This is a genomic window from Dietzia sp. Die43 (assembly GCF_024519835.1).
In the GTDB taxonomy this organism is placed as follows: Bacteria; Actinomycetota; Actinomycetes; order Mycobacteriales; family Mycobacteriaceae; genus Dietzia; species Dietzia kunjamensis.
In genome coordinates this window covers 1-56,475 of sequence record NZ_JALJRF010000021.1, presented here as the reverse complement: position 1 = coordinate 56,475, position 56,475 = coordinate 1, and the positions used below count along the sequence as shown (strand labels likewise).

The 56,475-nt window shown below is 71.2% G+C and carries 54 protein-coding genes and 1 tRNA gene (1 of these 55 only partly in view); 24 read left to right on the top strand and 31 right to left on the bottom strand.

The features are described from left to right. Together NR111_RS16250 and NR111_RS16245 are read right to left on the bottom strand one after the other, a co-directional pair. Positions 1 to 1,600 carry the 5' portion of a nitrite/sulfite reductase gene (locus NR111_RS16250; protein ID WP_256821408.1) on the bottom strand. 95 nt of this gene lie to the left of the window's left edge, so only the first 1,600 of its 1,695 coding nucleotides appear in the window; the start codon lies at positions 1,598 to 1,600; the stop codon falls past the left edge of the window. Positions 1,601 to 1,692: 92 nt separating this feature from the next. Further along, entirely contained in the window at positions 1,693 to 1,872 is a 180-nt protein-coding gene (locus tag NR111_RS16245) for a hypothetical protein (protein ID WP_256821407.1), read from the bottom strand. A gap of 237 nt (positions 1,873 to 2,109) precedes the next feature. Between NR111_RS16245 and NR111_RS16240 the strand changes: the two genes are divergently transcribed. After that, a complete protein-coding gene (locus NR111_RS16240) occupies positions 2,110 to 2,262 on the top strand; it encodes a hypothetical protein (RefSeq protein WP_256821405.1) in 153 nt (50 codons plus the stop codon). Between the two features lie 57 nt (positions 2,263 to 2,319). Here NR111_RS16240 and NR111_RS16235 read toward each other — a convergent pair whose 3' ends face one another. After that, positions 2,320 to 3,210 (bottom strand): patatin family protein, encoded by an 891-nt coding sequence (locus tag NR111_RS16235; RefSeq protein ID WP_244294182.1) that lies wholly within the window; start codon positions 3,208 to 3,210, stop codon positions 2,320 to 2,322. A 55-nt stretch (positions 3,211 to 3,265) separates the two neighbouring features. On the opposite strand from NR111_RS16235, the gene NR111_RS16230 reads away from it, so the two are divergent. Next, positions 3,266 to 4,735, top strand: a complete 1,470-nt coding sequence (locus NR111_RS16230; protein ID WP_206474470.1) for an alanine/glycine:cation symporter family protein — start codon at positions 3,266 to 3,268, stop codon at positions 4,733 to 4,735. Further along, positions 4,732 to 5,724 (top strand): adenosine deaminase, encoded by a 993-nt coding sequence (add, locus tag NR111_RS16225; RefSeq protein WP_256821404.1) that lies wholly within the window; start codon positions 4,732 to 4,734, stop codon positions 5,722 to 5,724. The genes NR111_RS16230 and add overlap by 4 nt, the downstream gene beginning before the upstream one ends. Positions 5,725 to 5,767: 43 nt before the next feature. On the opposite strand, the gene NR111_RS16220 is transcribed toward add, so the two are convergent. Genes NR111_RS16220 through NR111_RS16210 form a run of 3 tightly spaced genes read right to left on the bottom strand, consistent with a single transcriptional unit; the run spans position 5,768 to position 8,864 of the window. Beyond that, positions 5,768 to 6,151, bottom strand: a complete 384-nt coding sequence (locus tag NR111_RS16220) for a hypothetical protein (protein ID WP_206474472.1) — start codon at positions 6,149 to 6,151, stop codon at positions 5,768 to 5,770. Positions 6,152 to 6,181: 30 nt separating this feature from the next. Next, on the bottom strand, positions 6,182 to 7,192 hold the full coding sequence (locus tag NR111_RS16215) for an LLM class flavin-dependent oxidoreductase (protein ID WP_206474473.1): 1,011 nt from the start codon (positions 7,190 to 7,192) through the stop codon (positions 6,182 to 6,184). Between the two features lie 13 nt (positions 7,193 to 7,205). Then, positions 7,206 to 8,864 carry an AMP-binding protein gene (locus tag NR111_RS16210; RefSeq protein WP_256821403.1) on the bottom strand — a complete coding sequence of 553 codons (1,659 nt, stop codon included), beginning with the start codon at positions 8,862 to 8,864 and terminating at the stop codon, positions 7,206 to 7,208. A 192-nt stretch (positions 8,865 to 9,056) separates the two neighbouring features. Between NR111_RS16210 and NR111_RS16205 the strand changes: the two genes are divergently transcribed. Next, positions 9,057 to 10,115, top strand: coding sequence for an NAD(P)-dependent alcohol dehydrogenase (locus NR111_RS16205; RefSeq protein WP_206474475.1), 1,059 nt, complete (start codon positions 9,057 to 9,059; stop codon positions 10,113 to 10,115). A 9-nt stretch (positions 10,116 to 10,124) separates the two neighbouring features. Here the strand turns inward: NR111_RS16205 and NR111_RS16200 are convergent, their stop codons facing one another. The 3 genes from NR111_RS16200 to NR111_RS16190 are packed head-to-tail and all read right to left on the bottom strand — an operon-like array spanning position 10,125 to position 11,642. Continuing rightward, positions 10,125 to 10,352, bottom strand: coding sequence for a hypothetical protein (locus tag NR111_RS16200; protein ID WP_007626596.1), 228 nt, complete (start codon positions 10,350 to 10,352; stop codon positions 10,125 to 10,127). 7 nt (positions 10,353 to 10,359) lie between these two features. Next, positions 10,360 to 11,337, bottom strand: a complete 978-nt coding sequence (locus NR111_RS16195) for a WXG100 family type VII secretion target (protein WP_256821402.1) — start codon at positions 11,335 to 11,337, stop codon at positions 10,360 to 10,362. Then, positions 11,334 to 11,642, bottom strand: a complete 309-nt coding sequence (locus tag NR111_RS16190; RefSeq protein WP_206474476.1) for a hypothetical protein — start codon at positions 11,640 to 11,642, stop codon at positions 11,334 to 11,336. Before NR111_RS16190 ends, NR111_RS16195 begins: the two co-directional genes overlap by 4 nt. 211 nt (positions 11,643 to 11,853) lie before the next feature. Between NR111_RS16190 and NR111_RS16185 the strand changes: the two genes are divergently transcribed. Together NR111_RS16185 and NR111_RS16180 are read left to right on the top strand one after the other, a co-directional pair. Next, positions 11,854 to 12,444, top strand: a complete 591-nt coding sequence (locus tag NR111_RS16185; protein WP_206474503.1) for an HD domain-containing protein — start codon at positions 11,854 to 11,856, stop codon at positions 12,442 to 12,444. 4 nt (positions 12,445 to 12,448) lie between these two features. After that, positions 12,449 to 13,306 (top strand): hypothetical protein, encoded by an 858-nt coding sequence (locus NR111_RS16180; RefSeq protein WP_256821401.1) that lies wholly within the window; start codon positions 12,449 to 12,451, stop codon positions 13,304 to 13,306. Positions 13,307 to 13,363: 57 nt separating this feature from the next. On the opposite strand, the gene NR111_RS16175 is transcribed toward NR111_RS16180, so the two are convergent. Both NR111_RS16175 and NR111_RS16170 read right to left on the bottom strand, forming a co-directional pair. After that, positions 13,364 to 13,437: transfer RNA gene (locus NR111_RS16175), tRNA-Asp, on the bottom strand. Between the two features lie 60 nt (positions 13,438 to 13,497). Next, positions 13,498 to 14,070: a hypothetical protein gene (locus tag NR111_RS16170; RefSeq protein ID WP_240341205.1), complete on the bottom strand. Its 573-nt coding sequence runs from the start codon at positions 14,068 to 14,070 to the stop codon at positions 13,498 to 13,500. Positions 14,071 to 14,305: 235 nt separating this feature from the next. Here NR111_RS16170 and NR111_RS16165 point away from each other — a divergent pair, with 235 nt between their 5' ends. Continuing rightward, complete coding sequence (locus NR111_RS16165; protein WP_256821400.1) at positions 14,306 to 17,230, top strand: PD-(D/E)XK nuclease family protein; 2,925 nt, start codon at positions 14,306 to 14,308, stop codon at positions 17,228 to 17,230. After that, positions 17,227 to 20,667 carry an exodeoxyribonuclease V subunit beta gene (locus NR111_RS16160; protein ID WP_256821399.1) on the top strand — a complete coding sequence of 1,147 codons (3,441 nt, stop codon included), beginning with the start codon at positions 17,227 to 17,229 and terminating at the stop codon, positions 20,665 to 20,667. The genes NR111_RS16165 and NR111_RS16160 overlap by 4 nt, the downstream gene beginning before the upstream one ends. 50 nt (positions 20,668 to 20,717) lie before the next feature. Here the strand turns inward: NR111_RS16160 and NR111_RS16155 are convergent, their stop codons facing one another. Further along, positions 20,718 to 21,860 carry a DNA gyrase subunit A gene (locus NR111_RS16155; RefSeq protein ID WP_206474480.1) on the bottom strand — a complete coding sequence of 381 codons (1,143 nt, stop codon included), beginning with the start codon at positions 21,858 to 21,860 and terminating at the stop codon, positions 20,718 to 20,720. Positions 21,861 to 22,145: 285 nt separating this feature from the next. On the opposite strand from NR111_RS16155, the gene NR111_RS16150 reads away from it, so the two are divergent. Further along, positions 22,146 to 22,529, top strand: coding sequence for a hypothetical protein (locus tag NR111_RS16150; protein ID WP_256821397.1), 384 nt, complete (start codon positions 22,146 to 22,148; stop codon positions 22,527 to 22,529). Between the two features lie 61 nt (positions 22,530 to 22,590). Here NR111_RS16150 and NR111_RS16145 read toward each other — a convergent pair whose 3' ends face one another. Beyond that, the gene (locus NR111_RS16145; protein WP_206474482.1) at positions 22,591 to 23,445 is read right to left on the bottom strand and encodes a tyrosine-protein phosphatase; all 855 of its coding nucleotides are present in this window, start codon (positions 23,443 to 23,445) and stop codon (positions 22,591 to 22,593) included. Between the two features lie 175 nt (positions 23,446 to 23,620). Here NR111_RS16145 and NR111_RS16140 point away from each other — a divergent pair, with 175 nt between their 5' ends. Further along, positions 23,621 to 25,348, top strand: coding sequence for an AMP-binding protein (locus NR111_RS16140; protein ID WP_256821396.1), 1,728 nt, complete (start codon positions 23,621 to 23,623; stop codon positions 25,346 to 25,348). 43 nt (positions 25,349 to 25,391) lie between these two features. Here the strand turns inward: NR111_RS16140 and NR111_RS16135 are convergent, their stop codons facing one another. Then, positions 25,392 to 25,841, bottom strand: coding sequence for a DUF4870 domain-containing protein (locus NR111_RS16135; protein WP_096906314.1), 450 nt, complete (start codon positions 25,839 to 25,841; stop codon positions 25,392 to 25,394). A 126-nt stretch (positions 25,842 to 25,967) separates the two neighbouring features. On the opposite strand from NR111_RS16135, the gene ppc reads away from it, so the two are divergent. Next, positions 25,968 to 28,829, top strand: a complete 2,862-nt coding sequence (ppc, locus tag NR111_RS16130) for a phosphoenolpyruvate carboxylase (protein WP_256821395.1) — start codon at positions 25,968 to 25,970, stop codon at positions 28,827 to 28,829. A gap of 15 nt (positions 28,830 to 28,844) precedes the next feature. Here the strand turns inward: ppc and NR111_RS16125 are convergent, their stop codons facing one another. From NR111_RS16125 to NR111_RS16110, 4 genes are all read right to left on the bottom strand, one after another. Further along, on the bottom strand, positions 28,845 to 30,026 hold the full coding sequence (locus NR111_RS16125) for an MFS transporter (protein WP_119192719.1): 1,182 nt from the start codon (positions 30,024 to 30,026) through the stop codon (positions 28,845 to 28,847). A 26-nt stretch (positions 30,027 to 30,052) separates the two neighbouring features. Beyond that, positions 30,053 to 30,781, bottom strand: coding sequence for a LysE family translocator (locus NR111_RS16120; protein ID WP_256821394.1), 729 nt, complete (start codon positions 30,779 to 30,781; stop codon positions 30,053 to 30,055). Next, positions 30,778 to 31,401, bottom strand: a complete 624-nt coding sequence (locus tag NR111_RS16115) for a methylated-DNA--[protein]-cysteine S-methyltransferase (RefSeq protein ID WP_374210749.1) — start codon at positions 31,399 to 31,401, stop codon at positions 30,778 to 30,780. Before NR111_RS16115 ends, NR111_RS16120 begins: the two co-directional genes overlap by 4 nt. Positions 31,402 to 31,469: 68 nt before the next feature. Then, complete coding sequence (locus NR111_RS16110) at positions 31,470 to 32,081, bottom strand: RNA polymerase sigma factor (protein WP_256821392.1); 612 nt, start codon at positions 32,079 to 32,081, stop codon at positions 31,470 to 31,472. A 291-nt stretch (positions 32,082 to 32,372) separates the two neighbouring features. Between NR111_RS16110 and NR111_RS16105 the strand changes: the two genes are divergently transcribed. Beyond that, entirely contained in the window at positions 32,373 to 33,308 is a 936-nt protein-coding gene (locus NR111_RS16105; protein ID WP_256821391.1) for an alpha/beta fold hydrolase, read from the top strand. A gap of 45 nt (positions 33,309 to 33,353) precedes the next feature. On the opposite strand, the gene NR111_RS16100 is transcribed toward NR111_RS16105, so the two are convergent. The 5 genes from NR111_RS16100 to NR111_RS16080 form a co-directional block, all read right to left on the bottom strand. Then, on the bottom strand, positions 33,354 to 33,782 hold the full coding sequence (locus NR111_RS16100; RefSeq protein WP_067715451.1) for a hypothetical protein: 429 nt from the start codon (positions 33,780 to 33,782) through the stop codon (positions 33,354 to 33,356). Then, positions 33,779 to 34,114 carry an MTH1187 family thiamine-binding protein gene (locus NR111_RS16095; RefSeq protein ID WP_067715531.1) on the bottom strand — a complete coding sequence of 112 codons (336 nt, stop codon included), beginning with the start codon at positions 34,112 to 34,114 and terminating at the stop codon, positions 33,779 to 33,781. The genes NR111_RS16100 and NR111_RS16095 overlap by 4 nt, the downstream gene beginning before the upstream one ends. An 88-nt stretch (positions 34,115 to 34,202) precedes the next feature. Continuing rightward, on the bottom strand, positions 34,203 to 35,408 hold the full coding sequence (locus NR111_RS16090; RefSeq protein ID WP_067715453.1) for an LLM class flavin-dependent oxidoreductase: 1,206 nt from the start codon (positions 35,406 to 35,408) through the stop codon (positions 34,203 to 34,205). A gap of 25 nt (positions 35,409 to 35,433) precedes the next feature. After that, complete coding sequence (locus NR111_RS16085) at positions 35,434 to 36,330, bottom strand: SDR family oxidoreductase (protein ID WP_253701987.1); 897 nt, start codon at positions 36,328 to 36,330, stop codon at positions 35,434 to 35,436. Beyond that, the gene (locus NR111_RS16080) at positions 36,327 to 37,082 is read right to left on the bottom strand and encodes an SDR family oxidoreductase (RefSeq protein ID WP_256821417.1); all 756 of its coding nucleotides are present in this window, start codon (positions 37,080 to 37,082) and stop codon (positions 36,327 to 36,329) included. The genes NR111_RS16085 and NR111_RS16080 overlap by 4 nt, the downstream gene beginning before the upstream one ends. A gap of 220 nt (positions 37,083 to 37,302) precedes the next feature. Here NR111_RS16080 and NR111_RS16075 point away from each other — a divergent pair, with 220 nt between their 5' ends. From NR111_RS16075 to NR111_RS16060, 4 genes are all read left to right on the top strand, one after another. Beyond that, positions 37,303 to 38,709, top strand: coding sequence for an NAD(P)/FAD-dependent oxidoreductase (locus tag NR111_RS16075; protein WP_256821388.1), 1,407 nt, complete (start codon positions 37,303 to 37,305; stop codon positions 38,707 to 38,709). Further along, the gene (locus NR111_RS16070) at positions 38,706 to 39,359 is read left to right on the top strand and encodes a TetR/AcrR family transcriptional regulator (RefSeq protein WP_256821386.1); all 654 of its coding nucleotides are present in this window, start codon (positions 38,706 to 38,708) and stop codon (positions 39,357 to 39,359) included. Before NR111_RS16075 ends, NR111_RS16070 begins: the two co-directional genes overlap by 4 nt. After that, positions 39,356 to 40,297, top strand: coding sequence for an alpha/beta hydrolase (locus NR111_RS16065; protein ID WP_256821385.1), 942 nt, complete (start codon positions 39,356 to 39,358; stop codon positions 40,295 to 40,297). The genes NR111_RS16070 and NR111_RS16065 overlap by 4 nt, the downstream gene beginning before the upstream one ends. 156 nt (positions 40,298 to 40,453) lie before the next feature. Then, a complete protein-coding gene (locus tag NR111_RS16060; protein WP_067715464.1) occupies positions 40,454 to 41,005 on the top strand; it encodes a YceI family protein in 552 nt (183 codons plus the stop codon). Positions 41,006 to 41,142: 137 nt separating this feature from the next. Here NR111_RS16060 and NR111_RS16055 read toward each other — a convergent pair whose 3' ends face one another. Further along, complete coding sequence (locus tag NR111_RS16055; RefSeq protein ID WP_067715466.1) at positions 41,143 to 41,739, bottom strand: hypothetical protein; 597 nt, start codon at positions 41,737 to 41,739, stop codon at positions 41,143 to 41,145. A gap of 230 nt (positions 41,740 to 41,969) precedes the next feature. Between NR111_RS16055 and NR111_RS16050 the strand changes: the two genes are divergently transcribed. Continuing rightward, complete coding sequence (locus NR111_RS16050) at positions 41,970 to 42,452, top strand: hypothetical protein (RefSeq protein ID WP_206473872.1); 483 nt, start codon at positions 41,970 to 41,972, stop codon at positions 42,450 to 42,452. A gap of 109 nt (positions 42,453 to 42,561) precedes the next feature. Here NR111_RS16050 and NR111_RS16045 read toward each other — a convergent pair whose 3' ends face one another. The 5 genes from NR111_RS16045 to NR111_RS16025 all read right to left on the bottom strand — a co-directional run bounded on the left by NR111_RS16045 (position 42,562) and on the right by NR111_RS16025 (position 47,711). Then, positions 42,562 to 43,488: an alpha/beta fold hydrolase gene (locus NR111_RS16045; protein ID WP_067715471.1), complete on the bottom strand. Its 927-nt coding sequence runs from the start codon at positions 43,486 to 43,488 to the stop codon at positions 42,562 to 42,564. Between the two features lie 101 nt (positions 43,489 to 43,589). Next, entirely contained in the window at positions 43,590 to 44,093 is a 504-nt protein-coding gene (locus NR111_RS16040; RefSeq protein ID WP_256821383.1) for a hypothetical protein, read from the bottom strand. After that, positions 44,080 to 45,330, bottom strand: coding sequence for an AI-2E family transporter (locus NR111_RS16035; RefSeq protein ID WP_256821382.1), 1,251 nt, complete (start codon positions 45,328 to 45,330; stop codon positions 44,080 to 44,082). The genes NR111_RS16040 and NR111_RS16035 overlap by 14 nt, the downstream gene beginning before the upstream one ends. Before the next feature lie 41 nt (positions 45,331 to 45,371). Further along, entirely contained in the window at positions 45,372 to 46,478 is a 1,107-nt protein-coding gene (locus NR111_RS16030; RefSeq protein WP_256821381.1) for a hypothetical protein, read from the bottom strand. Positions 46,479 to 46,583: 105 nt separating this feature from the next. Further along, a complete protein-coding gene (locus NR111_RS16025; RefSeq protein ID WP_241261318.1) occupies positions 46,584 to 47,711 on the bottom strand; it encodes a phosphotransferase family protein in 1,128 nt (375 codons plus the stop codon). A gap of 158 nt (positions 47,712 to 47,869) precedes the next feature. Between NR111_RS16025 and NR111_RS16020 the strand changes: the two genes are divergently transcribed. The 5 genes from NR111_RS16020 to NR111_RS16000 all read left to right on the top strand — a co-directional run bounded on the left by NR111_RS16020 (position 47,870) and on the right by NR111_RS16000 (position 52,753). Further along, positions 47,870 to 48,508, top strand: coding sequence for a TetR/AcrR family transcriptional regulator (locus NR111_RS16020; protein ID WP_120286513.1), 639 nt, complete (start codon positions 47,870 to 47,872; stop codon positions 48,506 to 48,508). Between the two features lie 167 nt (positions 48,509 to 48,675). After that, the gene (locus tag NR111_RS16015) at positions 48,676 to 50,940 is read left to right on the top strand and encodes a catalase (RefSeq protein ID WP_256821378.1); all 2,265 of its coding nucleotides are present in this window, start codon (positions 48,676 to 48,678) and stop codon (positions 50,938 to 50,940) included. A gap of 88 nt (positions 50,941 to 51,028) precedes the next feature. Continuing rightward, positions 51,029 to 51,589 (top strand): polyketide cyclase, encoded by a 561-nt coding sequence (locus tag NR111_RS16010; RefSeq protein WP_067715481.1) that lies wholly within the window; start codon positions 51,029 to 51,031, stop codon positions 51,587 to 51,589. Beyond that, positions 51,576 to 52,463, top strand: a complete 888-nt coding sequence (locus NR111_RS16005; RefSeq protein WP_067715485.1) for an alpha/beta fold hydrolase — start codon at positions 51,576 to 51,578, stop codon at positions 52,461 to 52,463. Before NR111_RS16010 ends, NR111_RS16005 begins: the two co-directional genes overlap by 14 nt. Before the next feature lie 50 nt (positions 52,464 to 52,513). Beyond that, positions 52,514 to 52,753 carry a zinc-ribbon domain-containing protein gene (locus tag NR111_RS16000; RefSeq protein ID WP_067715487.1) on the top strand — a complete coding sequence of 80 codons (240 nt, stop codon included), beginning with the start codon at positions 52,514 to 52,516 and terminating at the stop codon, positions 52,751 to 52,753. A gap of 9 nt (positions 52,754 to 52,762) precedes the next feature. On the opposite strand, the gene NR111_RS15995 is transcribed toward NR111_RS16000, so the two are convergent. Then, entirely contained in the window at positions 52,763 to 54,217 is a 1,455-nt protein-coding gene (locus NR111_RS15995; RefSeq protein WP_163375190.1) for an MFS transporter, read from the bottom strand. Between the two features lie 172 nt (positions 54,218 to 54,389). Between NR111_RS15995 and NR111_RS15990 the strand changes: the two genes are divergently transcribed. Both NR111_RS15990 and NR111_RS15985 read left to right on the top strand, forming a co-directional pair. Further along, on the top strand, positions 54,390 to 54,917 hold the full coding sequence (locus tag NR111_RS15990) for a hypothetical protein (RefSeq protein WP_067715492.1): 528 nt from the start codon (positions 54,390 to 54,392) through the stop codon (positions 54,915 to 54,917). Between the two features lie 218 nt (positions 54,918 to 55,135). Next, positions 55,136 to 55,402 (top strand): hypothetical protein, encoded by a 267-nt coding sequence (locus tag NR111_RS15985; RefSeq protein ID WP_067715495.1) that lies wholly within the window; start codon positions 55,136 to 55,138, stop codon positions 55,400 to 55,402. Positions 55,403 to 55,444: 42 nt separating this feature from the next. Here the strand turns inward: NR111_RS15985 and NR111_RS15980 are convergent, their stop codons facing one another. Next, entirely contained in the window at positions 55,445 to 56,473 is a 1,029-nt protein-coding gene (locus NR111_RS15980) for a cell wall metabolism sensor histidine kinase WalK (RefSeq protein WP_256821374.1), read from the bottom strand. Between the last annotated feature and the right edge of the window lie 2 nt (positions 56,474 to 56,475).

Sequence of the window (56,475 nt, the reverse complement as noted above, 5' to 3'; positions counted from 1 at the left end):
CGTAGTTGGGCAGCTCTGCCGACGGCACGCGGAGGCCGCGGACCGTGCGCCCGAGCCCACCCGACTCCTGGTCCTGCGAGGCCAGCCCGCCACCCAGGTGGACCTGGAATCCGGGGGTGTCACCGTCGAGCAGTTGGCCCTTGAGCCCGATGTCGGCGGTCTGGATCCGGGCGCAGCTGTTGGGGCAGCCGTTGAGGTGGATCGACAGCGGCGTGCGCAGGGGCGCGTCGTCGGCGAAGCGCCGCTCCAGCTCGTCGACCAGCGCGGTGGCCGTGTCCTTGGTGTCGACGAAGGCGAGCTTGCAGAACTCGATGCCGGTGCACGCCATGGTGGCGCGGCGGAACGAGCTCGGGCGGGCGTACATGCCGATCTCGGCCAGTCCGTCGACCAGCTGGTCGACCTTGTCCGGCTCGACGTCCAGCACGAGCAGCTTCTGGTGCGGGGTGAAGCGGACGCGCTTGGATCCCGCGGCCTCGGCGAGGTCGGCGACCCGCGCCAGCTTCTCGCCGCCCACGCGGCCGACGGTCGGGGCGGCGCCCACGTAGTAGCGGCCGTCCTTCTGCTCGAAGACGCCCACGTGGTCACCCGAGCCGACACCGCGGCGGGGTGCCGGGCCGTCCGGCAGCTCGCGGCCCAGGTACTCGTCCTGCATGACCTGGCGGAACTTATCGGCGCCCCAGTCCTTGATGAGGAACTTGAGCCGGGCGCGCGTGCGCATGCGGCGGTAGCCGTAGTCGCGGAAGATGCCCACGACGGCGGCCCACACCTCGGCGGCCTCCTCCTGGCGGACGAACACGCCGATGCGGGTCGCGAGCTGCGGGTTCGTGGACAGGCCGCCGCCCACCCACAGGTCGTAACCGGGACCGAGCTCGGGATGCTCGACGCCCACCAGCGAGATGTCGTTGATCTCGTGGACCACGTCCAGGCTGGGGTGGCCGGTGATGGCGGACTTGAACTTGCGCGGCAGGTTCGAGAACTCGGGCGTGCCGATGTACTTGGCCTTGATCTCGGCGATCACCGGGGTGGGGTCGAGGATCTCGTTCTCGGCGACGCCCGCCACCGGGCTGCCGAGGATGACGCGCGGGCAGTCGCCGCAGGCCTCGACGGTGTCGATCCCCACGTCCTCGAGCCGCCGCCAGACGGTGGGGACGTCCTCGATCGCGATCCAGTGGTACTGGATGTTCTGCCGGTCGGAGATGTCGGCGGTGCCGCGGGCGAAGTCGGTCGAGATCCCCGCGAGCACGCGGAGCTGGTCGGTGGTGACCGCGCCGCCGTCGGTACGGACGCGCATCATGAAGTATTCGTCCTGCAGCTCGTCGGCCTCCAGCTTGGAGGTGCGGGAGCCGTCGAGACCCTGCCTACGCTGGGTGTACAGGCCCCACCAGCGCATACGGCCGGAGAGGTCGTCCGACGGGATCGAGCCGAAGCCCTCCTTGGAGTACGTGTCCAGGATCCGCTGGCGCACGTTGAGCGCGTCGTCGGTGAGCTTGAACTCCTCGTTGTGGTTCAGCGTCAGCTTGCCGTCGATCTTCCACTGCCCCTGCGGCTTGGGCGCCCGCGCGGGACGAGCAGGGCGGGGGGCGGCTGCAGTATCGGTCATGCCCGCGACAATAGTCAGGACAGACTGGTCTGTCTATCCAGGGTGACCTAACCGACCCCCGCCCGCCCGTCGTCACTCAGGTGACGTCGAGTTCACGCCCCCGGCAAGGTCGAGCCGAGATCCCCGGCGATGCCGAAGAGGGTCCCCCAGAGGATCTGGACGATGTGGAACGGGAGGAACGTGGCTGAATCAACGAGCGTCGAGCCCGAATCCTGGACGAGACTGCCGGCCGCCGCCATCGACGACCCGGCGAGCTCTACGAGGCTTCCCATGATGCACTCCTTCCGGAGCTGATCTGACGATCCATCCCTGTGGTGGATCCGCACCCCAGACGCCCCGCCGTCAGCCTAGGCATTTCCTCATAAAGTGGGAACCATGCAGCATAACGGTTAGGCAATTAGTTAAGGAGCGGAAAGGTCACGATTCGGCGGTGGCGTCGGCCCCGCGGCCGGCCGTACCGTGTGAGACATGGCCCACATTCCGTGGCGCCGCTGTCGAAAGGAAACACTATGGGTCCCTTCTCTACTTTTTGGAGCAACCTCTCCACCGCTTCCGCCGGCCTCGCCCCCTCGACCGGCTCGGACGCCGTCGATGGCCTGCTGGGGCTCCCGGCCTACATCCTGTCGACCCTCGCCGGCGGAGCCGCGCTGTTCGGTTCCTGATCTGACTCGACACGCCCCGGTGGTTCGCCACCGGGGCGTTTCGCGATTTCGGACGTTTTACATCCCGCAGAAGTCGAGCCAGGTGTCGACCTCGCGCCTCGCCTGCTCCCGCCCGAGGACATACGCCTCGGCGAGGCGGTCCACGCGCCGCTCATAACTGCGGATCATCACCCGGTGCGGCCGGAAGACCAGCGCGTCACCGGATTCCTCCAGCGCCTCGATCTCGTCGAGGGTCTCGTTGTAGAGGGCCCAGCGGTGCATCAGCGCCTCCCCCACCGCCGGGAACCGGCGGAAGTAGGAGCGGTAGAACGGCGTCAGCCGTCGTGGCGGGATCTTCCGATACCCGTGCGGCTGGGTCAGCACCACCAGGAATTTGTCGTACCCCGCGTCGCGAGCCGCCGACAGCGGTATCCCGCCGTCGTGACCCAGCGCCCCGTCGACGTAGTACTCGCCGTCGATGAGCACGGGCGGCATCCACACCGGCATCGTCGACGACGACCGGACCATCCTCATGAGGTCGCTCATCGACGTGATGTCGTCCTCGCCCCAGAAGACGGTCTCTCCGTCGGAGCAGCGGAACGTTCCTATCCGTGCCTCGGTACCGCTGGCGTCGAACGTCTCGAAGTCGTACGGGAGCACCTCGTCAGGCAGTCCGGCCTGCTCGTAGATGTACTCGGCGTTGAACAGACCCTTGCCGCGGGCGAAGCTGCGCCAGTCGCCGAAGTTCGGGTCCGCGGCCATCTCCACGAAACTCTTGCGGGCCCGGACCGCGTCGCGCGACACGTAGTTCGCCAGGTGGGAGGCACCCGCCGAGATCCCCGCGACCAACCCGGTGTGGATGCCCGCCTCGATCAACGTCTCCACGACTCCGGCGGTGTGCACCGCCCGCATACCGCCGCCCTCGAAGAGCAGGGCGACGTCCGGGGCAGTCGGTGCGAAGTCGGTCACGACTCCCAGGGTAGGTCGGATCGCCTCCGCGGCCGTGATCCGATACCGTCACCGTGTGAGCGCTGTCACCGACTTCATCGTGTCCATCAACGACGTCTACTGGTACGCGGTGATCGCGCTACTCGTCGTCGCCGGTCTCTACTTCTCCGTCACCACCCTCATCGTCCAGATCCGGATGTTCCCGGAGATGATCAGGGCGATCTTCGAGAAGCCGTCGGACATCGAGGAGAACAAGAAGGGCATCTCCGCCTTCCGGGCCTTCACCATCTCCGCCGCCTCCCGCGTGGGTACCGGGAACGTCGCCGGCGTCGCGATCGCGATCACGGTCGGCGGGCCGGGCGCGGTGTTCTGGATGTGGCTGCTCGCGATCATCGGCGGCGCCACCGCGTTCGTCGAGTCCACCCTGGCGCAGCTGTACAAGGTCAAGGGCAAGGACTCCTACGTGGGCGGGCCGGCCTACTACATCCGCGACGGGCTGGGCTGGAAGCCGCTGGCCATCGCCTTCGCCGTGATCATCACCGTCACCTACGGGTTCGTGTTCAACGCCGTCCAGGCCAACTCGATCGCCCAGTCCGTCCGCAACCAGTTCTCCCTCGAGGGCTTCACCCCGGGCCTGATCATCGGCATCGCCCTGGCCCTCGTCGTGGGCGCCGTCATCTTCGGTGGCGTCCGCCGGTTGTCCGCGGTCACCGAGATCCTGGTCCCCGTGATGGCGGTGGCGTACATCGTCGTCGCCCTCTTCGTCGTCGCGATCAACATCACCGAGGTCCCGGCGATGATCTCCCTCATCGTCGGCCACGCGCTCGGGCTCCGCGAGGTCGCCGGCGCCGCCGTCGGCGCGGCCATCATGCAGGGCATGCGCCGAGGACTGTTCTCCAACGAGGCCGGCATGGGCTCCGTGCCCAACGCCGCCGCCACCGCATCGGTCTCCCACCCGGTCAAGCAGGGCCTCGTCCAGGCGCTCGGTGTCTACTTCGACACCATCATCGTGTGTTCGGCCACCGCATTCATCATCCTTCTGGCCAACCCGGAGTTCGGCGGTGACCGCGAGGGCATCACGCTCACCCAGGACTCGCTGGCCGCCTCGGTCGGCGACTGGGGCGTGCCCTTCCTCATGGTGGTCATCTTCTTCCTCGCGTTCTCCTCCATCCTGGGCAACTCGTACTACGGCGAGGCCAACATCACCTTCCTGCGCGGCAACCCCGCCGCACTGCGGACCTTCCGCATCCTCGTGGTGCTCGCCGTCCTCGGTGGCAGCCTGGGCTCGGTCGACCTCATCTGGAACCTCGCCGACCTGTTCATGGGCGTCATGGCCACCATCAACCTCATCGCGATCATCCCGCTCGGCGGTCTCGCGGTGGCGCTCCTGCAGCACTACCTGAAGCAGCGGGCCAAGGGCCACAACCCGGTGTTCCACCGCGACGACCTGCCCAAGGCGCGGAACGTCTCCTCGTGGGACGGCACCGACCCCATGACCCACCAGCACGTCGCCGACGAGGCCCGCGAGGTCAAGGCCGAGGAATGACCCCCCGCACGAGCGCCCACGACCGCTTCACCGCGCTGCCCAAGGCGCACCTGCACGTGCACCTCGAGGCAGCGATGCGAGAGGCCACCCTGAGGCAGTGGTGCGCGGAGGACGGCATCGAGGTCCCGCCCCTCGTGGAGTATGCGGACTTCACCGCGTTCCTCGGCGCGTACGGCCTGCTCATCGACCTGCTGCACACCCCGGAGCGGGTCGGGCGGCTACTGGACGAGGTGGTCGCCGACGCCGCCGCGCAGGGTGTGGTGGCGCTGGAGTTCGCGTCGATCCCCGAGAAGGCGGTCGCGTTCGGCTCGGCGGAGGAGGCGCTCGAGTTCATCCTCCCGGCCGTGGCCGACGCCGGGCGCCGTCACGGCGTGTGGACCGGGTCCATCGTGAGCATCGACCGCGGCGCCGGGCCCGAGCACGCACTGGAGGCCGCCCGGCTGGCCGCGCGGTTCGCCGACCGCGGCGTGGTCGCGGTGGGTCTGGTCGCGGACGAGCGCGGCAACCCCGTGGCCGACGCGGCCGGGGCGTTCGCGATCGCCCGCGACGCCGGGCTCGGGGTGGTGCCCCATGCCGGCGAACTGGCCGGCCCGGACGAGGTGCGCTCCGCGATCGAGCTGGGCGTGGACCGGATCCAGCACGGCGTCCGCGCGGTGGAGGACCCCCGGGTGCTGGAGCTGCTGGCCGAGCGCGGGACCTGCCTCGACGTGTGCCCCACCTCGAACGTCGTGCTGGACGTGTACCCCTCGCTGGAGAAGCACCCGCTGCCGCGGCTGCTCGAGGCCGGGGTGCGCTGCTCTCTGGGTGCCGACGACCCACTGCTGTTCGGTGTGGATGTCGTGGACGAGTACGTGGCCGCCCACGAACGGATGGGCGTGTCGGTGGCGCGGCTGGTCGGGGTGGCGCGGGCGTCGATCGAGTCGTCGTTCGCGCCGAACGACGTCAAGCGGGACGCGCTCGCCCGGATCGAGGCCTGGCGCCTCGACTGAGCGCGGGGCGCGCCCCGGGTGGGGTCAGGCACCCGCCTCGGGGTCAGGCGCCGCGGCGGATGCTGTCGGCGGCGAGGATCATCGGCACCTGGAGCGGGAGCCGGCCCCACGCGATCACCTGATACGGCCACACGGGCTTGCGACGCCAGGCGCGGACCATCTGCAGGTTTCCCGGGAAGACGCCGATGAACAGTGCGGTCGCGACCGCGCCGCCCAGCCTCCGGGTGGCGGGCGCGGCCAGCAGCCCGGCGACCGCCACCTCCACGACGCCCGAGCCGTAGGTCCACGCGCGCCGACTGCCCGGCAGCTCCGGCGGGACGAGTCCGTCGAACGGCCGGGGCGCCACGAAGTGCAGCGCCCCCATCGTGCCGAGGGCGGCGGGCATGGCCCAGTAGCGGACGGTGCCGCGGGTGGTCGCGTTGCTCATTCGCCCGAGACTACGGGGGCGGCGGGCCCCTCACCGGACCTCGGGTAGGACCCGCTCGCCGAGCAGGCGGAGCGACTCCCAGCCCGCCTCGACCGGGATCCCGCCACACAGTGGGTGGTTGGTGATGAGCCCCAGGTCGCCGGCACGCACGAGTCGTACCAGCTGGTCGGGGGTCGCCACCACGTAGACACCCTCGTCGCGCAGGTCGTCGACCGTGCGGGCATCGGAGTGCACGAAGGAGTTGCGGGTGCCGCCGGCGTCGCCGGCGCCGGTCTGCCAGGCGCGGTACCCGAGGGCGTCGGCGAGGAGGTGGTGGCCGTACCGCGCCCAGAACTGGTCGGGGTCCTCGGCGCAGAACACCGTCGCGGGGCCGGGAACGGGTTCGACGACGAGGCCGGGCCGATGCCCGTGGGCGAGGCATTCCGCCCGGTACAGCGCGGTGAGCTCGGGATCGTCGACCTGCGGCTGGAAGTGCATGCCGAGTCGCCCGGCCCGCCGGGCGGCCGCCCTGCCACCGCCGAGGAAGATGAGGGGGTGGGGGTCGGAGAACGGCCTCGGCGTGGGCGAGGACCGCGGGGAGCCGTCCGCCGGGTCGTCGCCGACCGGCTCGCCTCGCCAGGCGGCCAGGATGGTCTCCAGCTGGGCGTCGAGACGAGCGCCCCGGGTTCTCCACTCGCGTGAGTGCAGCGCGTACTCGACCGGGCGGTAGCCCAGCCCGAAGGTGAAGCTGACCCGGCCCGAGGCGAGGTGGTCGAGGACCGAGATGTCCTCGGCGAGACGGACCGGGTCGTACAGCGGCGCGATGAGCGCCCACACCGTGATGGGGACGCGGCTGGTCACGGCCGCGACCGCCGACGCCGCGATGAGCGGGGACGGCAGATAGCCGTCCTCCGAGGCGTGGTGTTCGGAGAGGTTGACCGCGTCGTGGCCGGTCTCCTCGGCGTAGCGGGCCATGTCGAGGGCCGCGCGGTAGCGGTCCCGGCGCTCCTCCGGCCCGGCGCCCGGCGCGCGGAAGTCGAACCGCGTGACGACGTAGACCATCAGACCGCGACCACTACACCCGCGCCCCGGCCAGCTCGGTGTACGCGGTGCCCCGCTCGTCGCGCTCCCACCAGGTGTCCGCCGGCGCACCGCCTGCCCCTGTGCCGCCTGCCCCGGTGTCGCCTGTCCCCGGGCCGCCTGCGCCGGCGGCCCCCACGCCCTGCCTGATGAGTTCCCGCTTGAGGATCTTGTTGGTCGCCGTGGTGGGCAGGTCCACGGAGATCCGGACCCAGCGCGGCCACGCCTTGGGCGACAGGTCCGGCTGCGAGGCGAGGAACTGCTCGAACGCGGCCGGCTCCAGCTCCGAGTCGTGGCGGGGGACGATCGCCGCGGCGAGCTGGTCACCCACCCCGCGTGGATCGGGCAGACCGTAGACGGCGACCCGCGAGACCGCCGGGTTGCGCAGCAGGATCTCCTCGACGATGCCGGTGGCCATGTTCTCGCCGTCGACGCGCAGCCAGTCCCCGCTGCGCCCGGCCAGGTAGACGAAGCCGTCCGCGTCGCGGTAGGCCAGATCGCCCGACCAGTACATCCCGTCCCTCATGCGGTCGGAGGTCGACGTGTCGTCGTTGTAGTAGCCGGCGAAGAACCCCGCCCCCTCGGTGTTGACGAGTTCGCCCACACACTCGTCGAGGTTGGTCACGGCGCCGTCGTCGTCGAACACCGCGCGGGGACACTCCTGAACGGTCGCGGGGTCATACACGGCGACCCCCGGGAACGGTTCCCCGATCGACGCCAGCGGCGAGTTCTCGGTCCGCACGATGATCACCGCGAGTTCGGTGGAGCCGTAGGCGTCGCGGACCTCGCACCCGAACCGCTGCGCGAAGGCGGGGATGTCCTTGGCCGCGGCCTCGTTGCCGAACGCGGCGCGGAGCGTGGTCTGGGCGTCGTCGGGGCGGGCCGGGGTGTCGAGGATGTAGGCCAGCGGCTTGCCCACGTAGTTCATGTACGTCACGCCGTAGCGGCGGATGTCGTCCCCGAACCGGGTCGCACTGAACCGGCGGGCCAGCGCCATGGTGGCGCCCGCCGCGATCGCCGGAGAGAAGCCGCTCATGATGGCGTTGGAATGGAACAGCGGCATGGACAGGTACAGCACGTCATCGGAGGTCAGGCCAAAGGACGGCGCGAGGTTCTCCCCGGACATCGTCACCGTGAAGTTGCCGACCTGCACCGCCTTCGGATCACCCGACGTGCCCGAGGTGAAGATGAGCATGAACGGGTCCATGGCCTCCACCGGCGGCGGGTCCTGGGGGGCGGACGACGACGCCACCAGCGCCGCCCACTCGTCGGAGTCGGTGTCGATCACGCTGACCTCACCCAGGTCGAGGCCGTCCAGCAGCGGCTTGAGCTCGCGGTCCGTCAGGATGACCTGGCACTCGGACTTGCGGATGTCACGGGCCAGCCCCTCCCCGCGGCGGGTCGCGTTGAGCCCGACGGTGACGTACCCGCCCGCCGCGCCGGCCGCCAACGCGTAGAGCATCTCCGGGGTGTTCTCCAGCAGCGTCGCCACGTGGAGCGGCCGTGCGGGATCCAGCATCCCCGTGACGGCGCCGGCCCGGGCGTCGGCGCCCGCGAGGTAGTCACGCCAGGTGATCGAGGTGTCGTCGTAGCGGATCGCGACGGAATCGGAGTCGGCGTGGCGGCGGAGTTGTTCGCGGACGGTGTCGGCCATGTGGGAATTCCTTCACGGGAGGCGGTGTGATCTGGATCATAGCCATGGCGCTGACATGCGTCAGGGAATCGCGGACGGGAACCGCGCCGACGCTCGGCTTTCTGCAGCGGGACGCGCGCGCCTCTACTGTGGCGGGCACTCCGACTGGACAGTTCGCACCACGAATCCGACTCGATCAACGGGAGACCACACATGGACGTCGCCGCCGTCGCCGCCACCGCACCGGACGCACCCCTGGAGAAGACCACGATCCGACGTCGGGACACCGGCCCGGACGACGTGCTCATCGAGATCGAGTTCGCCGGCATCTGCCACTCCGACATCCACCACGTGCGCGGCGAGTGGGGGCAGACCACCTATCCCGTGGCACCCGGGCACGAGATCATCGGCATCGTCCGCGAGGTCGGTTCGGAGGTCACGCGGCACGCGGTCGGCGATCGCGTGGGCGTCGGGTGCCTGGTCGGCGCCTGCCACGAGTGCGCCTCCTGCCAGGCCGGCCAGGAACAGGAGTGTGAGCGCGGGTCGGTCGCGACCTACGGCTCCCCGCTGCCCGAGGGCAACCCCGAGGGCCCGGTGACGAACGGCGGCTACTCGACCCACATCGTGGTCGAGGAGCCCATGGTGGTGTCCGTACCGGACGGGCTCGACCCGGCCGCGGCGGCGCCGCTGCTGTGCGCGGGGATCACGATGTTCTCGCCGCTGAAGCAGTGGAACGTCGGCCCGGGCACCAAGGTCGCGGTGATCGGCATGGGCGGACTCGGACACGTCGGGGTGAAGCTCGCCGTGGCGATGGGCGCCGAGGTGACGGTCCTGTCGCAGACCACCTCCAAGCGGGACGACTCGCTGAAGTACGGCGCCGTGGAGCACTACGCGACCGCAGGCGACGAGGGCAAGGCCACACTCCGCGAGCTCCGCGGCACCTTCGACATCATTCTCAACACCGTCTCCGCGAGCCTGCCGATGGACCGGTTCCTCGCCACGCTCAAGCCGCGCGGAGCGCTGGTCAACATCGGCATCCCGACCGAGCCGATGTCGGTGCGGGCCGGGTCCGTCGCCGCCGGGCGCAGGATCCTGACCGGGTCCATGATCGGGGGAATCCCCGAGACCCAGGAGATGCTCGACTTCTGCGCCGAGCACGGGATCACGGCCGACATCGAGCTCATCTCGGCGGACAAGATCAACGAGGCGTACGACCGCGTCGTGAGCTCGGACGTCCGGTACCGGTTCGTGATCGACGCCAAGACGTTCTAGGGGTGGGCGTCAGGTTTCACCGGTGAACCACATCCAGATGAATGTCGCCACGAATCCCACCGTCGAGAGGATGAGGACGGTCCGGCTGTAGTGATCCTCCCAGGCCATCTGGATGAACCGCCGCTTGAACTCTTCCCACTTGCCGTCCCAGAATCCGGGTTCCGGTTCCAGGGCGGGGTGTTCGTAGGGGTGCGGGTCGCGTTCCGACGGGTCGTCCCATCTCTGCCCATACCTCATGGTCGTGTCACCTCTCTGCCGTGTGGGCCCGGTACCGGTCGTGAGCCATATCGCCCGCCTGCTGTCCCAGGTACGTCCCGACGGCCGCACCGATGCCGGCGCCGATGAACGTGCCGAGGGGACCGAACATCGTTCCTGCGACGGCGCCGGCTGCGGCGCCTCCGAGCGCGCCGCCACCCAGAGCCCCGAGGGTCTCCGCGACGGCCTCGCCGGTCGACGTCTTCCCCTGGGCGTGGGCCTTCACGCCGTCGTACACCGTAAGCCCGCCACCGACCGGACCGGCGACCCTACCGAGCCCCCGCAGTCCTGTCGCCGCGGCTCTGCCGAAGTCATCCGGGGCCGGGTTGAGCGTGTGTCTCCCCCGCGTCAGTGGATCGAGTTCATCGGCGACGTCCGGGTAACCCCGTGACGCGGCCCCCGTCATCGCGTCCACACCGCGACCCGGCCACGGGTCGTCCGGGCCCGGGATCGGCGACCGATCGACCTCGGGTGGGATCGCGGCGTGCAGCCGAGCGGCGATCTGGTCGATCTCGCGCCCGTAGTGCTCATCGAGGGAGCGAACGGTGTCGACCGCGGAGCTGATCGCCTCCGCATGCTCATCGACCGTCGATTGATCGATGTCGTCGCGACCCGACAACGGACGCACCGACGATTCGCTCACCTCGAGTCCGGCTGCCCCGGCATCGGCGATCCGATCTCGAACCGTCTGAACTGCCGGCCCCAGAGCAGCGTGCGAGCTCCGGAGAGCATCAGCCAGATCCTCGAGTCCGTCAGCCAGCGTGCTGACGTGCGACTTCTCACGTTCCACGGTGTCGAGGACGGCGTCAGCGGCCGCCCCGTCCCAGCCATCATCCAGCTCCACCGCACCGTCGACCAGGTCCCTCCGGATGCCCTGCGCCACCGAGTGCTGCCGGCCGACCTCGCCGCCGGCCCCCGCCAACGCGGACACGTCCCAACGACGAATGTCCGCGACTGTCCAGCTCACCGCCGGGCCACCGCTGCGAGGAGAGCCGCGAAGTCCTCATCCTCGGCCTCGAGGAACCGGTGCGCCTGGGCAGCGAAGTCGGCCAGGCCCCCGAGCCGACCCGCGATTCTCAAGGCGCACACCGCGGCAGCACCGCACGCCCGGTCCACCGCCTGCTCGATCGCCGACCCGCCCGGAAGACCGCCGCCCAGACGTGCCGTGACCTCGGAAAATGTCACCTCCGCGGCCGCCTCCCCGCAGTCGCGGAACACCGAGACCGCGCTCGCGATCTTCCCGGCATCCGCCCTGATCGTCCCGTCGGGCACGAGCCCTCCTCGTCGTCGTTCCGGTCTACTACCGGGACGCCCCCGTGGCGTCCTCACCATGTACGACGCGCGCCCCACGCCGATCGGTTCCCCCGTGTCGTACCCGTGGTGTGTACTCGGGAGTGTGGAAGGGACACCGGTCACCGCCGGTTCCACCCACGACCCGGCGGCGTCGCCCGGCGTCGGGACCTCTCCCCTCGAGGAGTGCACCATGTCGCTCACCTGGACCCCCACCCTCGACCGCGCGCTCGCGGTCGCCGCCCGTTGCCACGCCGGCCAGACCCGCAAGGACGACCCGACGCCCTACATCGCCCACCCGGTCGCGGTGGCGCTGATCGTCTCGGACTTCACCTCCGACGAGGACGTGGCGGTCGCGGCGCTGCTGCACGACGTCCTGGAGGACGTGCCGCCAACGGTGTACTCGGCCGACGACATGACCGCCGAGTTCGGCGAGCGGGTCACGGAACTCGTCCGCGGCGTGTCGGAGGACAAGACCGCCGGTGTCCAGACCCCGCCGTGGCGGGTGCGCAAGGAGGGCTACCTCGCGCGACTGGCCGAGGACTCCCACGAGTGCCTGCTCATCTCGGCCGCCGACAAGATCCACAACCTGCGCTCGATGGTCACCGCGCACGAGCGGCTGGGCGGTGACATGTGGGGCCTGTTCAACGCCGGGCCGGAGGAGAAACTGTGGTTCTACCGCGCGATCGCCGACGCCGTCGCCGAACGGCTCGGTGACTGCACCGCCTCGCGCGAACTCCGCCGGGCGGTCGACGACGTGGCCGCCCTCGCCCCGGTGGGATGACGCCGTGCGCGACCAGCTCTCCGGCCCGGGCAGCGCGCCGCTGCGTCCGGCGGAGGACCCCTGGGACGGTTTCGAGACCACCCTGGCCGGCCATCTGCGCAGGTCGGGGGCGGTCGGCGCGATGGAGTTCACCGCGCCGTCCGACGCGTCCGGAACGCGGGGGCGGTGCGTCGTCCACCTCGCGCCCGGCGGCGAGCGCACCTGGGTGACCGTGCGCCTCGCCGGTCACCCCCTCGTGGAGGAGATGATCGCCCACACCTCCCCCACCGCGCCCGGCACCATCGCCCGGGCGGTCGCCGATGCCTGCCGCGACCGGCTCGGGGTACCGCACCCCCAGCTGCTGACCCTGCGCTGCCAGGGCACGGTCGGGCGGCACACCGGACCGCTGCGTCTCCTCCGCACCGACTCGATCCCCATCGGCAACGACCCCGCCGACCACCCGAACCCCATCGACATGGCGGTGGAGGTGGCCGACCACGAGGACGCCCGGGAACGGTTCGAGGCGATCGTCGAGAGAGTCACGGGACGGGCCTGCGTGGTCGACGACCGCGGAGCCATCGTCTTCGACCACGTCGGCCACCGGATGCACGTCTCGTTCGACGAGGACGAGCCGTACGCGCGCATCTGGGCGTGGGTCGTGCGGGGAGTGCGCTCCAGGTCCGACGCGGCGCTCGAGCTGGCTCGACTCAATCTCGACGACGAACGCACGTCGTGGATCCTCGACGGCCGGCACGTCCTGCAGCGGACCACCGTGCCGGTCGCCCCGCTGCTCCCCCACCACGCCCAGGTAGCGCTCGAACACTTCCTGTTCACGTTCTCCTCGACGCGGGACGCGATCGCGGCGAGGCTGGGGCCGCGGTAGCCGGACAGACGAAAGCCGGTGCGTTCGGCGTGGACCGAATGCACCGGCTCTCTCCGGCGACCCTGACGGGACTCGAACCCGCGACCTCCGCCGTGACAGGGCGGCGCGCTAACCAACTGCGCCACAGGGCCGTGCTCGTGGCACGAGGCAAAACACTAGCGGAACCCCCGACCGCGCCCTCGACCACCCCGTCACTCCGCCCAGAAGGACACCATCGGCTGGCTCGAGATCAGCTCCCCACCCTGGTAGATCCACATTCCCGACGAGTCGATCGAGTAGAGGACGTCGTTGTTGGCGACCATCGCCGAGCCACCGGAGACCGCGGGATCGTCGATCTCCACCCCGGCCCCGTCGGCGTAGCCGCGGTAGTAGTACCGGCCGTTGTCCGGATTGACGCAGATGGAGAACGAGGCCTGGGTGGTGCGGCCGATCATCGCCGCCGGATCACCGGCATTGCACCGTGCCTGACGGTTGTCGACCCAGCCGGAGGAATCCGCGCCGGCGGGATACCCGACGGTCGGCGACGAGCGGGTCGCGGGCGCCTCGCGGGTGACCGTGACGGTCTCGCGCTCCGGCGCGGTTGTGTAGGCGGTCTCCGTGACCGGGGGCTGTGAGGGAGCCGTGGGGGACGACGACGAGGAGACAGCGACCACCTGACCCGACCCGTCGCCGGAGACGCCGCCCGGGCGCAGGAAGAGATAAGCGATCGCGCCGATCAGCGCCAGCGCCAGGATCGCCAGGAGCGCGATGAGGGCGATGGCCACGCCGGAGCCCCCGCGCTGTGGTTCGGACTGATACCCGGACCCCTGCCATCCCTGCGGTGTCCGCGATCCTGCCGCCCCATTGTCCCAGCCGTACGACATCGGCGGTGCCCCCTCGCTTTCCGCTGCCCCGGGTGGGCCGGTCTGACCGGACGGTAGCAGCAGGGTCCGACGCCGTCAGCGGTGATGAGAGACCGTCCACCCCGGGGTTGTCGGACCCGTGGGGCACCATGGCGGTGTGACCGGATCCCAGGCTCATCCCACCGCCCTCGCCGCCGAGGTGCACCGCCTCCGCGGTACCGACCCCCTCGGCCGCATCACCGTCCTCGTGCCCTCGTTCGGTGCGGTCCGGGACCTCGTCCGGGCGTTGGCGCTCAGTGGTGGCTCGGTCAACGTGGCGGTGCGGACCGCCTCCCAGGTGATCAGCGAGCTCTCGGCTCCCGCACTGGCACCGAGGGCCGCACTCCCGTTCCCGCTCCTAGCCGCCGCCGTCGAGAAGGCGTTGGACGCCGACCCGGGGTACCTCGAGTCGGTCGCCGCCGAGCCCGTCACGGGGCAGGCTGTGGCCCAGGCCTGCCTGCGGCTCGGGACCGTCGAGCCGGGGTCGGTCGGCGCGCAGACCCGCTTGCACTCGGAGGTCCTCCGGCTGGCCGACGAGGTCCACGCGATGACAGGTGCCGCGTACTACACGCAGTTCGAGGCCGTGGGCATCGCGCTGAAGCGTCTGGACGAGCTGGGCCGGATCGTGCTCGCCGCACCGTTGCGCGGGACTCAGGCCGAGCGCAGGCTGCGGGCCGCGCTGGATCAGCGCGGTATCTCCCCTCTTCCCGGCACCGGATCGGACCATCTCGCCTCCGCCGCCGAGCCCGGCACCGGGAAGGCGGTCACCGGCACCCACGTGCTCCACGCGTCGGATTCCGATGACGAGGTGCGCGCAGTGGTCCGATTCGTCCGCTCGCGTCTCGCAGACGGGGTCCCCGGCTACCAAATCGGTGTCTACTACCCCTCACCGGACCCCTACTTGCGGCTTCTCCACCGAGCCTTCGCGGAAGCCGGGATCACCGTCTACGGCCCCTCCGACGCGGCACTCGGCCGCTCCCCCGCCGGCCGTACGATCGTGCGGCTGCTGGGCCTGGATGCCGACCGGATGCCCCGCGCCGATCTCCTCTCGATCATCGCCGAAGGTGCGATCGCCCCGTTCGACGACGACGGCGCCGCCGTCTCGTCCCGGCGGCTCGAGATCCTCACCCGGACGCGCTTCCCCGTCATCGGTGCCGGCGACTGGGAGCGACTGGCCGAGTATCTGCAGGCCGAGCCTGAGGCCCTCGCCGAGTCCGAACGGGCCGCCGCTGCCGCGCTGCTGCGCCTGATCCGAAACATCCGTTCCGGACTCGCTGCCGTCGACGCCGCGCGTACCTGGACGGAGGCCACACGGGCTGTGACAGGTCTCGTCGCCTCACTGTTCCGTCAGGCCCCCGACCGGGCCGCCGTGCTCGCGGTGCTCGGTTCCCTAGGCGATCTGGATACGATCGCGCCGGCGATCACCCGGGATCGCGTCGTGGGTGCGGTCGCCACGCGACTGGACGCGATCGGTGACCGTGTCGGCGAGGAGGGCGCCGGGGTCGCCCTGGGGCCGATCGACGACGCCGTGGGTCGCGATCTGGACACCGTCTGCGTCGTGGGAATGGCGGAGGGATTGCTCCCGGTCCTGCACAAGCCCGACCCGCTCGTCCCCGAGGGCGCGGTCGAGCCCCCCTCCTCCGAACGACTCGACGAGCGGTACCGGGTTCTCCAGCTGGCGCTGACCGCCGGCTCCGAGCACCGCATGTGTTCGTTCCCCCGTGGGTCGATGCGAGGCGGCGGCGACCGGATCCCGTCCCGCTGGCTGCTGCCCACCCTGTCCCGACTCGCCCGGAAGTCCGTTCGCGCCACCAAGTGGCAGCAGGACGTCGACGGATGCCCGGCCGTCACCGCAGTGCCCTCGTTCGTCGACGGCGTGCTCACCCCGCCGACCGCCCTCGGTTCGGACCCGGCCACCCTCGCCGAACTGCGGATCCGGGACCTCTCCGCCCACGGGTGGCTGGCTCGGGCGGATGCCCCTGATCTGCTGGTCCGCGCCCACGAGATGCGTCAGGACCGTCGGCGTGGCCGGTTCACGCGGTTCACCGGCGACGTCTCTTCGGCTGCCGACCTGCTCACCTTCCTCGACCATCCGCTCTCGCCCACGAGGCTGGAGGATTGGGCACAGAGTCCCTACCTGTTCTTCCTCTCCACGGTGTTGCGGGTCCGAACGCTCGACGACCCGGCTGCAGATATCGAAATGGACCTGCGCGACTACGGCGACCTGGTCCATTCGATCCTCCAGCGCTACATCTCCGATCGGGTGGAGACCGGGTCCGGCCCGGACCGCGACCTGCTCATGAGAGCGCTTCGCAGCGAATGCGAGGCCGCCATCGCGACCTCGCCGGGCCTCGTGGCCTCGTTGTGGCGCCGAAGGGAGATCCTGCTCGGAGCCGAGCTGGACCGGTGGTTCTCGGAGGATGAGGTGGACTTCGAGGCGGGGTGGGCCCCAGCCGCTACCGAGCTCGGGTTCGGCCGACAGGCCCCCGACGGCTCGGTGGTCCAGATCCCGTTCGAGGTGACCACCTCCCGCGGCGCGACATCGGTCCTCCTCGCCGGGTCCATCGACCGGCTCGATGAGCGCGGAGACGCCCAGCGGGTCACCGACTACAAGACCGGGAAGCCACCGGAGTCAGAAGACCGGCCGACCGAGGATGATCCCACCATCTCCGGCACGCGATTCCAGTTGCCGCTCTACGCCGCGGCCGCCGAGGCATCCCACGACCTCCCGGTTCGCGAGGTGCGGTACTGGTACTGCACCGAGCGCGGGGAGTTCGAGCAGATCTCCCTCGACATCACCGTCGACGTCATGGACAAGGTCCGTGAGGACGTGGGCAATCTGGTGGACGCCCTCCAGCGGGGCTGGTTCCCGCTCAAGGGCGGGCGAGGGTCGTCCCGTGACCTGGCCAAGCTCATCGGGGGCACGGAGCTCGACCGCGCCTGGGAGCAGCTGTCCCAGCAGGTACCGATCGCGTCCCATCCCGCATTCGCCGGCCTCGTCGCCGCCGACCCGACCGAGAACGAATCGGAGACGACCACATGAGCCACCTCCCCGACCGGGCCGCCCGTCTCCGCGTGGAAACAGACACCTCCGCCACGCTCTTCGTGGAGGCCGGCGCCGGGACCGGAAAGACCCATGCCCTGGTCAGCCGGCTCAGCACACTCCTGTTGGACGACGCCGTGCCCGTCGACCGAATCGCAGCGATCACCTTCACCGAGAAGGCGGCCGCCGAGCTACGCGACCGGCTCCGCGTGACACTGGTCGACCTGCGCGCCAAGGGCGACCACCGGGCTGATGCCGCACTGGCGGGCCTCGACACCGCCGCGATCGGCACGCTGCATTCCTTCGCCCTGCGGCTGCTCTCGGAGAATCCCCTCGAGGCGGGGATCCCGCCGAGGGTCACCGTCCAACAGGACACCGCAGAGGCCACCGCCGTCGAAGCCATGTGGAAGGAGTCCGCCACCCTCCTGTTCGGCAGCGGCCCGACCGCCACTCGATCAGGCAATCTGGCGCAGGCAGTCGACGACATGCTCGACGCCGGCGTGAATGCCCACGCGTTCCGCGAGGTGGTCGAGGCACTGCACCGTGACTGGGACCGCCTGCCCACCGATCCCCTGTACCCGGACGTCGCGGACCTGCCCGTGTCGCCGGATCTGGCCGAGGTGGTCGCTGCCGTCGGATCGATCGTCGGGTGGCGGGACTCCTGCCAGGACGAGACGGACAAGCTCTACGCCGTCCTCGACGACCACGAGACCTGGCTGGCGAACCTGCAGGACGCCGCCACGGACCCGACCGCGTCACCCTCCTGGATGGAACTCCTGGGAGATCCGGTCAAGGCAGGTCGCGGCGGCAAGGGCGCGAGCTGGGGCGGGACCGACGTGGTCAAGGAGATCAAAGAGGAGATCAAGCAGCTCTCCTCCGTATGCGAGGCGATCCTCGTCGAGCACTGGCGTCCACGCATCGCGGTGGTGCTCGACGCCCTCATCCCCGTGGTCCGACGACACGCCGCCGACCGCCGCCGCCACGGCACCCTGCAGTTCCACGATCAGCTCGTCCTCGCGCGCGAACTACTGCAGAACCCGACGGTCCGCGAGCGGGTCCGGGCACGCTACCAACGGATCCTCATCGACGAGTTCCAGGACACCGACCCCATACAGCTGGACATCGCCGAACTGCTGACCACCGCAACCGACGGCTCCGGACCCGAACCCGGCCGGCTCTTCACCGTCGGCGACCCCAAGCAGTCCATCTACCGGTTCCGGCGTGCCGACATCGCCACCTATCTCCGCGCCCGGGGTGGCGCCGACAACGTGGGCGGGGTCGAGATCGAGCGACTCAGCACGAACTTCCGTTGTTCACGTCCGGTCCTCAACTGGGTCAACGAGGTGTTCTCAGAGGTACTCACCGCCTCCGACGGCATCCAACCCGAGTACCGGGATCTCGAACCCGCACCGAGCCGGCCCGAGCACGACCCCGCCCACGGGCCGCGACCGTTCATCTTCCGCACGGAGGACGTTCCCGAGCACTGCCCACCCGACTCGAAGGAAGCCACCGAACGCCACTGGACCGAGGCCTCCGATGTGGCGAGGGTGATCGCCACCGCCATCCGGGAGAGCTGGACCCACGAGTCCAAAGAAGGTGGGCAGACCCCGCTGCGACTGGCCGACATCGCGATCCTCCTGCCGTCACGCGGGTCCCTGCCCATGCTCGAGACCTGCCTCGACCACGCCGGGATCGACTACCGCACCGAGGCCTCGTCGATCGTCTACGGGACACCTGAGATCCGCGACCTTCTCCTGGCCGTTCGCGCCGTGGCCAACACCGCCGACGAGGCCTCCCTCGTGGGCGCGCTGAGGTCACCGCTGTTCGGCTGCGGTGACGACGACCTCCTGCGTTGGCGCGCCGCCGGTGGCACCTGGGCTCCCGGCGCACCGGCACCCACGGATTTCGAGGCGTCGCCCGTCGCCGAGGCGATGGGCTACCTCTCGGCCCTGTCCCGCGACACCCGGCGCCCCGGCGAGCTGTTGGAGAGGCTCGTTCACAACCGCATGGTCTTCGAGTCCGTCGCCGAATCTCCGCGCCGGCGCGACCTGTGGCGGCGGATCCGGTTCGTGATCGAGCACGCATGGCAATGGGAGGAGTCCGCCACCGACCCCGCGCGTGCCGACCTGCGGGATTACGCCGACTGGGCATTGACGCTGACCGCGGAGGACGCCCGCGTCCCCGAAGCCGCCATCCCCGAGATCGGGGTGGACGCCGTACGCATCAACACCATCCACGCCTCAAAAGGCCTGGAGTACCCGATGGTCATCGTGGCCGGGATGAGTCGGGGCTGGCCGAACGGTCAGGGCCGGCTCCTGTGGACCGACGACGAGACTCCCCGGCCGGCCGTGTCGTTCTCCGCTGCCGTCCGCGATCCCGGGTACACACCAGCCGCCGATCTGGAGAAACAGCACGCCCGCGCCGAACGGATCCGGCTTCTCTACGTAGCCACGACCCGCGCGCAGAGCCGCCTCGCGGTCTCCGGCCATGGCTACGCCCTCAACACCGACGGAAAACCCAAGGCCGGCCTGTGGGGGACACTCCTCGGCTCCGTCATCGAAGACGCCGATGCGCCCGATCTGGTCGAGTACAGCGAGAACCTGCTCGAGGTTGCCGCCGCGCCCGCCGTGGACGTGCCCGACGAAGCGGAATGGGTGGAACGCAGCCGGCGGATCTCTGCCAGGTCCGCCGAGCGCGCGGGCTGGTCGGCGACCCGGATCGTGCACCCGGAAGCCGAGAGTGCCTCCGACGGCACCGGCGACGACGCACGCGACGACGAGGCCCGAGAACCGCGCCCACTTCCCGAACGGCTGGCTGCCGCGTTGCGCGACCGGTTCAGCCCGGCCCCGACGCGACCGGACGAGTTGCCGCCCGCACCGCGGGGCACCCCGCTCGCCTCCGGGCCGGACGTCGGTACCGCCGTGCACTACCTGGCCGAGTACACGGACCTGAGCCGCCTGCTCGGGCCGACCGCCGACCGCGACTCCTCGATCGCGGACTGGGAGCGATGGGCGGCGGACCAACTAGTCGCCCTCGGGTTGGGGGGCGCCCTGCGCGGGAGCCGGAACCCGGAGGCCGTCGCGGAGATGGTTTCCGTCGCGCGAACCGCACTGACCTCCGAGCCCGTCCGGCGGGCGGCGACTCGCACCCACTGGGCCGAGCTACCCGTGGCGGGGCCGCTGAGCACCGCGGATGGGACGACGGTCGCGGTGGACGGGGTCGTCGATCTCGTGATGGAGGAAGCCGACGGCTCGTTGACGATCGTCGACTACAAGACCGACGTCGCCGTCACGGTGGACACCGTTGACGAGTACCTGCTCCAGTTGTGCGCCTACGCCGAGCTGCTCGGTGGCACCACCGGAAAGACGGTGGGGAGGATCGAGCTGGTCTTCTGCCGCGGGGCCCGCCCGACGGTGGTGGCCCGCGACCTGGGCTGACGACACGGCCCTGCGGGGCGGGGCCCCGCGGGGGCGGAGCCCAGACAAGGTCAGCCCAGGTTGCTCCACACCACGCGGCCGTCCGCGACCGCGGCGAGTGCCGAGTCGCACGGGGCGCCCACCGTGAAGGCCTGGTAGAGCTCGACCAGCAGATCCACGACCGAATCCCACATCCGGTGAAGGGGCTGGCCCCCGCCGTACGCCCACACCGAGCCGGCGTCGCGACCGGCGCGGTACGACACCGCGTAGCCGAACCCGCTGCGCTCGGCGAACGGCCACAACCGACCCGCCCACGTCGCGTCACCACCCGGCTCAGACCCGAGGGTGCCGGCCCCCATCGCCTGCTCGAACCTCGCCGCCTGCACCTCGAACCCCTGGGCCGCGGTGAGCGGCTCCGCGAACGGGAACAACCCCTCCACCGAATCGAGGCCCGTCCTGCGCAGGTGCCACAACATGGTGCGGACACCGGTGGTGTCGTCGACGCCGCACCTGTCCAGTAGAGCGCCCGACGGACTCTCGGACTGCCGGGGATCGTCGGCCGGGCGCGCGCCGTCGCAGGCGACGACCGAGGCCACCCGGAGGAGCTCCGCGAGGGCGTCGGCCAGTTCGCCGATCTGCTCGTCGAGCACCACCGAGGCGTCGTCCTGCCCCGCCATCGACCGGCGACCACCAGCCGACCGGCCGCCGGTACCCGACGTCGGCGGGTCCGGGTGAGGCTCGGAATCGGGGGCGGTCCGGGACTCCCCCATCGCGGAACTGATGCGCGCGAGAGCGCCGTCGAACTCCTCGCTCCACTCGCCACCGGCGACCCAGTCCTCCTCGGCGACCGGAGGCACGGTCCGCAGCGGGGCCGGTGGGGGCGGGGACGGCTCGTCGGGGATGGCGGGCAGGAAGCCGGTGACGTCGGCCAACAGGTCCATCCGGGCGCGTCGGCCCTCGTCCATCCGCGAGCGCTCCGAGCGGGTGAACGCCATGACCGGCAGGGTGAGGAGCAGCGCGGCCTGACGGCCGGTGAAACCGAAGCCCAGCTTGAGCGCCCGGCGCGCCTCGACCGGCGACTCCGCGTCGCGGATGGCCGCCATCACCCCGTCGAGGTCCTCGCAGGCCCGGAGGATCGCCTCCGCCTCGTCCCAGGACCTCCCGATGTCGTCACCGGGTTCGAACCATCCTCCGACGGTACGCGCAGCGCCCACGACAACCCCCCTTCTCGTCGACGAACCACACATTCGCCCCCTCAGATCCGCGGGAATCCTACGCCCGCCCGCGCTCCCGTGGCGGTTCCAGGATGCGCCGCGGCGCAGTGGGGACGGAGTCGCTGCCGCGGCTCCCGCGTCGGCGGTCACAGGGGCGCGCATCCGACCGGATGTGACCGATCTCTCCACCGCCCGAAGGTGCGCTGACCAGCGTCGATGGCGTGCGAATCGAACCCTCAGGAAAGGCCGAGGTTCCGGAGAGGATCGCTGCGTAGGGTCCGGATCATGAGCAACACCCAGATGGTTGAGGAGCGTCGGCGGGGCGGATCGGAGACCACGGCGACCCCGGGCGTCGACGGCGGCACCCGCCCCGGCACCGGGACACTCACCCACCCCACCACCCATGCCACCGTCCTCCCGGCGCCGCTGACGACGATCATCGCCGCGGTGGCGGGCGGACTGATCGGCATCGCTGCGGTCTACGGGGTGGCGTCCAGACTGGCCGGCTCGCTCACCGCGGTCGCGGCCATCGTCATGGTCTTCGCGGTCACGCTGGCCGGCCCCCGGGTCCACGCGGCGGCCCGCACCGAACTCGGGCGGACGATCGCGGTCACGCTCCAGGCGATCGGGTTCGGCGGCGTCGTCGGCGCGCTGGTCATCGCCGCCTGAACCATCGCCGACTGAGCCATCCCTGTCCTGGTCAGCCCCGCCTGAACCATCGCCGTCCTGGTCAGCCCCGCCTGAACCGCGCGGACAACTCGTCGACAGCCGCCTCCTCCACCCCGGCGCCCTCCACGAGGTATCGCCGCGCGTCACCGAACTCACGGGCCAACACATCCAGGGAGCGGCGGAGGTTGGACTCCTCGACGCCGATGAGCACCTCTATCGCCTCGAGCTTGTCGGGCATCTCCGCCTGCACGTAGGTACGGATGGAGGAGACGAAGTCCGCGGACATCTCCCGCGTGAGCAGGTAGTCCGCGATCACATCCTCCTCCCGGACACCGGCGACCAACTGCACCAGCGCCGAGACCCACCCGGTGCGGTCCTTGCCCGCCGTGCAGTGCACGATCGCCGGGCCCGACGACACGGCCAGGGCGTGGACGGCCCGACCGAACGCCCGCCGCTCGTGATCACCCACCACGAACCGCTCGTAGGTCGCGGCCATCTCGCGCCGCGCCTCCTCGGCCCCGGCCAGGCCGGACGCACTGAGGGTCGCCGCCGAGGTGTGCCCGCCCAACACGTCGATCGGCAGGTACTCGGCCCCGGCGGGGACGACGTCGGGCTGCTTGTCGATCTCGGCGCCGGTGCGCAGGTCGACGACGGTCGAGACGCCGAGTTTCTCGAGCACCGCGAGGTCGTCGTCGCCCACCGCGAGGGTCGTGGACCGGTAGACGAGACCGCGGGCCATCGACCCGGACGGACGGAGTGCGTAGCCCGGGCCGGCCACGTCCCGGAAATTGTGGACGCTGGTGAGTCGGACATCGCTGACGACGAACCCGTCCCGGTCGAGGCCGACCTCGTCGTCGTCGGATCCCCGGACGACACCCTCGTCCACGTCGACGTTCCCGCCGTGTTCGCCGACCATCCCACGCCCCTGTTCGATCCCCGCGCGCCCATGTGGCGCGCCGTCACCTCGTTCCTACCCGATGCCGGCCGGACACGCCCACCGAGTGGGCCGGTGACCACCGAGGCTGACACCTGTCAATGTTGCTGGCCGTTTCGCCTGTGCGACGGGGCCCGGTCGCCTAGTGTCCGATCTCATGACCACAGCAGACTTCAATCCCGGGCACGACATGCAGCACGCCACGTTCGGCGACATCCTCATCGAGCGTTCCACCGACGACCACCCGGGACTGCTGTTCGAGGACTCCGCGTGGACCTGGCGCGAGTTAGTGGCCGAGGCCGCCGTCCGCGCGGAGATCCTGCGCGGCTGGGCGGAGGAGCACTCCGGCTCGTACGCGGACCGACCCGACCCCTACAAGCACCTCCACGTGGGCATCCTCCTGGAGAACGTGCCCGAGTACCTGTTCACCCTGTGCGGGGCGGCGCTCGCGGGCGTGACCATCGTCGGCATCAACCCCACCCGGCGCGGCGCCGAACTCGCCTCCGACATCCGGGGCGTGGACTGCGACGTGATCGTCACCGACGCCGACGGCACCGCCCTGCTCGAGGGCCTCGACACCGGCGTCGCCGCGCAGTTCGACATCGACTCCGAGCAGTGGCGCGGCCTGCTCGCCGATCACGCCGGCGCCGAGCCACGACTGCACCCGGAGAGCGCCCGCGACCCCCACACCCTGCTGGCCCTGCTGTTCACCTCCGGCTCGACCGGCGCCCCCAAGGCCGTCATGTGCTCGACCGGCCGCATGGCCATGATGGGCACCATCAACTACCGGGGCCTCGTCCGCGACGACGTGGCCTACAGCGCGATGCCCCTGTTCCACGGCAACGCCCTCTTCGCCGCGTTCGCCCCGTCCGCGTACGTCGGCTGCACCTTCGCGATGCGCCGCAAGTTCTCCGCCTCGGGGTTCCTGCCCGACGTGCTGCGGTACAACGCCAGCTACTTCAACTACGTCGGCCGGTCACTGTCGTACATCCTCGCCCAGCCCGAGGTGCCCGAGGAGAAGCAGACGCGCCTGCGGGTCGTCTTCGGCACCGAGGCCTCCGTCCACGACCGGACCGAGTTCGAGCGCCGCTTCGGTGTGACCCCGCTCGAGTCGTACGGCAGCAGCGAGGGCGGCGTGGTGATCAGCCACACCGAGGACACCCCGCCCGGCGCGCTCGGGGTGGCCGGCGCCTACATGGACGTCGCGATCCTCGACGCGGATGAGAACGAATGCCCCCGGGCCGAGTTCGATGCCAACGGCGGCCTGGTCAACGCCGGCGAGGCGATCGGCGAGATCTGCAACGTCACCGGCGCGAAGCTGTTCGAGGGCTACTACCGCAACCCCGAGGCCACCGCCGAACGCAACGTCGGCGAGGTCTTCCACACCGGTGACCTGGGCTACCGCGACGCGGACGGGTACTTCTACTTCGCCGGCCGCTCCGGTGACAGGATCCGCGTGGACAGCGAGAACTTCTCCGCCGGGCCCGTCGAGCGCATCCTCGACCGGTTCCCCGGCGTGCTCGTCGTGGCCGTCTACCCGGTCCCGGACCCGCGCACCGGCGACCAGGTCATGGCCGCCATCCAGCTCGAACCCGGCGTGGAGTTCGACGCCGACGCGTTCTCCGAGTTCTGCCGCACCCAGCCCGACATGGGCACCAAGTGGGCGCCGCGGTTCGTGCGCGTCATGACCGAGATGCCGGTCACCGCCACGCGGAAGATCTCCAAGCCCAGCCTGCGACGGGAGTCCTGGATCGAACCCGGCGAGGTCTACCTGCGTGGCGGCGCGGCGGGCGACGACGACGTCTACCGGCCGCTCACCGACGCCGACCGCGAGGCCCTGCTCGCCGAGTACGAGCTCCACGGGCGCCGGCCCGTGGGGGTGTGACGGCGGGTGGCGTGAGGGCTCGGCCGCTGGCCGGGGAGCGCGCTCAGCGCAGGACGCGCAGCTGGAACGGGTAGTTGATCGTCCGCCCCTGGGTCGCACGAACGGTGCCGATGACGTGGCCGATGATCTGCGCGAGGAAGGACACCGCGAGCAGGATGAGGCCGATGGGCAGGCCGATCACCGTGAGGATGAAGATCCAGCCCACGATGCTCATGATCCACAGGCCGAGGTTGAAGTTGAACGACCCGGCGGCGGCCTGGCGGACGAACGGGCTGCGGTCCTTGTAGATCAGCCACATCACGAGCGGGCCGACGAACGACAGCCACCCGGCCGAGAGCGCCATCGCGATGAGGCTTGACGCGTGCGCCAGTGCCGCGGGGGTGCGGTCGTCCGGGCCGACGGCCGGGGGCTGGTTCCCGTACCGGGGGTCGCCGTACCCGCCCTGTCCGAACTGGTGGTCGCCGTACTGGTGGTAGCCGGGCTGCTGGGTCATGCCTCCAGTGTCCTCGCCGGAAGGGATCCGCGCATCGGGGATGTCCCGGGGATCTATCGACGGCGGGGCGGGGGTTCGGCGGCGGGATTCACGCGGATGTCATACGGCGCGCCTACTGTGGCAGCCATGGCCGATCCCACCAGATCCGACGTGCCCGCCACCGCCTCGGACGTGCCCGAGCCGGACGATTCCGAGCGGCTCGACGACGCCGTGCGGCCCCTGCGCGACGACGTGCGTTTCCTCGGAGCCGTGCTCGGCGACACGGTGCGCGACCAGGCGGGCGGGACGGTCTTCGACCTGGTGGAGACCGCCCGGCGCACCGCGTTCGCCGTCCGCCGCTCGGAGGCCGACCGCGACGAGGTGGCGGCCCTGTTCACCGATGTGCCCGCCACCGAGATGATCCCCGTCATCCGGGCGTTCTCCCTGTTCGCGCTGCTGGCCAACGTCGCCGAGGACCTCCACCAGGAGCGCCGTCGCCGCATCCACACCGCTGCGGGCGAGCCGCCGCCGGACGGGGATCTCGAGGCGACCTGGGCGCGACTGGCCGAGAACGAACCCGAGCCCGCGAGGCTGGAGGCGGTGCGCGCGACGGCCCGGGTGGCGCCCGTACTCACGGCGCACCCCACCGAGACCCGCCGACGCTCGGTCTTCGAGATCACCCGGCGGGTGCTGGACCTCATGCGCCGCCGCGACGCCCTGCGCACGGGGTCGGACGAGGCGGGGCACCGGGACCGCGTCACCGATGCCGAGCTCGAGCAGGTGGAGCAGGACATCCGCCGACAGGTGCTCACGCTGTGGCAGACGGCGATCATCCGCAGCCAGCGCCCCCGGATCGAAGACGAGGTCCTGGGCGGCCTGCAGTACCACGAGGCCACGCTCATCGACGTGATCCCGCCGCTCAACGCGGAGATCGCCGACCGTCTCGGCTCCGGCGACCGCCCCGTCGTCCGCCCCGGCTCGTGGATCGGCGGGGACCGCGACGGCAACCCGTACGTCACCGGCGACGTGGTGCGCTTCGCCACCGAGCAGGCCGCCGCGCTACTGCACCGCCACTACACGGAGGAACTGCGGCTGCTCGAGCGGGAGCTGCCCCTCTCGCGGCGGGTCGTGGACGTGCCCACCGGGCTCAGCGACCTCGCGGACTCGCTGGTGGAGACGGGCGGGGAGCTCGCCGCCGCGCGCGAGGACGTGCCGTTCCGCCGCGCCGTGCGGGTGGTCCGCCGTCGGCTCGCCGCGCGGGTGAGGTCCTCGTCGTCGTCACCCGGATCGTCGCCGGACGCGATCGGTCACGACGACGACGAGGCCTACACCTCCCCGGCGGAGATGCTGACCGATCTGGATGTCATCGACGCCGCGCTCGGGGCCTGCGGTGGCGAGCTGGCGCGGTCGCCGCGTCTGCGGGACCTGCGGTGGGCGGTACGGACGTTCGGGTTCCACCTGCAGGCGCTCGACATGCGGCAGAACTCGGAGTCGCACGAGGAGGTGCTCACCGAGCTGTTCGCCCTGGCCGGGGTGGGCGAGGACTACTCGGCGCTGGACGAGGACGCCCGGGTGGAGCTGCTGCTGCGCGAGCTCTCGCACGACCGGCCGCTGCTCGGCCCGCGCGCGGAGCTGTCAGAGCTGGCGGCCAAGGAACTCGGGGTGATGCGGGCGGCCGCCGCGGCGGTGGACCTGCTCGGCCCGGAGGTGGTGCCGCACTACATCGTGTCCATGTGCGGGACGGTCTCCGACCTGCTCGAGCCGGCGGTGTTGCTGCGCGAGGTCGGATTGTTCTCGGGTGACCCGGCGGAGCCCCGCTCGAGCGTTCGGCTCATCCCGCTGCTGGAGACTATCGACGACCTGGCGGCGGGGCCGGACATCCTCGACGCGGCGCTCGCGATCCCGCAGTTCCGGGCGCTCATCCGGGCGCAGGGCGATGTGCTGGAGGTGATGCTCGGCTACTCGGACTCCAACAAGGACGGCGGGTACCTGGCCGCCAACTGGGCCCTCTACCAGGCCGAACGCGACCTCGCCGAGGCCGCGACCCGGGCGGGTGTGCACCTGCGCTACTTCCACGGGCGCGGCGGGGCCGTCGGCCGGGGTGGCGGCAACTCCTACGAGGCGATCCTGGCCCAGCCGCCGGGCGCGGTGCAAGGCGCGCTGCGGATCACCGAGCAGGGCGAGGTCATCTCGGCCAAGTACTCCGAGCCGCGGCGGGCCCGCCGCAACCTCGAGGCGCTCGTGGCGGCGACGCTCGAGGCCTCGCTGCTCGACGTCGAGGGTCTGGGCGACCGGGCCGGGGAGGCGTACGGGGTGATGGCCGAGCTCGCGCGGCTCGGGCGGGCGGCGTACGCGTCCCTGGTGCACGACGACCCGGGGTTCATCGAGTACTTCACCACCTCCACCCCGGTCGCCGAGATCGGGGAACTCAACATCGGGTCCAGGCCGTCCTCCCGCAAGCAGACGTCGAGCGTCGAGGATCTGCGGGCGATCCCGTGGGTGCTGTCGTGGTCGCAGTCGCGGGTGATGCTGCCCGGCTGGTTCGGCGTGGGCACCGCACTGCGGCAGTGGGTCGACGCCGAGGGCGAGGCGGCGGCCGGGGAGAGACTGGCCACGCTCCGGCGGCTGAACGACGACTGGCCGTTCCTGCGCACGACCCTGTCCAACATGGCGCAGGTGATGGCCAAGGCGGACATGGGGCTGGCCGGTCGCTACGCCGAACTCGTCCAGGACGCCGAGGTGGGTCGGCGGATCCACGGGGTGCTCACCGACGAGTTCGAGCTGACCCGCGAGATGCTGCTGGAGATCACGGGGCACCAGACGCTGTTGGACGACAACCCGGCGCTGGCCCGCTCGGTGCGCAACCGCTTCCCCTACCTCGAACCGCTCAACGTGCTGCAGGTCGAGTTGCTGCGCCGCTATCGCGCCGGGGACTCCGACCCGGCGGTGCGAACCGGCATCCAGCTGACCATGAACGGCCTGGCCACGGCCCTGCGCAACTCGGGGTGATCCTCGACGTGCCGGCTAGCGTAGCTGTCGCTGGGTGAGCGGGATGAGCAGCGCGCACACCACCGCCAGCCCGGCGATCCACGGCACCGGACCGCCGGCGCGCGAGAGCTCGGCGAGCACGTACGGCGTGGCCATCCCGAGGTACGCCAGGACGTAGAACACGGCCACGAGCCCGGCGTGGTCCCGCGGTCCGGACTGCAGCTCGACCTCGACCAGCCCCGCCACCAGAAGCGTGGCGTATCCCACGCCGAGCAGGACCGCGACGGGCAGCAGCCACAGGGCGCGGCCGGGGAGTGCGGGCGAGGCGGCCAGCAGCGCTCCGGCGGCCATCCCGAGCGAGGCGGCGACGAGTCCCATGACCGGCGGCCGGGACGGTGGTGACGCGGCCGCGATCCTGCGGACGGCGGGTTGGACCAGCACCCCGGCGCCGAGCGTGACGCCCACCATGACGCCGGCGTACAGGGTGGGCCGGCCGAAGGCGTCCCCGCCCAGCAGGTCGGCGAGCACCGCGAACGACATGCTGGCGCAGCCGAACACCAGCGGGGCCCACGGCGCGACCCCGAGGAGGAACCGGCGGGTGCCGGCCGTGGCGGGGATGAGCGGGGCGACCTCGGGCCCGTCGTGTGGCTCGTACGGGTCCGCGGCGCCCCACGCCGCGACCAGCGCGATCGTGCCGAGGATCAGATGCGGAAGGTACGCCGAGAACAGCGGGGCGGGGGCGAACTCCCCGACCATGCCCGCCGCCAGGCCGCTGAGTCCGAACCCGCCGGTCAGCGCGATGGCCGCGCGCCGCGCACCGGTGCCGGGTGGCCCACCGGCGGAGAGCTCGCGGACCCAGGCGCTGCCGGCCCCGAACGCTGCCCCGGATGCCAGCCCGGCGAGGAACCGACCCAGGTACAGCCACAGAGAATCCTGCGGCCCCAGCAGCATGAACAGCGTCGCCAGCAGCGACAGGACCAGGACGGGCCGCATGAGCACACGGCGGCCGTTGCGGTCGGACCACCGGCCGGCCACCAGCAGGGTGGGCAGGAGGCCGACGATGTAGACGCTGAAGATCGCGGTGACACTGGACTGCGACAGCCCCAGCTCGGCGCGGTACAGATGCAGCAACGGGGCGAACTGGTTGGCGCCCCAGCCCACCGCGAACACCGCGAGGGCCACGCGCACCCAGCTGCGACGGTCGACCTGAGAATCCATGGAGCAGAACCTAGCCCGCGCGCGTCCTACGCGAGCGCGGTGACCACGAACGCCACCCCCACCACCACGAACAGTGTGCTGGCCACGACGTCGACCCACGGCAACAGCCGTCCGACCCGCTCGTTGACCACCCGGTGCGAGGCCACCAGCGCGAGCCCGCCGAACCAGGCGAGCGCGACCGCGATCATCCCCGCGACCAGGGCCACCGACCACGCCGGCGAGACCTCCTCGCGCAGGAACGGGGTGAGCACCGCGCCGAAGAACACCAGGGCCTTGGGGTTGGCGAGGTTGGTGACCAGACCGCGGGTGAAATCCCCCCGCGGCACCAGATCCGCTACTCGAAATCGGGATCCGCTATCCGAATCCGGGTAGCGGATCCCGATTTCGAGTAGCGGATCCGAGGGCGGGGCGGTGGCGGGTGCGGCGGTGGCGGGGGCGGCGGTGGCCGGCGGTGGGGTCGCACGGCGCGAGCGCCACCAGCCGCGCAGGCCGAGTACGCCGAGGGTCGCCAACAGGAGTCCGCCGGCGACCTGGAGACCGGTCATGACCTGCGGGTACACGCGCACGAGGGTGGCGACTCCGGCGAACGCGGCCGCGAGCCACACCGTCAGGCCGGTGACGATCCCCAGCGCGGTCGCGAGACCCTGACGCCGTCCGGCGAGGGCACGTTGGAGGACGACGACGACGTCGGGCCCCGGCGAGACCACCGCGATCGCCCAGACACCGAACAGGCCGAGGAGCTGCGCCGCGGTCACGCCGCCGATTCCATCTCGAGGAGCCGCTGCTTGGCCGCGAGCCCGCCCCGGTAGCCGCCCAGTCCGCCGTCCGAGCGCAGGATCCGGTGACACGGCCACACCAGCGGCAGCGGATTGGTCGCGCAGGCCGACCCCACCGCGCGCACGGCGCCGGGCCGGTCGAGTTCGACGGCGATCTCGCGGTAGGTCGCGGTCCGCCCGTACCCGACCCGGGCCAGATGCTGTTGGACCTCACCACGGAACCCGCGGGCGAGGCGGGTGTCGAGGGGCAGGTCGAACTCGCGGCGGCGGCCGTCGAGGTACTGGTCGATCTGGGCCGCGGCCGCGTCGAGCACCGGCGACTCCGTCGGCGCGCCGAGGATCCGGGGTCCGACCCGGTCGGCCAACATCTCGAGGACCACCCCGGAATCCTCCACCTCGAACGCCACGTACACCAACCCGGCCGGGGACGCGGCCAACAGCAGTCCACCGATCGGGGTGTCGACGGTGCGGTAGGCCACGTCGACCAGGCCCTCGCGCTCGGCGTCGCGGGCCAGGCGATCCCGCAGTCGGGTCGTGTCCGCGGGGGCGGACCGCAGGAGCGACGCCACGCCGGCCTCCGTGATCTCCGGGTCGTTCACTGTCGGGTCGAGAGCTGTGGGATCGAGAGCTGTCGGGTCGAGAGCCGTCGGATCGTGGATCGGGTCGGTCATGACATCTCCTCCGTGGGACGGTGCGGTTCGAGAGCACGGTGCGGTTCGAGGGGACGGCGCGGGTCGAGGTGACTGTGCGGGTCGAGGTGACCGTGCGGTCCGAGCGTCGTGCGCAGGCGGGCGATCCCGTCCGCGGCCGCGCGGCGAGCCGCCGCCTCGGTGCCGCCGGTGAGCTCGGCGATCTCGGCGTAGCGGAGCCCGCCCAGATACCGGTAGGCCACACAGATTCGCTGCCGGGTGGGCAGGGCGGCGACCGCATCCCAGATCCGCGGATCGCCGCCCTCGTCGTCGTCGACCCCCGTCGCTCCACGCGCGCCCCCGGGACGTGATGTGCGGGCGCCGAGAATCGCGACGTCGTCTGCGGCCCCGCTCGGCGCGGCCTCCCGGACCGAACGCCGCACCACGTCCACCGCCCGGCGGTGCGCGACCCGGACGAGCCAGGCCTCGACGTCGGTGTCCTCGGGCAACCCGGGCCAGGCGCGGAGTGCGGAGAGGAACGTCTCGGACCAGGCGTCGTCGGCGTCTGGGCCCGGGCCGAGCACCGCGCGGCACACCCGCAGCACGGTGGGACCGTGGCGGTCCACCGCGGCGTCGAACGCTGCCCTCATGTGTGTCGATCCTGCCCTCGTCGAAGCTGCCGGGTGCGGGCGCCCCGGAGACGGGGCGCGCGATGGTCACCGGGTAGTCGCGCGGCGCGCCGGTTTCGTGAGGCGCTGCGGTTCCCCTCGCTGAGTCCGGGACGCATACTGGTCTGACCGTCACGCCCCGGGGGGTCTGAAATGCTCGGTTCCCGCACGCCCTCACGCCCGGCCGGCCGCCGCCCGGCGCGCCGCACTAGCCGCGCGCGCCGCAAGAGCCGAGCGCGCCGCACGAGACTGGCCGGTGCGCTCGCCGCGCTCGTGCTAGCGATCCCCGTCGCCACCGGGGTGGGCCCGGTGCCGGACCGGGTCGCGGACCGGGTCACGCCGGCGGCCCGGGCGCAGGTCCAGCTCGGCCCGCTCGGCGACTACCTGCGCGACCTCGACCCCACCGGCGAGCTGGGGCCGTACGTCACCGAGGCCCTGAACGGGATCAACGGGCCGATCGGCGATCCCGGACCGCCCGCCGCCGCGGCCGCGCCCGTGACCTGCCGGCCCACCGCGGCGCATCCGCGGCCGGTGATCCTCGTCCACGGGACCTTCGACAACGGGGCCGACACGATGCCGCGCCTCGGCGACCCGCTACGCCGGCAGGGCTTCTGCGTGATCGCCCCGACCCTCGGTGCCTACGCGGGCAACCCGGCGCGCGGCGGGCTCGACTCGATCGTCGCCGCATCGGGACCGCAACTGGCCGGGGTGATCGACCACGTGCGCGCGGTGACCGGGGCCGAGCAGGTGGACCTGGTGGGTTACTCGCAGGGCGCCGCGATCGCCGGGTACACCACCAAGGTGCTCCGGCCGGGCGCGGTGAACCGCGTGGTCTCCGTGGGCGGGTACTGGGGAGCCGACAACAGCGGCCTCATCCCGCACCAGCTGCCGCGCGAGGTCGCGGCCCTGGGCCTGTGGGCCGCGAACCTGCGGGGACTGGCCGAACTGTCCCCGGGCAGCCCGATGATCGCCGCCTGGTACGGGCTCGACCGCACCCCGTTCCTGCCCGGCGTCGGCTACACGCTCATCGCCACGCGCGGCGACCACTTGCTCCCGCCCGAGCGCAGCTTCGTCCCCGGTCCGGGCGTGCGGTGGGTCGTGCCGGAGGACGCGTGCGGGGGCCGACCGAACTCGCACGGGGGGATGGCCGTCGACGCGCGCACGCACGCGATCGTCGCCGGGGCCCTCGGCGGCGCCGGGGGGTGCTGAGCGGCCGGACGCCGCAGCTGGGCCCTCCGTTCGGGCCCAGCGGCGTCAGCGCAGCTCGCGGGAGTGGTGCTGGTAGAGCTCGTAGGCGTCACGCAGCCCGAGGCCGGGGTGGGCGACCCGCAGGCGGCGCACCGCGTCGATCTCCCCGGAGGAACCGCGCATCGCCGCGGCGATCTGCTCGGGGCGGATCGACGCCGCGATCCGGCGGGAGCGTTCCTCGTTGCGCCCGCCGAGCCACCAGCGGTGCGCCGCGGCGCCGAACAGCATGACCGCCAGCGCGAGCCACAACAGCACGTCCAACATCGCGGCCCGGCCGGAGAGCACCTGCACAACCACCACCACGAGCGCACCGAGCCCGCCGAGCACGGTGGCCGCGACGTACGCCACCGCGGTCCGGCTGCGTGACCGCGCCACGTGGTCGATGGCCGACTCCGCCCGGTCCGCGATCCAGTTCGACGGGTGGGGAGAGGTCACGCGCGGCCCCCCTCGTCGTCGGACTCCCGGCCGCCGGCGAGGTGGCGCTCCACCCGCTCCACCTTGCCCCGCAGCTCCCCCGACCGGCCGGGCCGCAGGTCCGCCTTGAGTACCAGGCTCACGCGCGGCGCCACGGCCAGCACGGCGTCCGTGGCGGCGCGGATGACGGGCATGACCTCGTCCCACTCGCCCTCGATGGTGGTGAACATCGAGGTGGTCTCGTACGGCAGGCCGGAGTCGCGGACCACGCGGACCGCTTCCGCGACCGCGCGACTCATGGATGCCGAGTCGTCCGCGGTGGACGTGGGGGCGACGGAGAACGCGAACAGCATGGCATCACCGTAATCCCGCCGGGCCCCGTCGTGCAGATCGGCGGGCCCCGGCGATACCTGGGTCACAGACCCACGTCACACGCCACCGTCACACCCTCGAGACCGTCTGCGGCACACCCGCGGTGTACCCGGCCTCGGCGAGCAACTCCCGCACGCGCGGGATGACCTTGCGGCCGTAGAGGTCGATGGAGGTCATGAGGTCGTCGTGCGGGGTCGGGCCGCTGGCGTACTTGAGGTCGAACCGGTCCAGGCCCAGCGTGCGGACGGTGGTGGCGATCTTCTGCGCGACCGTCTCGGGGGACCCGACGTACATGGCGCCCGATCGGACCTCGCGGTGGAAGTCGGCCTCGGTCGCGTCGCCCCAGCCGCGCTCGCGGCCGATCTGGTTGCGGTTGACCAGCCAGTGGCGCGCGGACAGCTCGGCGGCCCGGGCGTCGGTCTCGGCGACGAACCCGGGCGAGTGCACGGCGATCGGCAGGCGCGGCGCGGCCGCTTCCCCACCGGCCGTTCCCCCACCGGCCGACCCCGCACCCGCGAACTGGGCATTGGCCTCGCGGTACAGGTCGGCGAAGGGGGCGAACCGGCCGGCAGGGCCGCCGATGATCGCGAGCATGAGCGGCATCCGGTAGCGGGCCGCACGCACCACGGATTCCGGGCTGCCGCCGACGGCGATCCACGCGCTGAGCCCGTGCTCGGTCTTGGGGTAGACGTGCTGGTCGACCAGCGGCGGACGCAACTCACCGGACCACGTCACCGGCCCCTCGGGCAGCAGCGCGGCGAACAGGTCGAGCTTCTCGCTGAACAGCTGCTCGTACCGGGCGAGATCGAGGCCGAACAGCGGGAACGACTCGGTGAACGACCCACGGCCCAGCACGACCTCGGCCCGCCCGTTCGACAGGGCGTCGATGGTGGCGAAGCGCTGGAAGACGCGGATGGGGTCATCGCTCGACAGGACCGTGACCGCCGAACCCAGCGTGATGCGCTCGGTGCGCGTGGCGATGCCGGCCAGCAGGACGTCCGGGGCGGAGACGGCGAAGTCGGGGCGGTGGTGCTCGCCGATGCCGAACGCGTCGACGCCCACCTGGTCGGCCAGGACGGCCTGCTCCACGACGTCACGCAGGACCTGCGCGTGGTGGACGGGCCGACCGCCGCGGTCGACGGTGACGTCGCCGAAGGTGTCGAGACCGAAGGCGACATCCTGGGTGGAGGGGTCACCGTGGGTGGCGTCGTGGGTGGAGGGCGACGACGACGAGGTGGGCGTCGCGGGGTCGTGTGCGGAGGCTGACGAGTTCATGCGGTCATCATAGTTGATCCGTCATCTACATGGCGGGGTGTGCCGCCCGGGCGCGGGAGGCGCGGACGTACCGGGCGATCATCCGGTCCATCACCCCGGGCGCGAGTCGCTGCAGCCGCCACGTGGCCCGGGCGCGGGCGGGCTCGATCACGAGTGCGCGGTTGCGGGCGACGCCGTCGAGCACGCTCGCCGCCAGCCGGTCGGGGTCCAGCGGCCGGCGCACCCCCTGGCCGTCGAGGTAGAAATGCCGACCGTCGAAGCCGTCGAGTTCGCCCTTGTCCAGGATCGCGGTATCCACGGCCGCCGGGCACACCACCGTCACGCCCACCCCGTGTCCCGCGGCCTCGGCGCGCAGCGACAGCCCGAGCCCGACGACCGCGTGCTTGGTCATCGCGTAGCTGGTGATGAGCCCCGCCGGGCACAACCCGCCCATCGACGCGGTGAGCACGATCGCGCCGGCCCCGCGGTCGATCATGTGCGGGTACGCGGCGTGCACGCAGTGGACCACCCCGCGGACGTTGACGTCGATGATCGCGTTCCACTGCTCCAGGGTGAGCTTGTCGGTGTCGCCACCCCAGGTGATGCCGGCGTTGGCGAACATCAGGTCCAGCCCGCCCCGGGTGGAGACCACCTCCTCGACGAGGGCGGCCACCGCGGCGGCATCGGTGACGTCGAGGTGCGCCGGTTCGGCACTCCCGGCCCCTGCCGACCCGGCGCCGGGGCCGGACCTCGTCGTCGTCACCTCCTCGGCGACCCGACGCGCGGCGGCGAGGTCGATGTCCGCCACCACCACGTGCGCGCCGGCCGCCACGAGGGCACGGCAGAGGGCCGCGCCGATCCCGGACCCGCCGCCGGTGACGACGGCCGACGCCCCGGCCAGCCGCGGGCCGCGGAGGGCGGTCACCGACCTGGGCGCGGTCACGAGAAAGCCCTGGTCGCCAGCCCGAGCACGTCCGGGTAGCGGCGCAGCTGGGCGCCGCCGTCGATCGCCAGGTCCTCCCCCGTCATCCAGTCCGCCGCGGCGAGGTGGAGCACGGCGCGGGCGACGTCCTCGGCGGTCCCCCGGTGGGCGATCGCGGAGTTCTCGGCGTACTCCTCGGCCAGGCCGGGGATCTGCAGGACGGGCTCGGTGAGCGGGGTGACGAGGAAGCCCGGCGAGACGGTGTTGACCCGCACCCCCCGCTCGCCCAGCTCGAGGGCCGCGACCTGGGCGAGCATCACCAGGCCCGCCTTGGCGGCGCAGTAGGCCGCCATCCCCCGGCCGGGTTGCCGCGCGTTGAGGGAGGCGATCGCGACCATCGACCCGCCGTCCCGGACCGCCCGGCCGCCGTGCTTGAACACCAGGAACGCGCCGGTCAGACACACATCGACGACCCGGCGGAATTCCGCGGCGTCGTGGTCCGTCACCAGGCCCAGCGTGCTGACGCCGGCGGTCGTGACCACCAGATCCGGGGCGGTCCCGGCGAACAGCGCCTCGACCGACGCCTCGTCGGTCACGTCGACGGCGCCCGCCCGGTGCGCCGGGCCGAGCTCGGCGGCGCGGGCGGCGGCCGACTCGGCGTCGAGGTCACCGATCGTGACCTGCCACCCCCCGGCGGCGAGAGCACGGGCGGTGGCCCACCCGATCCCCGACGCCCCGCCCACCACGACGGCGGACCGGCCGCGCGCGGCCACATCGGAACCGTCCGAGGAACTGTCGCGGTCAGGGGTGGGGACGTGTGTGCGATCCGGGTCCACGGGGCCTCCATTAGGGTTGACGGCCGGCCTCGGCGGGGTGGTCCGCCGGGCCGGAGGAAGCTGTTGACGACCGTCAACACGGGCCATAGTGTGATCCGCGCCATAGCTTTCTTGTCGGCGAGTCTGCCTCGCCGAGGGATCCGCCGAAGGGGTTCGCATGACATCGACCTGCACAATCGCCGTGATCGGCGCGGGCATCAGCGGCCTGACGACGCTGAAGATGCTCCGCGACTACGGGATTGACGCGGTGTGCTTCGAGGCGTCGGACCGGATCGGCGGGAACTGGGCGTTCGACAACCCCAACGGCAGCTCGAGTGCCTACCGCTCGCTGCACATCGACACCTCCAAGCACCAATTGAGCTTCCGGGACTTCCCGATGCCGGAGGAGTTCCCGGACTTCCCCCACCACAGCCAGATCAAGCAGTACCTGGACGACTACGCCGAGGCGTTCGGCCTGCTGCCGGCGATCGAGTTCGAGACGCGGGTCGAGCATGCCGAGCGCCTGCCGGACGGCGGGTGGGAACTGACCACGTCGCGCACCGGGTCGGCCGCACAGGCCGGGGCCGGCGGCACGGGCGGGTCCGGCGAGACCGAGACGCTCCACTTCGACGGGCTCGTGGTGGGCAACGGACACCACTGGGACCCGCGCTTCGCCGATTTCCCCGGCGAGTTCACCGGGGAGATGATCCACTCCCACGCCTACGTCGACCCGTGGGATCCGCTGCACCTCATGGACAAGAAGATCCTCGTGGTGGGCCTCGGCAACAGCGCCGCGGACATCGTGGTGGAACTGTCGTCCAAGGTCATGCGCAACGAGGTGACGCTGTCCACCCGGTCGGGTGCGTGGATCGTGCCCAAGTACATCGCCGGCAAGCCGGCCGACAAGTACTTCGCGACCTTCCCGTACATCCCGTACTCGTGGCAGCGCAAGGCCATCCAGGCGATGCAGCCGATGTCGGCCGGCCGGCCGGAGGAGTACGGCCTGCCGACCCCCAACCACAAGTTCTTCGAGGCCCACCCCACGCAGTCCGTCGAACTGCCGCTGCGGCTGGGGTCCGGGGACGTCGTCGCCAAGGGGGACATCGCCCGACTGGACGGCCGGACCGTGCACTTCACCGACGGGACCAGCGGCGAGTTCGACGTGATCATCCAGGCCACCGGGTACAACACCACGTTCCCGTTCTTCGACCGGGAGTTCCTCAGCGCCGACGCCCACAACCACGTCCCGCTCTACAAGCGGATGTTCACCCCAGGCATCGAGGACCTCGCCTTCGTCGGCTTCGCCCAGTCCACCCCGACCCTGTTCCCGTTCGTCGAGGCGCAGGCCCGCCTGGTGGCGGCGTGGGCGGCCGGGCTGTACCGCACCCCGCCGGTGGCGGAGATGGAGCGGGTGATCGTGGAGGACGAGAAGAAGTACATCGGCCACATGCTCGACACCCCCCGCCACCAGCAGCAGGTCGACTACTTCCTCTACGAACGCGACCTGCGCACCCGGGAGATCCCCCGCGGTCTCGAGCGCGCCCGCGAGCGCGGGGCCGCCCTCCGTGCCCGGGTGACGGCATGACGCCGGCCGCCCCCTCGGCGACCACCTCCCCGCGCGGCGACCGTCGCCGCGAGGCCCTGCTCGCCGCGCTCGACGACCGGCTGCGCACCACGGCACTGGACGACATCTCGGTGGCCGACCTCACCGTCTCCGCGGGGATCACCAGGTCCGCGTTCTACTTCTACTTCGACTCCAAGGCCGCCGCCGTGGGCGTCCTGCTGGCCGCGGTACAGGACGAGGCCCGCGCGGCGGTCGAGACGATCATCGGCGGCGAGGGAGACTTCCGCACGCGCGTGGCCGGGGCCCTCGAGAAGCTCACCGACCGCGTGTTGGAGAACGCCCACATCTACCGGGCCCTGCTCACCGCCCGCAGCAAGCACGAACAGACCCGGGCGCTGTGGAACGACGGCCGCCGGACGCTGGCCGCCCCGATCGCCGAGTTCCTGCGCACCGAGCGCACGGCCGGTCGGGCGCCGGACGGCGTGGATCCCGAGGCACTCGCGGTGGGGCTGATCCACATCAACGAGACCGTGCTGGAGCAGCTGGCCTACGACACCGACGGCCCCCGCGAGCCGCTGCTCACCGTCGCCACCGACATGTGGGTCCGCTCGGTGTACGGCCGACCCGACCCCGCGGTGGACGCCGCGGCAGACCCAGGGAGAACCGCATGACCAGCCCCGTCGACATCGCCTTCCGCTCCGGATCGGGGCCGGACGCCGCCGAGTGTCGCGGCTGGTTCCTGCCCGCCGCCGGCGGGGCGGAGAGCGCCGGTGACGCCGCCCGGGCCAGCGAGGCGGGCAGCCCCTGCGTGGTGCTGGCCCACGGGCTGGGCGGTACCGCGGACTCCGGCCTCATGCCGTTCGCGGAGGCGTTCGCGGCCGCCGGGTACGCCGCGCTCGCCTTCGATTACCGAGGCTTCGGGCGCTCCGACGGCCAGCCCCGCCAGGTCGTCTCCCCCGCCCGCCAGCAGGACGACTACCGGGCCGCCATCGCCGCCGCGGCCGCCCAACCCGGCGTCGACCCGACGCGCATCGTGCTGTGGGGCTGCTCCCTCGCGGGCGGTCACGTCCTGGAGGTGGCCCGGGGCCGCGACGACATCGCGGCCGTCATCTCCATGATCCCCCTGGTCGACGGGCGGGCCGCCGCACTGGCCGCGGCCCGCCAGCACACGCCCGCCTCGCTCCTGCGGGCGACGGGGACCGCGATCGCCGCCAAGGCCGTGGCGGCGACGGGACGCCCCGAACCGCTGCTCCCCTTGGTCGGCCCGCCCGGGTCGGCCGCACTGTTGTCCCTGGACGGGTACGAGGAGGCCTACACCTCGGTCGCCGGGCCGACCTGGCGCAACGAGGTGGGCGCCTCCATCGGCACCGAGCTGGGCTCGTTCCGGCCCGGCCGGCACGCGGAAGACCTCGTCGTCGTCCCCGTGCTGGTCCAGATCGCCGACCTCGACCGCAGCGCCCCGCCGCACGCCTCCGCCACGGCCGCCTTCGCCGCGCGGGCCGAGGTCCGCCACTACCCGGGCGATCACTTCGACCTCTTCGCCGGTCGCCCGTGCCACGACCGGGCGGTCGAGCACGCGCTGCACTTCCTCGAGAGGAACGTGGGCTGACCTGCGGAGTCACGTGCGTCGGCGATGTCGGCGCACGGTTCCGCGGGCGACTTCCCCATGGTTGTTGACATGTCATAGAGGTCGGCCTATATTGGGTGACACAACAGTTGAGTGCTCGGCCCCGCCGGCCGGGCAACCCCACCCGAAGGAGTCACCATGACCGCCAACCTCACCGACCTCACCGGCACCTGGACCCTCGACGACACCCACACCCGCCTGGGCTTCGTCACCCGCCACGCGATGATCACCAAGGTCCGCGGCTCGTTCAACGACTTCACGGGCACCGTCACCGTGCCCGCCGAGGGCATCGAGGGCGCCACCGCCCAGGTCACCATCAACGCCTCCTCGATCGACACCCGCAACGCCGATCGCGACGGCCACCTGAAGTCCAACGACTTCTTCGACATGGAGACGTACCCGGAGATCACGTTCACCTCCACGAAGATCGCCGCCAACGGCTCGGGCGGCGTGGACGTGACCGGCGACCTCACCATCAAGGGCACCACCAAGTCCGTGACCATCCCGTTCGAGTACGAGGGCACCGCCACCGACCCGTTCGGCAACCAGCGCGCGGGCTTCGAGGGCACCACGGTCATCAACCGCAGCGACTTCGACCTCACCTGGAACGCGGCGCTCGAGACCGGCGGCGTGCTGGTCTCCGAGAAGGTCACCCTGGAGATCGAGGTCTCGGCGATCAAGAGCGCCTGACCACTCGCCCGCCACGGCTGGCGGGTCCGCCACCGACCGGCCCCGCCCCACATAGTGCACGCTCGCCCCGGCAATCGCCGGGGCGAGCGTTCCGTTTCTGGGGCGGGGCCTGGGCGGGCGGGGCGGGGCCGAAGCCCCTAGGAGACGACGGCGAGGACCGCGGTGTGAGAACCGTCCGCGTCCTGCCAGGTCGCGCTGAGCGTGCCCGGCGAGCCGATGAGCGGGCGGTCGGCCTCCGCGTCGTTCTCCTCGGACACGATCCGGATGACGTGCAGAACCGAGTCGGAGCCCTGGCGGATCCCGTCGCCACCGCCGCGGATGTTGACCGGCGACGGCGTGATCGTGCCGTCCTCGACCTGCAGATGATCGGCCGCGGCGTCGCGGTGGCTGATCACCCGGCGGACCTCCGCGACGTAGACCGGATCCGCCGATGCGTCATAGACCCAGCGACGGCCGAGCACCGAGTGCTCCATCTCGCCGACCAGCGCGTCACCGGAGTCGTCGAGCTCGGACCCGCGGTAGGTCACGGGCACGTGGAAGGTGCGGGCACCGTCGGTGAGGAGGAACGACTCCATCCCGACCTCGCCGGCGGGATCGACGAACCGGTAGGCGGTCACCTGCTCGAGGCCATCCGGGTCGCCGTCGAACCACTCCTGGTGGCGGACCCAGGCCCGGAGCAGGTCCAGCTTGCCCGGGTCGAGGACGGCGTCATAGATCTCGGCGGTTCCACTCATGCGCTAAGACTCCCCGACTTCGCCCGGTCCGGCAAACGCGAACCGGGGCTGATGGGTGTATGAAGAAGAATTCGTGGGAGCGTCGTTCCCGCTGCGTAAGTGGGCAGACCACCCGCCCGCGCCGACCGTACTGTGATGCGGATCACAGCCAGTCCGTGGGGGTGGCCGTTACGGTTACCGCCGTATCGCCGGGGAGATCCCCCGGATCCCGATGGAAAGGTGTGACCCCCATGAAGAAGACCATCGCCGTGATCGGTTCCGCTGCCGCCCTGTCCTTCGCCGGTGCTGGCCTCGCCGCCGCCGAGGAGGCCACCGACCCGACGCAGGGCGCCGACGCCACCCAGACGGAGACCGACGACACGACCGGGGGCGAGCTCGACGAGGTCGAGACCCCCGCCGAGGTCTCCGACATCGCCGCGCAGCTGTGCGGCACCATCTCCGCCTACGACTTCCTCGGCTCCGCCGAGGGCGTGGTGCCCGGCCTGAGCGGCGAGGCGTGCGAGGCCAACGCCACCGCCGCCGTCGCGGCCGCGTTCTCCGGCGACATCTCCGGCGCCATCGACATCCTCCGCGGCATCGACGCCGAGATCCCGGGCGATGACGACGAGACCGCGGACGCCGGCTCGGCCGAGCTCCTCGGCTCGCTGGCCGGCGGTGACGCCGAGGGCGACGCGCCCGCCGACGACACCGAGCTGCCCGCGTTCGGCTCCTGATAGCGACTCGCGCGGCGGCGGCGACCAGCCGCTGACCGCGTGGTCATCCGACTCGGCCCCGGCCCCCTCGACGGAGCCGGGGCCGAGTCCTGTCTGCCCGCCCGGGCCGTCAGCTGCGGGGCTCCGGCGGCTGGGGCTCCGGCGGATGGGCCCCCGCCGCCACGAGGTCTCCCAGCGTCTCGGGGTCGATGTGCCCCGGCTGCGTCTCGGTCATGAACTCCACGATGATCCGCTCGACGGCCGCCGGGTCCTCGACATGCGGGTAGTGGCCGGTCCGCTCGACGATCGCCAGGCGACTACCGGGGATCGCCTCGTGGGTGGCGTGCCCGTGGGACATGGGGATGATCGGGTCGCGGTCGCCCCAGATCAACTGGAACGGCAACTGCCCGGCCAGGTGCAGCCGGTTGGCCGCCGACACCGCCTGCCCCTTGTTGTCCACGACCGCGCGCAGCGTCTTGAAGAACGTCCTGCGGTGACCGGGCCTACTGAGTGAGTCGTACGACATCCAGGACTCGGTGATCGCGTCGGCCCGGATGCCCAGGCCGGAGAAGAAGCGCCCCACCGAGTTCCCGGCGTTCACGAATACCGAGGCCGCGCCGATCGTCAGCAGGAGTTCGGCGCCGGGGACGGCCAGCATCCGGAGGATCCAGTTGACCTCCTTGCCCAGGCCGCCGCTGCCGATGAGGACGATCCGCTCGCAGTACTCGGGGTACTGGTAGACGAACTGCATGGCGACGCCGCCGCCGAGCGATTGCCCGATGACCGTGCATCGCTTGATGCCCTTGACCACCAGCAGGTCGCGCAGGGCGGAGGCCATCGCGCCGAGCGAGTAGTCGTCGAAGTCGAGTGAACTCTCCCCGTGACCGGGCAGGTCCGGGGCGATGACGTGGAAGTGGGCGTCCAGGCGCGGGATGAGTTCGCGCCAGGTGGTCGAGCTGCCGGCCATGCCGTGGATGAGCAGGATCGTCGGCTTGCCCTCGCCGGCACCCGCCTCGCGGTAGGCCAGCTCTCGTCCGTGAAGTGTCGCGGTCTGCATAGTGATTCCCCCTCGGGGACGGCCTCCCGCGCCGTATCTCGTCGCAGGGAGCACCTACCGTCATTGTGCGCCCCGCGGGGACGTTCACGCAGTTCCCCGTGTCACATCTGGGCCGAAAACTTCCGGATCAGCCGCCGGTGACGATGCCGGAACAGCGCACCGACCACCATCCGCACCACCGGTCCCGGCAGCACCGTCCGGGGTTCGGCCCGCAGGGTGTCGGTCACCCGGGTCGAGCCGTCGGGCAGGGCGTCGAGCTCCCGGCGGTGCTCCCACACGCGGCACGACCCCAGGCTCGAGCGCTCCTGGAAGTAGCGCGGCGCCTCCATCCCGGTGATCACCAGGTCGTCGAACTCGACCGGGACGATCCCCGCCAGCAGGATCCACGCCCGCCCCGCCGGGCGACCGAGCGGGAGGTCCGCGATCGACGCCCCCCGCAGCGACCTGGGGAACCGCATCGTCAGCAACGGGCCGAACTCGTCCGCGACGCCCTCGGCCGTGACGACCCGCGCCCACACCTGGTCCCGGGGCGCGGGCACGACGCTCGAGCGCACGACCACCACGCCGGGGGTCCGAGCAGCGGCCCGCCCGTCACCGCGGCGCATGGCCGCCGGTCCTCGCGGCCGGTTCGGCGGGAACGGTCTCGCCGTCGTGGTCGTGGAGGCGCACCTCGTCGTCGTCGCCGGTGGGGTGAGCAGCGCTGTCGGGCCCGGACACCTCGTCGCGCCCGGGCACCAGGCCCGGCCCGAGGTTCTCGACGTCGCCGTCGGCGCCGCCCCGGGCCGCGAGGTGGCGCACGACGGTGTTGGCCATCGCCGTGACCGGCACCGCGAACAGCGCGCCCACGACACCGAACAGGTACGTCCCGGCCGTGACCACGAGGATCACCGCCAGCGGGTGCAGCGCCACGGCGTGGCCCATCAGCAGTGGCTGGAGCACGTGCGACTCGACCTGGTGGACGACCACGACGATCGCCAGCATCGCGACCGCGATCGCCGGCCCCCGCTCGACCAGCGCCAGGACCGTGGGGATCACCCCGGCGACGAGGGTGCCGACGATGGGCACGAACGACGCGAGGAACACCACCACGACGATGGGGATCACGAACGGCACGCGCAGCAGCAGCGCGCCCAGGCCGACCCCGGCGGCGTTGATCGCGGCCACGGTGAGCTGCGTGCGGGTGTAGGCGCCGAGGCTGCCCCAGCCACGGCGGAACGCGGTGTCGACGTGCTCGCGGCTCGCCCGCGGCAGCCACCGGACGAAGAACTCCCAGAGTTTCTCGCCGTGGTAGAGGAAGAAGAACAGCGACACCAGGCAGATGAGCACGCCCGCCACGGCGTCCACGGCCGTGTGTCCGAACTGGACCGCGCCGGCCGCGACCGCCTCGGAGTTCGACTCGATCCAGGTGCGGGCCTGGGCGACGGCCTCCTGCAGTCGGTCCGCGGTGAGGTGCAGCGGGCCGTCCTCGAGCCACCGCAGGGCGGCGTCGGTGCCCGACGAGATCTGGTCGCGCATCCGGGGTACGCCGGTCGCGAGCTGGGTGGTGACCGCCGCGAGCGCGGCGAGGATGACCGTGAGGACCCCGACGACGACGACGAGGGCCGCGGCCGCCCGCGGGACCCGCTCCGGGATGCGGTCCACCATCGGGCGGAGCATGGCCGCGAGCAGGACCGCGATCGCCAGGGGCGCGATGATCACCGACAGCCGACCGACCGCCTGCCCGACGAGCCACCCGCCGCCCGCGATGAGCAGCAGGCACGCCGACCAGCCCGCCGCCAGCACGACCGGGTACGGCAGGTGCGCACGGTCGAAGGGAGCGGCGGTCGGCGAGCCCTGGGTCATGACCTCGATGTTAAAGCCTTTTCAAGACTTCTCAGGTCACATCACGGGGCGAGGTCGGTCCAGCCCACGAAGCCACTCGGATCGTGGCGGCCCAGCACGCCGTGTTCGAACATGCCCCAGCCCTCCGCGCCGTCACACGTGGCCCGGGCGATGTGATCGATGGTCTGGTACGGCATGAACGCCTGCACGTCGGGATCCGCGAGGTCGTAGGCCGTGGACAGGCTCCAGCCGCGCCCCTTCCACTGGCCGTGCTGCCAGTCCGGGTCGCCCACGTATCCGGATCCCATGCTCAGTGGGATGTAGCCGAGGGTCTCCACCCCCACCACCACCGGTTCGCCGGTGGGCGTGGTGAGGTGGATCCGCGCGGTCTCGGGGTGCCGGGTACCGCTGCGGTAGTCGATCTCCACGCGCGGCCAGCCCAGCTGCTCGACCCGGCCGTCCTTCCACGTGCGGGTGGCGTGGCTCAGGGTGCGGTGACCGTCCGGGCTCTCCTGCATGATGATCATCAGCGCGTAGTCGTCGAACCGCAGCGGGACGTACGTCCACCAGTGGCCCTCACGCGGCTCGTCGGCCGAGCGACCCTTGGGCTCCGGGTCGCCGCTGGGACGAATGCCCCAGGAGCGGTCGCGGCTGCCCATCCACACGTCGGGATCCACGGTGAAGTCGGTGCCCTCGGCGGTGAGCGTGCCGAACCAGCTGCCCACCTGGGCGAAGCGTGTCGCATCGAGGATCGGCCGGGGCCCGTCGAGCAGCATGTGCCGCTCCTCGAGGACCGCCTCGAACGAGCCGTGCCAGGTGAGGTCGAACGAGAGGTCCTCGTGCTCGCAGAGCAGGCGGACGGTCCGCAGCGGCTCGATCACCTCGACCCGGTACCCGCCCACGACCGAGTCGAGGGACCGCTCGTCGCTGGCGTCGGAGAAGCGGACCGAGCGTTGCCGGTCGCCCTGTCGGACGGTGGCGAAGGCGTCGATCACGCCGAGATTGGGGTACACCCCGAGGCCGGTGACGAGGTAGACGTCCCCGGTCCGGTCGTGGGCGTTGAAGTAGTAGCGGTCGTAGAAGTTGCGGTCACTCGTGGCGACCTGCGCCATCGAGAGCGGGGACTGGTGGACCGGGTACTCGTCGAGGGGCGCGGGCTTGATCGTCATGGACTCTCCTGGGAGTGCTCTGGGGCGGTGGTGCGGGGCGGTGGTGCGGGTCGGTGCAGGGGGCGGTGCTGCACGACGGTCGAGTGGGGCGGTTCGTACCGGGTGTCAGTCGGCGATCATCCGCGCGAGCATGGCGTGGTGCAGGACGTACTCGTCCGGGTTCTCGTGCGCCTCGACCTCGCCGAAGTGGACGCGGCGGCGCTCGATCTGCGACATCACGATGCCGTGGCGCAGGGCGGCGTAGGTGCGGAAGAACTCCAGCTCGCGAACCGGTGACCCGGTGAGCTCCTCGTATCGGGCGACCACGGCGCCGTGGGGGAACAGGTCGGGCAGGCCGGGGAAGTCCCACTGCTCGGCGATCTCCTGGAACATGTCGTGGAAGAACAGGAACCAGCCCAGGTCGAGCTCCGGCGGGGCGAGGGTGGCCGACTCCCAGTCGAGCACGGCGGCGGGTTCGACCCCGTCGAACATGATGTTGCCGATCCTCGCGTCGCCCCAGCAGAGCACGTCCGGCGACAGCTCGGTGGGCCAGTTCTCCTCGATCCAGTCGAACGCCCGCTCCAGGACCGGGATCCGGAGACCGTCCTCCCGGCGGGTCCACTCGTAGTAGGCGCGCTCGTTCTCCACGTGGGCCCGGAGACTGTCGACGCCGGCGGCCGGCGCGGCGTCCCCGAGCGCGGTCCGTGGGTCCGGGATGCCGTGAACCCGGGCCAGCACCTCCACGCTCACGTCGCGCACCCGCGCCCGCCCGGTCTCGTCCAGCTCCTCCACCACCCAGCCGCCGAACACGTACGGCGGGTTGTCGACGGGGACCCGGCCGGAGACACGGTCCATCACCAGGAAGGGCACGCCCAGGATCTCGGGCGAGTCCTCGACCCAGCGGACGTCGGGCACCGGCAGGTCGGCCCGCTCGCGGACGGCGCGCATCACGGCAGCCTGCCCGGCCAGGTCGTAGTCGGGGAACACCGGGAACGAGGAGGCCTCCGGCGCGAGTCGGGCCACCACCTCCGCGCGCTCGTCGCGCCCGTCCGCGGTCCACTCGGCGTCGAGCAGGACGGAGATGCTCGACATGCCCGAGCTCTCGGGGCGCCGGATCGACGTCAGGCGGACCGGTCCCGTGCTGCCCACCCGCTCGGCCAGCCACGTCTCCAGTCGGGCCCGGACCTCGTCGAGGTCGGTGGTCGAGGTGATGATGTCGGTCTTGACGTCGTCCGCCGTCACGTCCTGGCTCATGTCCGTCGTTCCTTCTTCCGGTGACACGCCCTTCATCCAGGCGGTGAGCTAGATCACACCACGAACGTAGACTTGCGTCTAGGTTTTCCACCGACCGATATCGTGGACCCGGACGCACTGCGAGCCGCCGGGCCGCTGATGAGGGGACGAGACGACAGATGCAGACGTGGCCGCCGATCGACACCGAACCGCCGCCCGACTCCTCCCGGCGCGCGCACAACAAGCACGCGGTCCGCACGAGCCTGCTGCAGGCCGCCCGTCAGCTCTTCGCCGAACGCGGGGTCGCCGAGACCACGGCGGAGGAGATCGCCGAGGCGGCCGGCGTCTCCCGCGCGACGTTCTTCAACTACTTCCAGAACAAGCACGGCATCGTCATCGCCCTCCACGACGCCCACGTGGCCACTCTCGGACTGCTGGTCGACGACCTGCTGTCCGAGCCGCTGACCACCGCGGGTCGGCTCGATCGGTTGTTCGCGGACGTCGCCGCCACCGCCGCCACCGCGCCGGTCTACTTCGCGTCGCTGACCGGCGAGCTCGAGCGCGAACTCGCCGTCCCCGCCGTCAGCGCCGCCCGCACCGAGAAGCTGACGTCCACCCTGGTGCGACTGTTGACCCCGGGAGTGGCCGCCGGGGAGGTGCGCGAGGACCTGCCGCTGCGCTTCCTCGCCCAGATGGTCGGCTCCACCTACATCTCGGTGATCCGCTACTGGCGTGAGTCGCCGGACTACGACATCACGCTCAACAGTGCCCGGGCGTCGCACTTCCTGACCGGCGCCCTCGCCCCGGGGAAGGGCTGACCGGACGGTCATCGATTCACCACGGTCTACGGCCCCGGAGGCGCGAAGTTCACGTCGGTCCGGGTGGTCGCGCGACAGGTTGCAGACCTTCGCCAGTGGAGCAGAATCGCCTGCACGGCTGGAAAAGCCAGTGCACCCAGAACGATTCTCATCCCGAAGGAGTGCCGATGCCCGACAAGAAGTCCGACTCCAAGTCCGCCGCCCGATCCGCGGCCGAGAAGCTCGTCGACAAGGCCGAACAGTTCGCCGACGACCTGGCCGGCAGCGCCGACGTCGTCCCCGGCACCCCGGGGTCGCGACCGCCGACCGTCGCGGAGCCCACCGAGCCGACCAGCCCGCTGCCGCCGAAGGCCGACCAGAAGGGCGCGACCCCGTACGGCCCGACCGGCGCGGAGCCGCCCGGCTCGGTCACCGCCCGCGAGGAGGTCATGCGTCAGCAGGGCCAGTTCCTCACCACCGCCCAGGGCGGGCGCCTGTCCGACACCGACCACTCGCTCAAGGCCGGTCGTCGCGGCCCGGTCCTGCTCCAGGACCACCACCTGCGCGAGAAGATCATGCACTTCGACCACGAGCGCATCCCGGAGCGCGCGGTCCACGCCCGCGGTGCCGGTGCACACGGGACGTTCGTGGCCAACGGCGCCGCAGCGAGCGTCTGCAAGGCCGGGGTCTTTGCCGAGGGCAAGGAGACCGAGGTCTTCGTCCGCTTCTCCACCGTGCTCGGCAACCGCGGATCCGCCGACACCGTCCGCGACACCCGCGGGTTCGCGACCAAGTTCTACACCGACGAGGGCACCTGGGACCTGGTCGGCAACAACATCCCGGTGTTCTTCATCCAGGACGCCATCAAGTTCCCCGACGTCGTCCACGCCGCCAAGCCGCACCCGGACCGCGAGATCCCGCAGGCCCAGAGTGCGCACGACACCTTCTGGGACTTCGTCTCCCTGCACACCGAGGCGCAGGCCCACACCATGTGGAACATGTCCGACCGCGGCATCCCGCGCTCGCTCCGGATGATGGAGGGCTTCGGTGTCCACACGTTCCGGATGATCAACGACGCCGGCGAGACGAGCCTGGTGAAGTTCCACTGGAAGCCACACCTCGGCGTCCACTCGCAGGTGTGGGAGGAAGCCCAGATCACCGCCGGCATGGACCCGGACTTCCACCGGCGCGACCTGGCCGACGCGATCGAGGCCGGTGCGTTCCCGAGCTGGGACCTTGGCATCCAGGTCTTCCCGGACACGGTCGACGAGAACGGTGTCAGCGAGATGTTCCACGGCATCGACCTGCTGGACCCGACCAAGTTCGTGCCCGAGGAGTTGGCACCCGTGCAGGTGATCGGCACCATGACGCTCAACGCCAACGTCAAGAACTTCTTCGCGGAGACCGAGCAGGTGGCGTTCCACCCGGGCCACCTGGTGCCGGGCATCGACGTCACCAACGACCCGCTCCTGCAGGGCCGACTGTTCTCGTACCTGGACACCCAGCTCACGCGTCTGGGCGGGCCGAACTTCGGCCAGATCCCCATCAACCGCCCCCACGCCCCTGTCAACGACATGCTCCGCGACGGCTTCCACCAGTCCGCCGACCACGTGGGCGTGGCGCCGTACCAGCCCAACAGCCTCGACGGTGGGTGCCCGTTCATGGCGGGCACCACCGACGGTGCGCTGGTGGAGGTGGCGCAGCAGATCGCCGACGCGCAGGTCGTCCGCGACGCCCCGGCGACGTTCGACGATCACTACTCGCAGGCGACGCTGTTCTACACCAGCCTCACCGAGGTGGAGAAGGCGCACGTCGCCGAGGCGTACACCTTCGAGCTGGGCAAGTGCTACGAGGAGGCCATCAAGATCCGGCAGGTCGAGCAGCTCGCGCACATCGACCATGACCTGGCCGTCACCGTCGCGTCGGGGCTGGGGCTGCCTGCTCCCGCGAAGGTGCCCGTGGCCGAGGTCGTCACCAGCCCGGCCCTGTCCCAGATCGGCAAGGAGTGGCCGTCCGACGGGCGCCAGATCGGCATCCTCGTCACGGAGAACTCCGACGTCGTCGCGGTCAAGGAACTCGAGCAGGCCGTGTTCGACGACGACATGGTCCCGCTCGTGATCGGCCCGGTCGGCGGCCGGCTGGGCGAGGGCGAGCCCGACGCGACGGTCGCGATCTCGCGGACCTATCAGACGCAGCGGTCCATCGAGTTCGATGCCCTCGTCGTCGTCGACCTCCCCGCCCACCCGCGGACCGACGTGCTCATCAGCGAGATGTACCGGCACAAGAAGGCCATCGCCACCCTGGCGCCCATCGACCGGTACGTCGACTTCGGACTGACCTCGGACACGCCGGGCGTGGTCGCCGTGGACGCGGCGGCCGGCGTGCTGCCCGCGCTCAAGCCGCTGCTGGCCACCCACCGGGCGTGGGAGCGGCCCGACCCGGCCCGCATCTGACACAGGGCACGGAGCAGTAGACGGACACCGTGGGTCGGGGATCGCGAGAGGTCCCCGACCCACGGCGTGCGCGGGTAGCGTCTCGGCCATGAGCCCCCACCCCGACCCCCGTGAGGCCGCCGATTGCGAGAGTCCTGCCGGCCTCCGCCTCGAGGCACGGCGGGTGATCACGGCTCCGGCAGACCGCGTGTTCGCCGTACTGTGCGATCCCGACGGCCACGTGGCGATCGACTCCTCGGGGATGCTCCAGGCGGCCGAAGGATCGGTGGTCACCGCCGAGGGCGACCGGTTCGTCGTCCACATGGACCGCGAGTCCCTCGGTGACTACGACATGGGCGAGTACGACGTCACGGTGATCATCACCCGGTTCGAGCCGGACGCCGAGATCGCCTGGACCATCGACGGGGCCATCACCCCGCCGATCGGGCATACCTACGGCTACCACCTGATCCCGCTGGGCGAGGGCGATAACGGCGATGGCGACGGCGCCGAGGGGGCGCGTACCGAGGTCGTCAGCTATTACGACTGGTCCGACGCGCACCCGAAGTGGCGCGACTCGGGAGTACTGCCGGTGCTGGACGCATCGGCGCTCAAGGCGACGCTCGGAATCCTCGACCGGGCGGTCAGGAGGGGATATGTCCGCGGCTGATCCGAATGCCCACCGGCCGGACCTGTGGTTCTCCCGCGACGGCATGGAGCTGCGCGCGGTGGACTCCGGGCCCGCCGACGGCGAGGCGATCGTCCTGCTCCACGGGTTCCCGCAACGCACCTCCAGCTGGGACCTCGTGTCTCCGCTCCTGCACGCGGCCGGGTACCGCACCCTGGCGCTGGACCAGCGCGGGTACTGCGAGTCCGCCCGCCCCCGTGGTCGACGCGCGTACCGGCTGTCGGAACTGGTGGGGGACGTCCTCGCCCTGCTCGACGCCGCCTGCCTGCCCGACGCCCACGTGGTGGGTCACGACTGGGGCGCCGCAGTCGCGTGGGGTGTCGCCGGAGCGCACCCGGACCGCATCCGCAGCCTCACCGCCGTGTCGGTCCCCCACCCCGCCGCCTTCCTCAAGGCCATGGTCGCCTCCGACCAGCTACTGCGATCCTGGTACATCGGGCTCTTCCAGCTGCCGTTCCTGCCGGAGCGACTGCTCACCTCGGCCGGCCCGCTGCCCGAGAAGGCCCTGGCCGGGATGGGGATGACGCCCGAGATGATCGAGCGCTACCGGCGCGAGATGGTCGCCGCCGGCGCGATCCCCGGGGGACTCGGCTGGTACCGGGCCCTGCCCTTCGCCTCACCGTCCCGCTCGACCGCGCCGATCCGTGTGCCCACCACGTTCGTGTGGAGTGACCGCGACCCGGCCCTGGGCCGCGGGGGCGCCGAGCGGACCCGCCACCACGTGGACGCCGACTACCGGTTCGTCGAGATGAGCGGGGTCAGTCACTGGATCCCCGACGAGCGGCCGGCAGAGCTGGCCGATGCAATCGTCGCCCGCGCCCGGTCGACCGCGGACGGCTCGGGTCCCGGGGCCTGAACTCCACCGCACCGGGTGCGCGCGGCCCGGTGCGGTGTCACGCTGGGCCGATGTTCTTCATCTTCGGTTTCAAGAACTCGTCCCGGAACCTCGGGCTGGCCCGGGCCACGTGCCCGAACTGCGGCAACGTCGCCGCACAGCGGGTCGACCGTCGGAAGCGAGCGTTCTCCCTGTTCTTCATCCCCATCATCCCGCTGGGGTCGTCGTACACGGCCACGTGCACGGCGTGCGGCATCACCACCAAGATCGACCGGTCGCGGGTCGACGGGATCCTGTCCGGCGCGTACTGATCCGGCCGCTCAGCTCTCCCGCGCCGGCACCGCTGGGGCCGTGGCCTTGTCCTCCCACGGTGGCGGGATCGTGGCGGCGACCGCCGCGGCAAGGAGGGTCGCGCCGCAGCCGAACATCAGACCGACCCGGAATCCGGTCTCGGTGGGGACAAACAGCCCCTCGAAGTCCATGGACATCTGGGTGAGCAGCACGCCGAGCACCGCGGCAGAGGTCGTGGTGCCGATGGAGCGCATGAGCGTGTTGACGCTGTTGGCCGAGCCCATCTCGGAGGTGGGGACCGAGGCCATGATCAGCGCGGGCATCGCACCGTAGGCCAGCCCCACACCGCCGCTCACCACGATGCCGACGGTCATCACACCCCAGGTCGATCCCATGAGGAACAACCCGGACGCATAGCCGACCGCGACCACCAGCGCTCCCAGGATGAGCGTGGTCTTGGGGCCGCGGGTGCCGATGAGTCGCCCGCTGAGTGGGGAGACCGCCATCATCGCCAGTCCGCCGGGCGCGCTCCACAACCCCATGGCCACCATCGACTGGCCCAACCCGTGTCCGGTCTCGACCGGGAGCTGGAGAATCTGGGGCATGATCAGCAGCTGCGCATAGAGGCCCATGCCGATGGTCACCGAGGCGATGTTGGTCATCAGGACGGGGCGACGGGCGGCAACCCGCAGGTCCACGATCGGTGACGGGTGCCGGAGGACCCACAGTGCCCATCCGGGCAGCGAGACCGCGGTGAGCGCCAGCAAGCCGAGGGTCAACGGGGAGCTCCAGCCCCAGTCGGCGCCCTTGGACACCGCGAGCAGCAGCGAGATGAGGGCGATCGCGAGCCCCACTGCGCCGATGACGTCGAGCGTGCCGTCCGGTTTGGCGGCCGGCAGCGTCCGGAGACGCACCATCATCATCACGATGATCGCCACGCCCAGGGCCCCGGACCCCCAGAACATCCACTGCCACGAACCGTATTGCGCCAGGGCGGCCGCCGCCGGGAGCCCGAGCGCCCCTCCCACTCCGAGCGAGGAACTCATCAGACTGATCGCCGGTGCGAGTCGACGCGCCGGGAGGATCTCGCGCATCGTGGCGATGCCGATGGGGATCACACCGATTCCCACGCCCTGCAGGGCGCGCCCGATGAGCATCGGCCACAGTGAGGTGGCCAGTGCGCACAGCACCGAGCCGACGACCATGACCGCCGTGCAACCGATGAGCACGTACTTCTTCGGATAGAGGTCTCCCAGTCGTCCCATGAGCGGACCGGCCACCGCTCCGGCGAGCAGCGTGATGGTGACGACCCAGGAGGCGTTGACCGCGGAGGTGTTGAGAATCGCCGGCAGCATGCCCAGCAGCGGGATGACCAGCGTCTGACTGAGAGACATGACGATGCCGCCGAAGGCGAGGACCGCGATGAGACCGTTCTCATCCGACCGGACGGTGTCGGCGTCCCCACCGCGCGTTCGTGCCATCATCCCGTATCCTTCCGACCGAGGCTCGCTTCCGGAGCCTCTCGTCGGACATTACAGACAGGTGTCGAACGGGTTCTCGTTCCGGGCACGGCCACCGTGTTCGACATGGCGGTCCGACGTGGCGGAATCCTCGCCCACTATTGTCTGCCGCTGTCCGCAGTGCGACGATGAGCGGGTGGACACCACCGGCTCGACCCGGCGGATCACCCGCCGGCCCACCGTCTCCGTGGGGGCGTTCCTCGCCGCCACGGCCGTCGCACTGACCGCCGCCGTCACGGCCCCGGCCACCGCGAACGCCCAGGACTCCTCCGAGGCCATCCCGCGACTGTTCCCCGCTCCCGACCGCGTGATCGCCGTGGGCGGCTCACCCACGGGGCTGTGCGCGGGCGCGATCTCCACCACGCTCGACGGCGACGGGTACCCGGACACGGCGTCCGTCGCCTGGGCCTTCGCCATCGCCGGGGTGGGTCCGTGCAACCTCACCGCCACCCTCTCGTGGCGCAACCTCGACACCGGGGCCACCGGGGAGAAGATCGCGCAGGTCCCGTTCCCGCGGATCTCGACGGGCATCCCCGATCCGATCTCCCACCCCTACGAGGCGCAGATCTCCACCGGCCCGGGCCGGGTCGAATACCGACTCACCACCACCGGCGGGGCCGTCGCCGGGCCGATCGTCGTGGAGACGGTCGCCTACGACGGCTGACGACGCCGGGGGCGCGCAGCACCCGGACCGGGCAGCCGCTCCGGGCCAGCATCGTGTCGGTTGCCAAACCGGTTCCAGTAGGGGACGTGAGCATCCCCGGATGTGCTCTCACCAGCGGAATTAGAAGTGCCGCTAATTATCGTTATGTAAAGTAGTACTTGTTGGGAGCGTCCACTACTACTTGACGACATACTCAGCGCAGGCGAATACTCGGGACTATGGAGACCTCTCGCCTGGTCGAGCTCATTGATGCTCACAAGCACACCTACGGCGTCAGTGAGGCCGAGCTGGCCCGCCGAATCGGGATCACCCGCCAGAATCTGTACTTGTGGCGCACCCGCGGTCTGCGCGGCCTGCCGGCCCGAGCGACTCTCGATGGCATGGCTACCGAACTGCATCTTCCGTATGTCCGGGTTCTCGAGGCGGCCTTGCGCGATGTCGGCTACCTCGACGCCACCGACGGATTCTCAGGCGTACTGGCATGACCGCCCCTGACCCCCTCGGCCCGGCGGCCACCTGAGTCGTCTTTAGTCCGGCTTTGGAATTTCGACAGTAAAGCTCGCACCTTGGCCGGACCCGTCGCTGTGCGCTCGAATGTGCCCTCCGTGGGCTTCGACGAGTGCGCGAGTGATGGTCAGGCCGATACCGCTGCCGCCGCTGTGGCGGCCGCGTGAGGTGTCGGCTCGGTAGAAGCGGTCAAAGAGGTGGTCGAGGTAGTGTGGGGCGATTCCTTCGCCGGAGTCCGACACGGTGATCTCGACGTGGCGGCGCCCTACCTGCCCGCTGATGACGGTGACGGTGCCGCCGGCGGGGGTGTGGCGAAGTGCGTTGTCCAGGAGATTGCCCAGCACTTGTCCGATGCGGTCGGTGTCCACCGTCACCGGTGCGTCGTCGACGTGGGTGTGTAGCTGGACTCCCTTGTTCTCGTATCGTTCTCGGACGGCGTCGACCGCACGGGTGACCAGCGTCCGAGTAGTGGTCGGACTGGGGCGAAGGCGGGTGAGGTGTTCTTCCGCGCGGGAGACGTCGACGATGTCCGCGGCGAGTCTCTCCAGCCGCCGAGTAGCCGACCACAGAATGGTTCGGACGTCGTCGTCGAAGGTGTGGATGCCGTCGTCGATGGCTTCGAGGTAGGAGTCGAGTGTGGCAAGGGGTGTGCGCATTTCGTGTCCGAGGTCGGCCAGCATTCTGCGTCTGGTGGTCTCGGTGGCGTCGAGCCGTCGGGCGAGTTCGTTGACACTGTCGGCGAGATCGTCGAACTCGCGGCCCAGGCCTGGGCTAACGACCCGCGTGTCGTAGCGTCCACTGGCGATCTCGGCAGTCGAGGAGGTCACGGCGGTGACGGAGTGTTGAACTCTCCGGGTGAGATACCAACTCACCAGCAGCGCCAGTAACACTGCGATGGTCACCGCCAACCCCCACGCCACGATGATGGACGCCGTGAATGCTTCCTCGACGTGGGCTGCCTCCGCCGAATTATGATCGATGCCGGCCTGGCCCAGGTGAGGTTCCCCCGGATCCGTAGAGGGATCAGCTATAAGGGGAAGCGATGCCAGAG

Excerpts from the sequence above, each read along its gene's own strand:
- NR111_RS16245 (WP_256821407.1), bottom strand. The coding sequence starts at position 1,872 with ATGGGAAGCCTCGTAGAGCTCGCCGGGTCGTCGATGGCGGCGGCCGGC.
- NR111_RS16240 (WP_256821405.1), top strand. The coding sequence starts at position 2,110 with ATGGGTCCCTTCTCTACTTTTTGGAGCAACCTCTCCACCGCTTCCGCC.
- add (WP_256821404.1), top strand. The coding sequence starts at position 4,732 with ATGACCCCCCGCACGAGCGCCCACGACCGCTTCACCGCGCTGCCCAAG.
- NR111_RS16220 (WP_206474472.1), bottom strand. The coding sequence starts at position 6,151 with ATGAGCAACGCGACCACCCGCGGCACCGTCCGCTACTGGGCCATGCCC.
- NR111_RS16215 (WP_206474473.1), bottom strand. The coding sequence starts at position 7,192 with ATGGTCTACGTCGTCACGCGGTTCGACTTCCGCGCGCCGGGCGCCGGG.
- NR111_RS16210 (WP_256821403.1), bottom strand. The coding sequence starts at position 8,864 with ATGGCCGACACCGTCCGCGAACAACTCCGCCGCCACGCCGACTCCGAT.
- NR111_RS16205 (WP_206474475.1), top strand. The coding sequence starts at position 9,057 with ATGGACGTCGCCGCCGTCGCCGCCACCGCACCGGACGCACCCCTGGAG.
- NR111_RS16200 (WP_007626596.1), bottom strand. The coding sequence starts at position 10,352 with ATGAGGTATGGGCAGAGATGGGACGACCCGTCGGAACGCGACCCGCAC.
- NR111_RS16185 (WP_206474503.1), top strand. The coding sequence starts at position 11,854 with ATGTCGCTCACCTGGACCCCCACCCTCGACCGCGCGCTCGCGGTCGCC.
- NR111_RS16160 (WP_256821399.1), top strand. The coding sequence starts at position 17,227 with ATGAGCCACCTCCCCGACCGGGCCGCCCGTCTCCGCGTGGAAACAGAC.
- NR111_RS16150 (WP_256821397.1), top strand. The coding sequence starts at position 22,146 with ATGAGCAACACCCAGATGGTTGAGGAGCGTCGGCGGGGCGGATCGGAG.
- NR111_RS16145 (WP_206474482.1), bottom strand. The coding sequence starts at position 23,445 with ATGGTCGGCGAACACGGCGGGAACGTCGACGTGGACGAGGGTGTCGTC.
- NR111_RS16140 (WP_256821396.1), top strand. The coding sequence starts at position 23,621 with ATGACCACAGCAGACTTCAATCCCGGGCACGACATGCAGCACGCCACG.
- NR111_RS16135 (WP_096906314.1), bottom strand. The coding sequence starts at position 25,841 with ATGACCCAGCAGCCCGGCTACCACCAGTACGGCGACCACCAGTTCGGA.
- ppc (WP_256821395.1), top strand. The coding sequence starts at position 25,968 with ATGGCCGATCCCACCAGATCCGACGTGCCCGCCACCGCCTCGGACGTG.
- NR111_RS16125 (WP_119192719.1), bottom strand. The coding sequence starts at position 30,026 with ATGGATTCTCAGGTCGACCGTCGCAGCTGGGTGCGCGTGGCCCTCGCG.
- NR111_RS16110 (WP_256821392.1), bottom strand. The coding sequence starts at position 32,081 with ATGAGGGCAGCGTTCGACGCCGCGGTGGACCGCCACGGTCCCACCGTG.
- NR111_RS16095 (WP_067715531.1), bottom strand. The coding sequence starts at position 34,114 with ATGCTGTTCGCGTTCTCCGTCGCCCCCACGTCCACCGCGGACGACTCG.
- NR111_RS16090 (WP_067715453.1), bottom strand. The coding sequence starts at position 35,408 with ATGAACTCGTCAGCCTCCGCACACGACCCCGCGACGCCCACCTCGTCG.
- NR111_RS16075 (WP_256821388.1), top strand. The coding sequence starts at position 37,303 with ATGACATCGACCTGCACAATCGCCGTGATCGGCGCGGGCATCAGCGGC.
- NR111_RS16070 (WP_256821386.1), top strand. The coding sequence starts at position 38,706 with ATGACGCCGGCCGCCCCCTCGGCGACCACCTCCCCGCGCGGCGACCGT.
- NR111_RS16065 (WP_256821385.1), top strand. The coding sequence starts at position 39,356 with ATGACCAGCCCCGTCGACATCGCCTTCCGCTCCGGATCGGGGCCGGAC.
- NR111_RS16060 (WP_067715464.1), top strand. The coding sequence starts at position 40,454 with ATGACCGCCAACCTCACCGACCTCACCGGCACCTGGACCCTCGACGAC.
- NR111_RS16055 (WP_067715466.1), bottom strand. The coding sequence starts at position 41,739 with ATGAGTGGAACCGCCGAGATCTATGACGCCGTCCTCGACCCGGGCAAG.
- NR111_RS16050 (WP_206473872.1), top strand. The coding sequence starts at position 41,970 with ATGAAGAAGACCATCGCCGTGATCGGTTCCGCTGCCGCCCTGTCCTTC.
- NR111_RS16045 (WP_067715471.1), bottom strand. The coding sequence starts at position 43,488 with ATGCAGACCGCGACACTTCACGGACGAGAGCTGGCCTACCGCGAGGCG.
- NR111_RS16040 (WP_256821383.1), bottom strand. The coding sequence starts at position 44,093 with ATGCGCCGCGGTGACGGGCGGGCCGCTGCTCGGACCCCCGGCGTGGTG.
- NR111_RS16035 (WP_256821382.1), bottom strand. The coding sequence starts at position 45,330 with ATGACCCAGGGCTCGCCGACCGCCGCTCCCTTCGACCGTGCGCACCTG.
- NR111_RS16030 (WP_256821381.1), bottom strand. The coding sequence starts at position 46,478 with ATGACGATCAAGCCCGCGCCCCTCGACGAGTACCCGGTCCACCAGTCC.
- NR111_RS16025 (WP_241261318.1), bottom strand. The coding sequence starts at position 47,711 with ATGAGCCAGGACGTGACGGCGGACGACGTCAAGACCGACATCATCACC.
- NR111_RS16020 (WP_120286513.1), top strand. The coding sequence starts at position 47,870 with ATGCAGACGTGGCCGCCGATCGACACCGAACCGCCGCCCGACTCCTCC.
- NR111_RS16015 (WP_256821378.1), top strand. The coding sequence starts at position 48,676 with ATGCCCGACAAGAAGTCCGACTCCAAGTCCGCCGCCCGATCCGCGGCC.
- NR111_RS16010 (WP_067715481.1), top strand. The coding sequence starts at position 51,029 with ATGAGCCCCCACCCCGACCCCCGTGAGGCCGCCGATTGCGAGAGTCCT.
- NR111_RS16005 (WP_067715485.1), top strand. The coding sequence starts at position 51,576 with ATGTCCGCGGCTGATCCGAATGCCCACCGGCCGGACCTGTGGTTCTCC.
- NR111_RS16000 (WP_067715487.1), top strand. The coding sequence starts at position 52,514 with ATGTTCTTCATCTTCGGTTTCAAGAACTCGTCCCGGAACCTCGGGCTG.
- NR111_RS15995 (WP_163375190.1), bottom strand. The coding sequence starts at position 54,217 with ATGATGGCACGAACGCGCGGTGGGGACGCCGACACCGTCCGGTCGGAT.
- NR111_RS15985 (WP_067715495.1), top strand. The coding sequence starts at position 55,136 with ATGGAGACCTCTCGCCTGGTCGAGCTCATTGATGCTCACAAGCACACC.